The organism is Rhodococcus sp. ARP2, from assembly GCF_001029585.1.
Lineage (GTDB): Bacteria > Actinomycetota > Actinomycetes > Mycobacteriales > Mycobacteriaceae > Rhodococcus_F > Rhodococcus_F erythropolis.
In genome coordinates this window covers 109,074-166,432 of record NZ_LEKE01000032.1, presented here as the reverse complement: position 1 = coordinate 166,432, position 57,359 = coordinate 109,074, and the positions used below count along the sequence as shown (strand labels likewise).

Here is a 57,359-nt window from a genome sequence, read left to right as displayed (position 1 = left end):
GGGACGGGAATGCCCGGGTTCTCACCGCGGAGAACATCGATCAGACCAGCAGCAAATGCACTTCCGCGCTCCCTCGCGCTACCGGCGGCGTCGAGGCTGCGATTGGCGATGGAGTCCGTCGCGATCGCCCACAGCGCCTGCTGCCGAACGCCGGACACCTCGGCGAGTACCTCGATCACGGGACTGAGTGAGCGGAGCATCGCGTGGCCCAACTCCGCCACACTCCGCGAGATCGGAATGACCGACCCGGCAGCAAACCCGCCCAGATAGCCGTTGTCACGCAAGAAGATCCGCCCACCGTTCAACGATGGATCGGCCGCGAACCCGGTGACCATCCCGGTTCCGATCGGAATGCCAGTCAGCGTGGAACTGGCCGAGTACCACCACAATGTGCCGTTCACTCGGCTGTCCGCACTCCCCCATCGCTCGGCCGTATCGGCGACACGTGCTGCCAACCACTGGGGGTCGGTCATCAACACCGCGGGCACCGTATCCGGATACGCGCTCAGGTTGTCGAAGAACGGCACAGCTAATGCCATACGGGCGTAGATCCCGGCTACCGATTCCGTCATGCCAGCCCCAATATCTCCATCCGCGGACGTACTCCGCGTTCGACTCGCGCCTTGATGCCGAAAACCTCGGCCAACAACGGCTCGTCCAACACCTCGACCGTAGACCCACACGCGCGGAGTTCACCTTCGGTGAGCACGGCAAGGTTGTCGCAGTACTCGACTGCCAACCGTAGATCGTGCATCGTGACCACAACCGCGAGCCCCGCCGACGCAAGTTCGGCGAGCAATTCCATCACGATCAACTGGTGACGAAGATCGAGATGATTGGTCGGCTCGTCCAACAACAGAACCTTGGGCTCCTGAGCCAATGCGCGCGCTATCGAGACACGTTGCCGCTCACCACCCGACAGGGTGGACACGTCGCGTCCGGCAAGCTCGACCAAACCAACCTGCTCGATGCACCGGTCCACGATGGCGGTATCTCGCTCAGTGCTTCGGTCCAACCAGCTACGGTGCGGAGTTCGTCCGAGCGCGATCGATTCACGAACCGAAAGTCCTGCCGAGACAGTAGGTTCCTGGACGCTCGCCGAGATGGTTTTGGCGATGTCCTTACGCGAGAGCGTCGTCGAGTCGGCTTGATCGATCAGAACTGCGCCACCTGTCGGAGTCAAAGCGTTGTAGCAGCAGCGCAGCGCCGTCGTCTTGCCACTGCCGTTCGGTCCGACCAAGCCCAATATTTCACCGGACGTCACCGCGAAAGTGATGCCGCGCAGGACTTCGCGGTTGCCAAGCCGCGCCCGGGTCTCGACGAGTTCGAGCAGAGGCGCAGCTTCGGCGTCCTTCGGGAGTGTCTCTGTTCTGGCCTGTGTCACTGTTCTGGTCTGCGTCACTGTTCGAGCCTCCGATACTGCCGGTAGAGCATCCAGACGAAGATCGGTGCACCCACGAGGGCGGTGATCACTCCGACCGGAACTTCGGTGGATTGTGCCACCGAGCGCGCAGCGGTATCCGCGGCAACCATCGCGACGGCGCCCAGAAGGGCTGCAGCAGGGAGCAGTCGAATTGCTCTGGTGCCGACGATGAAACCGGCCAGATGTGGGATCAGGAGGCCGATGAATCCGATTCCACCGGCAACGCTGACTGCCGCGCCCGCCAGTACGGAGACCGCAAGCAAGGACAACACTCGGAACCGTCGGACGTTCATACCGAGTGCTGCAGCCCCGTCGTCACCGGTCTGCAAGACGTCCATCCACCGCGAACTGAACAGAAGGGCCGTGCCGACGACGACCAGTGCGATCGTCGGGAAGATCAGCGTCGACCATCGCGCATCACCGAATCCGCCGGCAATCCAGTGCATCACCGACGTCACGTGCCGATCATCGGCCAACACCAGGATGCAAAAGGTGATGAGCGCCGAGAATATCTGGGCGAGCGCTACACCCACCAAAATGATCGCGGTCGGCTGCGGATACCGGCCGCCGATCAGCAGTGCGAGAAACAACGGGATCATCGCCCCGACGAATGCTGCGACCGGAATCGTGAAAACCCCGAGGAGGCCGGCGCCGAAACCCAGCACCGACACGAGCACCACCATGAATCCCGCACCCGACGAAACTCCGAGCAGATACGGGTCGGCAAGAGGATTCCGTGTGACAGCCTGAGCAACAGCACCCGACATCGCCAAGGAAGCACCCACGACCGCAGCCGTGAGTGCACGTGGCAGGCGGGAGTCGATCACGATCGACTCCCGCGCCGCGGTCCACCACGTTTCGAAAGTCCCTGGCGCCAAACGGGCTCCGACTATCGCCCAGACGTCACCGACGGGAATGCGAACCGATCCCAAGGAGACGGCCAACCCCAGGACGATCGCCAAGGCGACCGCCAAGCCGACAAGTAGGGCGCCGTACCCGTAACGCGTGCGGGTCACTTCGCCGCGTCAGCGCCCCGATGGAAGGCCGTCGCGATGGTCTGTGCCGAACGCACCAACCGTGAACTCTCGAACAGGTCCGCGAGAGGAACCACGACGAACCGGTTCTGCTGCACAGCAGGGGTGGTCGCCATCAACGGCTGGGCACGGAGGAAGTCGATCTTCTGCTCGGCCGTCTTGTCGCCGTAGTCGATGACCACGATCGCCTGGGGTGCACGCTCGGCAACAGCTTCCCACGATGCGTCGATGTAGGGCTTTGTCCCTTCGGCGAAGATGTTCGAGACACCGGAGTATTCCGCGACCAATTGACCGACGCCGACTCCGCCGATAGTCGTCGGAACCTGGTCACCACTGTCGTAGAAGAAGGTCGGTACCGGCGCCGCGTCCCCGACCGAAGCGCGGACGGAATCGAGACCATCGCTGATCTCCTCTGCGACCTCGCGGGCGGAATCTTCAACGCCCAGGACTCGACCGAGTTGCGTGTAGTCGTTCTCGAGCAATCCGATGTCGGGGAAACCGGTGCCACAGTATTCCGAGAAGAGGAAGGTGTTGATTCCGCGCTCGCCGAAAGCGTCTCGGGAACGGCCCTGCTTCTCGTTGAAGGCACTGGTCATTCCTCCGACCACGAAGTCCGGATCGACGTCGAGAACCTGCTCCATGCTGGGGAACGTATCGGAGAGGCTGGGAATCTTGTTGAATACATCGGCGGTCTCCGCAGTTGGCGGATTGTCGCTGTACGCCCGACCGACGATCCGGTCACCCGCACCGATTTCGATGAGCGCCTCGGTGACATGCCCGTTCAAAGACACGATGCGCTGCGGCGGCGAGTCGAAGGTCATCTCTCGATCGCAGTTGGTCACGGACACAGGCTGTGCGAAGGATTCCGCAGCAGACGCGGACTCTGATTCCTGGCCTTTGGAACAACCTGCCGAAACCAAGGCGACCGCGATGAGAACAGCGGCGGCGCGGGACGGGGAGAACTGAAGTGACACGGGGACCTCGTAAGGGCTCTGAGCCACGAATGAGAATCCGACAGACAACTCCGCCCGCACACTGATACTCGGCCAGAGCTCCTGCTGGACTTCCTTTTCGTAGACCACGACGAATGGATGTCGCACACCGCGCGGTGGGTAATCGGGCTTGCCGACGCTCGGTGACTACCGAGAATCGACCTACCGTTGCGGGTCAGCGCCGGATTCGGACCGGCTTCCCCCACACGCGTGGCTTGCAAGTGCTTCGAGCAGTATGCATGACGTTTCCGATTCAAGACCAAACGCCCACTACAGTCGATCTGGCCAGACGCCCCCACACACCGGAGTTGATACATGACACGCTGGGCCCAAACCGTCGTCGCCCGGAAATGGTGGGTACTGAGCCTCGCGGTTCTGATAGTTCTCATCAGTGGGGTGTGGGGACTCGGAGTGTTCGGCAAGCTCAGCCAGGGCGGCTTCATCGATCCGGGCAGCGACTCCGCGAAGGTTGCGGACATCATCGAAGACAATCTCGGGCCGCAGACCCCGGACATCATCGCGATCTACTCACCCACCGACGGCAAGACCCTCGACGACATCGGGCCGGCAGTAACGGCCGCCGTCGACCAGTTCAAAACGGAAGTGCCGACCGCGTCGGTGAAGTCGTATTGGGGAACGGACGCCGCGGCCAAGGCCAGTCTGCTCTCGAACGACGGATCCATGGCGGCCGTTGCGATCACGTTGGCACCGGACTCGGGCGTCACACCTGCTACTTTCGCCGATCTCTTGCCGAAGCTCGAAGTTGAAGGTGCCGAGGCACAATTCGCGGGTAATACCGTTGTCGGCGTCGCGTTCAACACCAAGCTGGAGAAAGACCTGGTGGTCGCCGAAGCCATCGCCATTCCGATCACTCTGGTGCTGCTGGTCTTCATCTTCGGCGGCATCGTCGCTGCGGCGGTTCCGGTATTCGTGGGTGTACTCAGTGTCTTGAGCGCCTTGGCGGTTCTGCGAATCCTCACGTTGATCACCGATGTGTCCTCGTTCTCGATCAACGTCGCTTCTCTTCTCGGGTTGGGACTTGCAATCGACTACGGACTGTTCGTGGTCGGTCGGTTCCGTGAAGAACTGAATTCGGGCTCGGACCCGGGAGCGGCTGCGCAGCGGACAGTTCTGACCGCGGGTCGCACCGTCATGTTCTCGGGTCTGCTGCTGATCTGCGCGTTCAGCGGCATGCTCGTTTTCCCGCAGGCCGTCATCCGGTCTTTGGGTTTCGGTGCGATCGCAGCAGTACTGAGCGCGGCGGTTCTGTCGCTGACCGCTGTGCCTGCGCTGCTTGCCATTCTGGGGCATCGCATCAACGCCCTGACGTGGCGCAAGGATGCGGCGCAACGCGGCGAGGAACGCTCGCGCAAGTTCTGGGGCCGCGTCGTCACGTGGGTGATGAAGCGTCCGGTCGCGGTCTCGGTGACGATCGTGGCCGTGCTGCTCGTGATGGCCTCGCCGCTGCTCGGTGCCCGTTTGGGAGAACTCTCGTACACCGCACTCCCGGACAACGACCCCGCTCGCGTCGCAATGGACACGTTGGTCAACGACTTCCCGCAGACCGGCAACGGCGCGACGATGATCCTTCAGGCCGAGGACGGGAACACTCTCACCCCGGCCGAAGGTGCAGCGATCGCCGAGTCCGCCGGTCAGGTCGAGGGCATCGGTCAGGCGACCGTCGTCGCGAGCACCAATCAACTCATCGCGGTTCAGGCTCTCTACAGCGAGGGCTCTACGCCCCAATCACAGAGCACCGCAGTGACAGATCTGCGTGCGATCTCCGCTCCTGACGGAACAGTGCTGCTTGTCGGTGGCGGTCAAGCCATGGTCGACGACGGCAACAACGCCGTCCTGCACTGGTTGCCGGTGATGATCCTCATCATGGTCGGATCGACCTTGATCCTGTTGTTCCTCGCGTTCGGTTCGGTGGTCCTGCCCATCAAGGCGGTACTGATGGCCGCGCTGAGCCTCGCGACCACCTTCGGTGTCCTCACCTTCGTCTTCCAGGACGGTCACGGCGTCGAACTCCTCGGGGTCAGTCAAACTCCGCTGGAGGCGACGTTCGTCGTGCTCATCCTGGCGGTGGTGTTCGGATTGTCCACGGACTACGAGGTTTTCCTGATGTCCCGGATGGTCGAGGCCAAGAACGCGGGAGCGACGACGGAGGAAGCAGTCAAGTTCGGAACCGAACGCACCGGCCGAATCGTGACGGCCGCCGCCCTACTCCTGATCGTGGTGACGGGGGCATTCGCGATGTCCGGGTTGTCGGTGATGAAGTTCCTGGGCGTCGGCATGATCGTCGCGCTGATCGTCGACGCGACCATCATCCGCATGTTGCTCGTGCCCTCGCTGGTGAAGTTGATGGGCGAAGCGAACTGGTGGGCTCCGGCCTGGATGAAAAAAGTTCACGCGAAGGTCGGCATCGGCCACTGATTTCGGGCCACTGATCACGCACTAGTGGATTTCCCTGATCGGGCTGTCGTCCTCGAGGATGACTGCCCGATCAGGGAAATCGCTCCGCAGGGCGATGTTCTCCGAAGCTGATTTCGTCAGACTTGGAGCATGACAATTTTCGAATGGATCCTTGCAATCCCCGCTCTTGCACTTGCCGTCGCGTTCCTGTTTTCCGGAATCATCACTGCGGGCATCGACTTCGACACCGAGGATGGCGTCATGACGCACTGATGTCCGGTTCCCCCTAGCCGTCGATCTTACTTTGGAGTAAGTTACCGACCATGGCCACATACATCGTCACTGGCGGTACCGGGTTCCTCGGACGAGCTGTACTACCGGTCCTGCTCGAGCATGATGAAACTGCTCAGATCCACGTGCTGGTCAGAGCGGGTTCTGTCGCAAAACTCGAAGCACAGGTGTCGGCAATTCCCGGCGGCGATCGAGTGCATCCGCTCGTTGGCGATCTGACCGAGCCCGAGCTGGGCATCGACTCTCCCCCGCCGGCCGACCATGTCCTTCACCTCGGCGCGATCTACGACATCACGGCCGGAGACGAGCAGGCTTCGACGAATGTCGAGGGCACACGCTCCGTGGTCGAACTTGCTGCGAAACTGGGAGCCACCCTTCATCACGTGTCATCGGTCGCAGTCGCAGGCGACTATCCGGGCACGTTCAGCGAGACCGATTTCGATTGCGGCCAAGGCTTTCCGACGCCGTACCACCGAACCAAGTTCGAGGCCGAGAAGCTCGTTCGAGAACGAGAAGGCCTCACCTGGCGTGTTTATCGGCCGTCTGCCGTGGTCGGCAACTCCGTCACCGGAGAGATGGACAAGATCGACGGACCGTATTACTTGTTCCCAGGTCTGGCGCTACTCGCGAAACTACCTGCAGCACTCCCTGTCCCGATCCCCAACCTCGGTGCAACCAACGTGGTGCCGGTCGACTATGTGGCCGCTGCCCTCGTCGAGTTGATGCATGTGCCCGGCCGTGACGGCGAAGCATTCCATCTCGTCAATCCGAAACCTCAACCGGTACGCGAAATCTATGCCGGCCTCGCCAAGGCCGCCGGAGCGCCGCGGCCCGCGCTCAGCCTGCCGGGCGTGATCGCCAAACCCTTTGTCTCGCCATTGCCGATGGATTCGGCAGAATCGGCACGAAAAGTCTTCCTCGATCGCATCGGCATGCCTGCAGCGTTGCTCGACAACATGACGATGGCGCCGACCTTCACCTCCGAGAGAACCGTTGCCGCCCTCGCCGGATCAGGCCTGACGGTCCCCGAGTTCGGGTCGTATTCGACTGTGCTGTGGAAGTACTGGCGCGCAAACCTCGATCCCAATCGCGCACGTCGCAACCATCCCGAAGGACCACTTGTCGGTCGGATAGTCCTGATCACCGGTGGCTCGTCCGGAATCGGCAAGGCCTCTGCCATCGCCGCCGCCCAGAAAGGCGCCACAGTTCTCCTGATCGCACGCCGCACCGACGAACTCGATGCCGCGGTGCAGGAGATTCGATCAACCGGAGGCAAAGCGTTCGGTTATCCCTGCGACATCACCGACGACGAGTCGGTCCAGCATACGATCAAAAGCATTCTGACAGAACATGATCACGTGGACATGTTGGTGAACAACGCCGGCCGATCCATTCGGCGCGGCATTTACCATTCCACGGATCGTTTCCACGACTACGAACGAACGATGGCCGTGAACTACTTCGGCGCTGTGCGATTGGTGCTCGCATTGTTGCCCACCATGCGTTCTCGCCGCTTCGGTCACATCGTGAACATCAGCAGCGCGGGAGTCCAGGCGGCAACCCCTAGATTCTCGGCCTACGTGGCGAGCAAGGCCGCCCTCGACGGCTTCTCCGACGTAGCTGCCTCCGAAACCCTGGCGGACGGAATCACTTTCACGACCATCCACATGCCGCTGGTCGAAACGCCGATGATCGCTCCGACCGGCGAATACAACAACGGCCCGATCACCAGCCCGGAAAAGGCTGCGGCAATGGTGATCCGCGCGCTGATCGAACGCCCCAAGCGCATCGACGTGCCACTGGGCACTCTGGGTGATCTGGGAACCTTGTTCGCACCGCACACCAAGGACCGGATTCTCAACCAGATGTACCAGGCCTTCCCTGACTCCCCGGCGGCAAAGGGGCAGGTAGACAAAGAAACTCCGTCAGACGTTTCGGCAACACCGTCGCGTCAGCGCCATTCACGCTCGCGCATCCGCAAACTCGGCCGACGCGCCGCCCGACTCGTGCCCGGAACGCACTGGTGACCGGTGGTGTGACTTCGCCTCGTAGCGTGTTGGCCACCGCAAGGGATCTGCAGTGCTAGTCATCAGAATCTATCCTGACCATGGCCATCCCAGTTCACTATGGCCGTCGAAGGAATTGATTGTCGTCCCGCCGCAACGGTTCCCGCAGGCATACGTTCTCCCGAGCCAAATGGGGATCGACGACGAACTCGGAGAGAAGATACTGGCGTGGACTGATCGCTTCCAAAAGTTCTTTGTGACCGAGATCGACGGCTTCGCGATGCGACCGAGGTGGCGTCCAGGGATCAACGTTTTCGACTGGTACGACGAGGGCTATCGGATCGTGGGCGAACTTCGCGCACGGTTTCCGGACGTGCACGTCAAACCTGAATTTGCCCAGTACGTCTTTTCGGTCAACGAGCGTCGGGAAAGCATGGGGCTTGTGCCGGTCAGCCTTCCGAACGAACCCAAGGCCGGGCATATAAGCATCACTGAACTCCTGCACCCCAAGTGAGTTTCAGAGCCATGGCGATGAGTGCGATCGATACTGCGGCAGTGATCGAGTTTTCCCATCCGAGGGCGAAGTAAACCGCGGAAGAATCGAAATCCACTGCCTTGCAATAGGCTATGGGAAACGGGATCCAGGCCCATCCTGTTTCTTCGAGTAATCCGATTCCATACGAACTTGATCTACAAAGCTCCGATGCGGACGCTGGGAACCCCCAACGTGAGGTCACTCCGAAGCTCACGATCAATCCAAGAACACCGACGACCAGCATGAGTGCGCAAATATTGAGAGTACGTGACTTTTCTCGGGGTGAAGTCATTGGCACACAGTACTTCGGCTTTCCGTCAGTTCGCTGACACTGCACATTGTTCCGAATGCGAGATCAATTAGCTGACGACCCTGCGGATCTCGCTCTCGGAGGCATTGGCGCCCGTGCAGACAACAGCAACGCGCTTGTCCGCGAAGGTGTTCGGATGTGCGTAGACCGCAGCAAGTGCGGCCGCACCGGCGCCCTCACTCAAAGTGTGTGCGTCGAAAAGGAGAGCCCGCTGCGCGAGGGTGATGTCATCGTCCGTGACGAGCAAGAAACCACCTAGCCGTTCTCGCATGACGCGTTGAGTCAATGCGAATCCGGCCCCGGTCGCGAGCCCTTCGACACGAGTGGCGTTCGGGCGCTCGACACAGGTGCCGGAAGTCCACGAGTCGTGCGCCGCTCGTGCGGCCTCCGACTGCACCGCGAACACCTCCAGGTGCGGTGCAAGCGCACTGGCGACGAGGCAAGCGGCCGCCGCACCACTGCCACCACCGACGGGGACGACCACTGCGTCCAGATCTGGCTGCTGCTCGACGAGTTCGACGTACGCCGTGGCAACACCGGCGAGGATTGCCGCCTCATTGGCGGCGCTGACGAGACGCAGTCCGTCACGTTCGCTGATGAACTCTGCGTGAGCGCGTGCCTCGTCGAAGTTTGCGCCGTGCTCGATGAGCTCGGCCCCAAGCATGCGGACAGCGTGAGCCTTGACCGGATTCGCCCCAGCCGGCATCACAATTACGCACCGCACGCCCGCATCCGCTGCGGCATACGCCAGGGACTGAGCATGATTTCCCGTCGAGTAGCCGATGATGCCTCGGGCCCGCGTCGGCTCATCGAGTCCAGCCACCAGGTTCAGTCCACCGCGGACCTTGAACGCACCTGTGGGTTGCACGTTCTCATGTTTGACGAACAACTGGCTGCACGAGCCCGCTCCCAAGGTCGGGTGCGATATCAGGGGCGTGACCGGTAGGTGGCGTCGGACAACCTGACTTGCACGCTGAATGTCCGCCCATGTGGGTGGTTGTAGCCCGGTTGTTGCCGCGAGATCAGGTGCCTGTGCCATGTGGATCACCCTGTCAAACACTGATTCATAGGTCTAATACATGTTTTCGTCGAAAGCATCGAAATCCTCTATGATTTCGGCATGCTCGATCTAATTCGGCTGAGGGTCTTGGTCGCTGTCGCGCAGGAAGGATCGGTGACAGCCGCCGCCGATTCGCTCGGTTACGCGCAGCCCTCCATCAGTCACCACCTTCGACAGCTCGAATCGGAAGTCGGAGTTCCGCTGTTCCAGCGAGCCGGTCGTGGGCTACGTCTGACGGATGCCGGTGCGGTACTGGTTCGGCGCGCCACGGAAATTCTCGGTCACGTCGACGCTGCCGTAGCCGAAGTCGAAACGTACGCGGGACTGAGGGCGGGGCGGGTACGACTTGCCGCATTCCCGTCAGCCCTGGCGGGTTTGATTCCGCAGGCGATGGCAGCGTTCACGTCCCAGTACCCCGACGTGTCCATCAGCCTCGTTGATGCAGAACCACCCAAAGCACTTGCAATGCTTCGTAACAACGACGTCGACGTAGCTGTCGTTTTCGCACACGCGGATACCCCGGATGTGGGGCTGAAGCACGTCACCCTAACGACGTTGCTGGACGATCCGTTGTACCTGATCACCTCTGCGCGGAATGCAGATGCCGCCAACGAGATCACGGACTACGCCGGTGAGACCTGGATTGCAGGCTGTCCGAGCTGCCGCGCCCACCTTCTCACCGCCTGCAATCGAGCTGGGTTCGTTCCACGGATCGAGTTCGAGACCGACGACTACGTCGCGGTCCAAGCGCTGGTCGCCTCCGGAAGCGGAGTCAGCACCCTTCCCGCCCTCGCTCTCCATGCACATCAGAACCCGGGTATCCGCGCACACCGCATTCGCGGCGAGCGACGCACTGTCTCCGTCGCAACCTTCGGGAAACCTCCGCTCGCTCCTGCCATTGACGCGTTCGTCAGCACCCTCGCAGCGATATCCGACTCCGTGCGTGAGCGGTTCGAACTGGATGGGCACCTGTAGGCGATGAGATCACGGCTGCACCGCACTACCCAGTCAGTGATGGCCTGCCGACAACCGCGACGATCAGCGCGGCAAGTTCACCTTTGGCGTCCTCGGGCGAGAGCACTCCGACTACCGCCGCGTGCGAGAGGGCCTCTGCAGCACCGAATATCGCAGTCATCGATGATTGTCCAAGCCCGTCGGCGCTGAAAGGAGCCAGCACCTCGCGACAACGCTCTGAATAGGCGCGTTCCGACTCGCGCTTGACCTGCTCCAGCTCGGGCGAGCCCTCCAGCGCTGCAAGCACTCCCGTCAGTTCACGACCCTGTGCCAGTGAACACCCGACATAGGAGTCGGCGATGGCATTCGCCCGCCCGTTCACAGACTCCTCCGCAGCTTCGAGGTATTCCCCGAGCATCACCGTCTGACGATCGTCGAATTCCTTGAAGAGGGCCGCCAACAGCGCAGCGCGGGAGGCGAAATGGCTGTAGACGACCGGCTTTGCAACGCCGGCACGTTCAGCCAACCGGCCGAGGGTCAGCGCATCCGCGCCCTCCTCTCGCACCAGTGCCCACGACACCTCCACGAGTTGCTCGTACCTGTCGGCTCGCGACAGTCTCGTTCGTGCCATCGGACACCTCCTTGCGCTATATACCAATAGTAACCTACTCTTAGTACATAAGCGCACCATCTACCGAAGGAACGCTCATGACCACACTCGTCGTAGTCTCCCACTCCGATCCACAGTCACTTACCCAGCATGTCGCCCGTTCTACCGCCGACGCGATCCGCGACCTGGGCGGCGACGTCGACATCGCGGACCTACATGCCGAGAATTTCGATCCCCGATTCTCCAAAGACGATGTGAACCTGTTCCGCGGCAAGGGGACTCCCCCGGCCGACGTTGTAGCCGAGCAGGACCGAATCGATCGAGCAGACGATCTGATTCTTGTGTTTCCGATGTACTGGTGGTCGATGCCTGCACTACTCAAAGGTTGGATCGATCGAGTCTTCGTCAGCGGATGGGCGTACGAGATCACCCCGGGAAGCGAATTCGTGAAGAAACTGGACCGACTCACGGTCCACCTGATCCCGGTCGCGGGTGACGACGCGGAGAGTTTCGAACGCCACGGTGTGTACGAGGCCTTCCAGACACAGATCGAGCGCGGCATCATCGAATACTGCGGTGCCACACTGGGATCGACAACATTCGTTCACGAGTCGGACACGAAGCGCCGCGATACCCTCGCCGCAGAAATCCAAGACCTCAGCGAAAGCATCGCTGCCCGTGTCGCCTACCCTGCGACCGTGGCTTCCCGTTGACGGTCGGACATCGGTCAACTGACGCTTGACCGGCCCGTGACTGCCCAGTAGCGAAGCGTATCCCCCGTGTGACCGAGGTTGCGCGACAACTGATCAGCTGGGCGCACGCTGTCGAGTAGACCACCACACCCTTCGATTGCCTTACGTGAACCCGCGTTCGTTTCGTCGCAGGTAATCAGGACGCGACTGAGCCCCACCGGGTCGCCTGCATACGTGAGCACCTCCCGCAGAGCAGCCGACGCTAAACCTTTCCGGCGTTCCGACGGCCTGACCCCATAGCCGATGTGACCACCGACATCGGCCAAGAACTCATTCAAGCTGTGCCGCAACTGGATAGCGCCGAGGTACCTGCCGTCTCGAACGATCCACCAGTTGGTTGCCGGGACAATGTCGGGCCCCGGCACTGCCTCTGGCTGCGCCAACAACTCCTGCACCCACTGCCCGAATCCATCCCGGGAGGCAAGATCGAGATCTAGACGTTGCGCAACTCCCAGTGCCGAGCCGGGCTGGTCCACCTGCGGTCCGCCCCACTCGTCACGCGACTCCAACCAAGACGCCCACAAGGCCTCGTCAGGTGCAACCAGATCGACAGTCATAGCTGCGATGCTACTTCGCACCTGCAACGGTGCCGCTATTCCCCCGAACCGCCGCTGCCTAAGTCCCGAATCCGCTTGTCACGCCAGCAGACTGTGGATCTGATGGAGTCCGTATCCTCTGCGCCACCTGCCGGCCCATGTGATCGCATTCATCGAGACTGATCGTATGGAACCGACGAGGGAATCACAGTTCTCGAATCGACGTGACGACAACTGGCCTGACCGGTTTGGGCGCCGCGCCGCAACTCGGTGGACGCGGCGCGAGTTCGGAGACCGCCGTCTCGACCATCCACCGCCGTCCGTCCACCTGTGCGACGACGCATGTCCCGTCACTGGCCTGCTCGATGACAGCCAAGTCGTCGATTCCGCAGCTGATTTGTTGTCGTACAGCAACTTCCGAAGCCTGCCCCGCAGGAAACCAGCAACTCCGTCCACGCAGGCCTGGCAAATGGACCTGATCTCGGGAAGCCACCTCCACGGCCGTGACACTCTCACCAGCGGACAGACGGCCGTACGTATTGCCGCTCGGCAGCAGGATCATCGACGGCGCAAATCGGTGCCCGCCAGTATGCGAACACTCCCACACCTGGGGTCCGAAGGACGACATCAGCGCTGCGGCAATCGGCCTGCCGAACACAGCGCAGCATTGGTCACGCTTACCGTGCGCACAAACCAAGACGACTGGCTCGTCCACCGAGTCGCCCAATCCTGGTGGAGGGCCGTCGAGTAGCGCGAAATCGATGTCGAGCAGATCAGCCGGTGAATCGATGCGCAACCGTTCGCACCACGAGTCGCTCGGATCGGAGCGCGCGAGCAAGACCGTGTGCCCATCAGTCAGCGGATCGGTGCGGCCTGGTCGCCGAATGAACATGATTCGTACGTCGGCAGCATCAGCTCGCCGACTCAGCTCGGCGGCAAGCTCCTCCCCCAAGGCCGTACCGTCCAGCACGTCACGGCCCCAAGCGGCATTGAATTCGAGGCATACCCAACCCCGCACGACGGCAGCGCTGCCTGGCAACGGTTCGTCAACAGCAGACAGCGCGGAACAGGTCTCGGCTTCGATCACGAGCCCTATTGTGTCAGCCACGTTGAAAGTCGATCAGCCGTCCCAGTCAGCTCAGTAGAACTTCTTGCCCTCCGCGAGTTGGTTCACGAACTTCTCGATCCGCCTGGCGCGTGTCTCCGGACGCTTTGCCTCCTGCAGTCGGTACGCGATGGTGAATCGATTGGTGGAATTGAGCGTCGCGTAGAACTCGCGAGCCTTCGGGTTTTCCGCAAGCGCATCGAGAAAGTCCCTCGGGACCTCGGCCTTGGCTGCTCCCTCGTACGCGCGATCCCAGCGGCCGTCGGCCTTGGCCTTCTCTATCTCAGCGATGCCGGATGGCTCGAGGAGTCCCGCAGTGTCGAGGCGGGCGACTATCTCGACGTTGCGTTTGGACCACGGACTCCGCGCAGTGCGACGCGAAAACTTCTGCACGAAAAAATCGTCGTCGATTCGCCGGGAGAGGCTGTCGATCCAGCCGAAGCACAGGGCAACGTCCAACGCTTGGTCGTAGTCGATCGAACTGTGTGACGAGGTCTTCTTGGCCATTTTCAGCCAAAGCCCGGGGACCGCCTCGTGGTTCTCGCACAGCCATCGACGGAACTCTTCTCCGTCAGCGAAGTATTCGGTACCGAGTTCGACTGCCATCAGTGCTCCTCATTTTCGCGATACCCATACTCTGACAAAACCCTGCGACAAATATCCGAAAGTTCCGAGTGCGAGTACCCATTTGGCAATACTGACCGTCGAGGCGGCGCGAACCCTCGAGTCGGTGATGCTGTCGCGATGATCGAGGAAATGGAGGCCGACCACGTTCTCGACATAATCGCCCGCCGCCGACAGCACCGGCGCTACGGCAAGCGCACGCCGAGTTGCGGCCGAAAGGGGATCCCGCTCTCCGAGCCGCTTGCCTGCGGACCGCAAAGCCATCGCGTAGATCGCGGGATGTACGAAGTCCGGGTAGTAGTGACTACGAAATCGCGCCCTGGCCTCCGCTTCCATGGAGTCCAAGATCTCGAGGTACCGACGAGCGGAAAACGCCGTCTGCACTTCCAATACTTTAGGAGCCACCGGCCCGAGTAAACGCGCAATGTTTGCTTGTGAGACAACAAAAGCGGTGGTCCACAGTGCCATCGTCTTCGCAGAGCCGGTTAGTGCCATGCCGTCGATCATTTCACTATTGGATCAACGCCGACGACAAGTGCAACCAGTTTGTCGAGTTCGATACGAGGCTCGGTGTTCTGGGAAATCGCTGCCAGCCGGATCGGCGAAGCTAGTGCCGCGAGAACAGTATCTGGATCAGTACCGTCCGGGACCTCGCCGCGTTCGATTCCACGGTGAATCATGACCGCTGCCGCATCGAATCGGGCGCGCCAGAACTGTGCGCGCGCAGCCAAGATTTCCGCGTCGTCGGTAGGCATCACACCCGTACGGGCCAGTGCCAATCCGGTGTCTGTCGCGAGCCAATCTTGGAGACTCCGAGCAAAAGTCCGAAGATCGCCGAAGAGTGTCCCGGTGTCAGGTATCGCCAAACCTGCATCCGTGAACTCGCGGAGAGCATCCACGACCAGGAAGTCGACCGTCGCCCATCGGCGGTAGATCGACGTTGGATGAACGTCCGCTTCGACCGCTATCGCGGCGATCGTCACCGACTGCGGTCCTAGTTCAGCAACCTTTCGCACAGTCGCTTCGATCACGGCCGTTCGGACCGCTCGACCCCTTTGCTTCATGGCCTCATTGTGCCAACCGCGACACCCCGTCATATCGCAACAACTACTTGCGATATGTTCGACACCAGAGCGATTCCTTCAACCAGTGAGGCAGCGATTTACATGGTCATGTTCTTCGAAGTGCTATTTGTTCTCGCATCGGTCGCGATGGGATGGTTTGCCATATACGTCATTTACCGCCTGATCACGGACGAGTGACAATGACCTCTGTCGAGGATCTGGTCACTGGTGAATGAGTCCGTAAAAAGCGGGCATCCCGTATCGATCATCGGTCCGATAGCGGGGAGCGCGCATGTCGCCCAAGTCCAACCCGACTGTTCTGTTCATCCACGGACTCTGGATGCACCCGACCACGTGGGATCCCTGGGCGCAGGTTTTCAACGCGCAGGGGTACTCCACGATGGCACCCGGATGGCCAGGGGATGCGTCCACGGTGGGTGAGACGCGCGAACACCCGGAGGACATCGCGGGACACGGCATCGACGACGTGACGGACCACTACGCCAAGGTGATCGCTGATCTCGACGAACCACCGATCGTGGTCGGGCATTCGTTCGGAGGTTTGATCGCGCAGAAACTGCTGGGCCAGAAGTTGGCGACCGCGGCAATTGCCATCGACCCCGCTCAGCCCAAAGGTGTGTTGAAACTTCCTCTCGTTCAGCTTGGAAGCGTGTTCCCTGTCCTGTCCAACCCCGGCAACTACCGGAAGGCCCACTCACACAACAGAAAATCGTTCCACAAGTCCTTCGCCAGCGCCGTGTCCCAGGACGAGTCCGACGCCCTGTTCGAGCAGTATGCAATTCCCGCCCCCGGACGGCCGTTGTTCGAGGCAGCACTCGCCAACTTCGCGCCCCACAGCCCCGCTGCAGTGGATTTCAACGCCCGCCGCGGCCCCCTCCTGATGATCGGCGGCGGTAAGGATCGCACAGTACCGAAGGCCAGTTCGGACAGCTCGTTCAAGAAGTACGCCAAGGCCCCGACGATCAACGAATACAAGGTATTCGGCGACCGAGGTCACTCGCTGACCATCGACCACGGTTGGCGTGAGATCGCCGATTACAGCCTTGCCTGGCTCGACAAGCAGGGCATGAGCCCGCCACAAGGCAAGCACGAAAGTCAGTCCTAGCCGAACGCTTGAAACCGACGACGGTACACCTGGGGCGAGATTCCGAGATGAGTCGAAAATGCTCGTCGTAGGGATTCCGAACTGCCGAATCCCGCCAACTGCGCGGCTTCGGTCACCGAGTGGCCGGCATCGAGGAGCGCCTTCGCAGAGTCGAAACGGATCAACTCGACGTATTTGGCCGGCGTCGTCCCTAATTCTTCGCGAAAGAGCCTCGTCAGATGACGCGGGCTCAGGTGCGCCAGGGCAGCCAGTTGCTCGACCGAATACTCCCCCGCCGGATCGGCCGCGACGGCGTCGACCACTTCTCGGAGCGCAGGGACCCGAGGCCGCGGCCCACTGAGCGAGGGCGAAAACTGTGACTGTCCGCCTGGACGCTGGAGAAATACCACCAGAAGTTGTGCGACGCGTCGAGCCATTTCTGCACCATGATCACGCTCGAGCAATGCGAGCGCGAGGTCGATGCCGGCGGTCACACCCGCAGACGAGAACACCGCGCCATCCTGAATGAAGATGGCGTCAGGAACCACCGTGATCTGTGGATAGGCGCGCGCCAGCGTTGCCGTGTGTTGCCAATGTGTCGTTGCGCGGCGTCCGTCGAGCAATCCACTCGCCGCAAGAATGAATGTCCCGGTACAGATTGAGGCGACCCGGCCCGAACGCCCCGCCAGATCGCTTGCTGCCTCGCGCAGTTCCGGACTCACCGGCGTCGACGGGAACACGTCTCCACCCATGACCAGCAACGTGTCGAAAGAACCGGAATCTACAACGTCACGGTCGACCGGAATGCGCATCCCGGTCGACGAGTCGACATCGTGTCCACCTACCGAGCAGATCACCAACTCGTAGTTCGCCCCGCCGCGATTGGCTTCCGCGAACACCTCACTCGGACCTGCGACGTCGAGCAGTTTGACGCCGTCGAACACCAGGACGGCAACTCGATGCACTGCGGTCACGATGCGCTCTCCTTCGTCCTGATCTGTGGACAGTATGGCCGAGATCAGGGTGCGCCCGCGGGCGTGCTCGACCGACACTGGGATAGACCGAGAAATTCGCAGCAACGACGAGCAGAGCAGGTACCGATGACCACGATCATTGCCGGTGTGAAAATCCCCGATTCGAAGATGGCTGCCGACGCCACCGAGCTGGTACGAGATACGGCGTCCGAGTTACTGTTTCACCACTCGCGACGTGTCTTCCTCTTCGGATCGCTTCAAGGAGCGCGTCTGGGTCTGCAGGCCGACCCCGAATTGCTCTACGTCGGCGCCATGTTCCACGACCTGGGGCTCACCGCGAAATTCCGGGACAGTACGTCACGTTTCGAATTGGACAGCGCCGACGAAGCGCGGCGATTCCTCACCGGCTACGGAGTCGACGAAACCGACATCCGCACAGTGTGGGAAGGCATCGCTCTGCACACGACGCCCGAGATCCCCTCCCGATTGGAACCCGAAATCGCCTTGGTGACAGCGGGTGTGGAGACCGATGTACTCGGAATCGGATACAGCGAACTCGACCAGGCCGACATTGACGCCGTCACCGCCGCTCACCCGCGCCCGGATTTCAAGAATCAGATCTTGAAGGCTTTCACCGAAGGCTTCAAGCACCGTCCCGAAAGTACATTCGGGACGGTCAACGCTGACGTACTCGAACATTTTGTGCCGGGATTTCGGCACATCGATTTTGTCGAGGTCATCCAGAACTCGGCTTGGCCCCAATAGAATTCGCTGTCATTTGGCCGCCTCACTCATCGCAGCGGCATCTTCCGCCCCGAACTTTTCCTCGAGGGTCTCCGGCGAATAGTCGAGGTCGATCTCGGCGACGTCGCGCCCGCGCGCGGACTCGATCGCCGAAAGTCGGCGCTGCGCACGGTCTGCGGCGTACTCGAGGAACTCCTGATTGTCCAAACCGAACGGCTGCACCTCGAATTGATCGTTGACCCAGTTGATCATTCCGAGTGCCATGGGCATGAGTTCACCCATCCGCTGCTGGACGACGTCCCAGTTGTGATCGTCGGCAGCTACGTGCCTTCGGCAGGTGAACGTCCCCCAAGCCATGTGCCGTCGCTCGTCGTCACCGATCTTTCGCACCAATTGCTGCATGCCAGGCAGGATTCCGCGCGTCGCACAGACTTTCTGCCAGGCGTAGTAGCCCGTCAACGCCAAACTGCCCTCGATGACGTGGTTGTACGTGACGCTGGCACGCACCTGGTTGACCGGACTCGGATCCGTCTCGAGAATGCGTAGCGACGAAGGCAACTCCTCGTAGAACAGTTGCCGGTAGTACGGATTGTCAGCGACGTAGGAATGCAGATCGCTGGTCAATCCCACTTCGTCCATCCACAGCCGAAAGACCTGGGTGTGCTTGGCTTCCTCGAAACAGAACTGCGTCAAGTACATCTCGTCGCCGAATCGCCCCTCGGTCGACATCGCTTTCATGAACGGTTGAATGTCTTCCGTGACGGCTTCTTCACCGGCAATGAACTGCGCGCACAGGAAGGTGGCGCTGCGCTGCTGCTCGCTGGTCAGCTCCTGCCAGTCACGAGCGTCCTGGGAAAAATCGAGGTCGGTTGGGTTCCAGAATTTGGCATTTCCCTTGGTGAACAATCGGAGTGGGAACGAATCCCAGTTCAACCCTCCCGACCGAAGAGTACTGAAACCTTCTCGCCCCGGCGAGGTGACAGTCATGACATTCCTTCTTCCCGAACCGAAGACAGATGCCCCATCAGCATGCCCGCAGAACTGAAACGTGAATCAGTTTTGGCGAAATTCGATCTATTCCTTCAGAGAAACGCCCTTGGTCTCCATCACTGCGAAGAGCTTGGCGTTCATCTGAGCCGCCAGATCCGGCCGATACGAGCCGATATTGAGCGGATTGGCTAGATTGTTCAGTTCCAAGGGGTCGGCTTGTAAGTCGTAGAGTTCGTATTGCGGCGCAGCAACTCCCGCAGGATCGAAGTACATCGTGTACTTCCACCGGCTCTCCCGGATGCAGCGGATGTGATTGGGCTGCGTGACGATGTTCTGACCGTCGGGCGTCGCACAATTCTGATCGTCGTAGGTGAACAGAATCGTGTCCTGAACCTGCGCGCTGGGACCGTGTGGGTAGGCGGCAGCGTCGACGATGACCGGTGTCAGATCGGTACCCGAGAAGTTCCACGATTCACGCGCTGGCGCTTGGGCGAGAGTGGCGAGAGTGGGCATCACGTCGATCAACGACGCCAAGGCGTCTGTGCGAACGGGTTCGGGAAACAGCAAGGGGTTGCTGATGACCAGTGGAACGCGCAGCGTTTCCTCGTAGGCGTTGAACACCTTCTGCCGCAAACCTCCGTGGCTCATCCCCATCTCCCCGTGATCGGACATCCGTACGATCACGGTGTCGTCGAGCATCTGCGGGGTGGCTTCGATCGCGTCGAGCACGCTGCCGATGTGTTCGTCGACCACCTTGTGCATGTAGGCGTAGAAGTTGATGTAGTTGCGTGCCTGATCAGGCCCGAGCAGCGGCCCGAGCCCGGCTGCGAGTAGCAATTCCGACTGAACCTGCGCTGTCGGTTTGTGATTGAGTGCCAGGATCTCGTCGAAAGTGGGCGGCAAGTCGATCCCCTGCTCGAAGGCGCCTGGCGCGTCCGATCCATAGTTGTCGCACGTTCCGTTCATCGCATTCCAGGTCTGGGGGTACGCGAGGACGTCGTGTGGGTTCACGAACGAGACGATGAGCGCCCAAGGCTGCCCGGATGTGACCGCAGATCCGGAGAGGAAATCGACTGCCTCCTCGGCAACACGGCGATCATGGTCGGCACACCCGCCACCGAAGTGGTCCGGATTGGTGTCCTGACCCGCGTCGGGGGGAATCCACCCTTCGAAGCCGAATCCCGCTACATCGTCACTTGTCGGATCTCCACCCTCGACGCCTTTGCTCAGATGCCACTTCCCCCGGTACTGAACGTTGTAGCCGGCCGATGCCAGCAGCTTTGCCATGTTCTGCTCGGAGACTTGTAACTGTGGCTCGGTGGGTGAGACAGTGCCGCCTTCGGTGAGGGTTCTGGTGACCCCGTGCTGCGCGGGAAAGAGGCCGGTGAAGAACGTACTACGACTGGGCGAGCACATCGCGGTATTGCACACTGCCTGGTCGAACGTCAGCCCGTGATCGGCAATCCTCTTGCGGTTGGGCAGATTCTGATCAGCCCAGCCCTGCGGCCAATACATCGGCCGGCGCTCCTGATCGGTGATGATGACAACGATGTTGGGTTTCTGCGGAAACCGATCGGCGGGCGATGCTTTCGCCGGCGCCGCGCTCGCCGCGCCGGTTGCCACGTCTGCCACTCCGGCGAGGACAAGAGCACCGACGCCACCGAGGAACGTCCGGCGCGGCAATGAATGACAGTGCGAGGCAGGAACGTTCTCTGGGTTCACGGGCGTCGTCCTCTCGGAGGCGTTGTGGCCCCAGAGTTGACCGAATCAGTGTTCGCTACACATGCGCGAGCAAACTGCCTCGGCGCTGATCAGTTCGATGACTCGATCCGCGCAGCGCAGCGGATCCGGTGTCCGGCCGATACCGAGAGGGTCGACAATCGAAATCGTCCTTCGCACGTCAGCCTCCTCGACACCCCACGACCAACCGAAGTCGTGATTCCAGAGCAGAACCGCGTTCTTCCCCGGATGGTTTCGGGCATGAACTGGCAGAACGATCACCGCATCCATACTCGGTCCCTGCGGCCATCGGACGGTCTCACCGTGAACGGATCGTGCTACCGCTTCGACGTATTCGTGTGCGGACCAGTCGTTGCCGTTGGTATGCATGGAAGTACATTCGGTGCCGCACGCGTAGCGGATGGGTTCTTGCCGGAACTGATCGAGTATTGCGCTTTCAGGAAATGAACGGCAACACAACGGATTCGAATTGGCGATGGCCGTCGCGATGGACACTGTGGCCGGTACGGAACGAGACCAATTCGCAGCGCGCGACGGTGGCGGCAACAGCGTCGAGGCGATCGGGATCCACCATCCCGCCCAGACCTCCACGCAGGAACAACATGTCAGCCTCGATGAGCGGCAACCGATCCCACCACTGCGGATCCGGTCGGCGGAACTGCTCGAGCGCGGACCGCGTCATCGAGCGATCGAACGTCAGCGCAGCTCGCGGATGCCGAACCAGACTTGTTGTTGCATGCCACAGTTCTGGCACACTCGGCAATTTCCTCGCGAATACCTGTTCTGCGTCACCTGCGCGTAGCGGCAACGGTGCTTCCTCGATGACCAACTTCCGCACCACGGTGGGTCGTTTCTGCGCGATCAACGACGCCGCGTGCCCGCCGAGCGAATGGCCGACGAGGTCTACCTGATCGAGTTCGAGATGATCACACACGTCCATGACGTCGTCGGCGAACTCGTCGAACAGATACGACGACGCCCGAGCGCTCCGTCCGTGGCCGCGAAGATCGACCGAGACAACTCGCCGGTTGCGTGATCGCAAGGTCCGCGCGAACTTGTCCCAGGTACCGCTGTCGCCACCCATCCCGTGCACGAGGACTACCGGAGGCAGATCGGCAACACTGGGATGCGAGCCGGAATCGCGGTAGCTGATCTGGACCCCGCCGGCACTTCGTACGTTAGCGACACTCACGAGTTCCCAGGATAGACCTGTCCTCGTGGATTGCTGAAGCTGTCAGCCGAGGCGGCAACTGCCCTGGCCGCGTGACCTCGTCGTAGCGACCGAGACCGATCCTCGCGATGTTGCGCAGCGACTCGCTTGCATCGGCGAAGTATCCACAATGCCCTCGAATGGCACCGGTGTCGAAAACAACAGCTCCGTGCTGCGCCCGAACTGGAGACGGGCCGTGCCCGAGGCGACCGATCTTCACGCGTGGGAAATACCGAATCCAGTCCGACGGCCCCAGCGCGGCCCAGAGATTTCCGGCAAAGCGCAGGTCTTCGCGAGAACTGGTCCCCATCCCCGGGCTACCGAGCACCACACAATCGTCTACTCGCGCCGACGGGAGGGCGAGTCCGCACACCACGGCCCCGTAGCTGTGTCCGATGAGCGTCACATGCGCCGAATGCGGCAGGATGCGTGTCAATCGCGCCAGATCGATCGCACCGCGTTCTGCGAGTGTCCGCGAGAACGACTCGAGAAATCCCCACGGCGTCCGATAACCGACCCACACGATCACCGCGACGTGATCGATCGGTCCGAGCGTTCGGAGCATTCTTCCCAGTGTCCATCCGCTCGCTCGTGGTCCTGTCGGACGGTTCTCGTCGAAGTAGTTTCCCAATCCGTTGTCGTTGCCCGGCACGAAGATGACGATGTGCTCGGCTGTGGCGACATCGCCGAACACCTCCACGATCCGGCCTTCGCCAGACTCGTCGTACGCCAGAAGTTGTGCGTCGTGCAGCTCCGTCTGCTCGTAGTGAAGTCGATCGGTTCCGGAAACTTCAGGTCGACCCGCCGTTGCCATGACACTCCTCGTAAAGAGTTGCAACGGTGAGAATCATTGCAACGGTTACTTTTTTGAATGTCATCAACGCTAGGAGCCGAGCGACGGCATGACGATGGTGCCAACGCCCCTACTGTTCGTACAGTCGACTCGACCAGGCGGGTACAGCTGGCTATACCTGCGAGCTCATTCGTACACACCCTCCACCGACCATCCACCGCCTTCACAGATCATCAGCAGCGCACGCGATTCCTCCAACAGAACCTGAGCCCGCGCCGCCGTGCGTGCCGAGGCAGCGTCCCACCATCGCTCGTCAACCGGCCAGGGCCCGGCCCACCCCTGCACTGCCCATTCCTTGCTCCCCCACTTCAGCCTTCCCGGCTGCGAACTGAAGACACCGCGCTCAGTGACGTACACGGCGTTACCGGCCACATCCCCCAGCCACACCTTGGGATTGTCGACGAAGATCGACCCCGGAGACGGTTGTGGCAGACGGCCCGGCCACGGGGCTGTCGGATCATGGGTAGCTACCCGCTCGTCGCCCAAGGGCAACAAGGTAATTCGCTCCAAGGGCCCTCGACCTCCGCTCAGGACACCGACCTGAACCGATTCGCCACCCAGAAGACCCTGCACGCGCACCAATGCTCGCCTGGCTCGCTCCTCCTCGTCGCCGACACCGCCCCACAGCCCCAACTGCAAAGCGCCGGCACTGACCACCTCCACCGGTTCCAGACGCAACACGGCTATGCCTGCGGTTGGCCGGGTCTCACTGCGCCCGGTGAGCCAGCCATCCAGTTGCCATCGCACTCGATCGGCCGTTCCCTCCGGCGTCAGAGGTTCGGCGCAACGCCAAGTCCGAGAAAGATTTTCACCGTTACCCGTGCTGGCCGAAATCGACAGACGGGTGCACGCCACCGCGGCAGCAGACAACTTGTCGTGCAGGAGACTCGCCAAGGCGCGCCCGGCAAACGCTGCGGCATCCACCCGCTCGATCGACGGATCGTAATGCTGCTCCACCTCCAGGTCCGGCGGAAGTGTCCGCGCCGACGGTGGCCGTTCGGGTTCACCGCGCGCCGCACGATGCGCGAGCACCGCATCGGCACCGAAACGCGAAGCGACGTCCACTGCCGGTAGATCCGCAAAAGCACCGATGGTTCTGATCCCGAGCCTGCGCAGCAGATCCACCAACTCCCCGCGATGCGGTGCAGACAGGCTGGGTTCGGCCGCCAACTCCGGCATGGGTAGCGGCGCCAGAAACCGTGCCCCCTCCCCCGGCGGCACCAGCGCTGCCCGGCGCGCGGCAATGACCGCCGTGGACAGCTGATCTGCCACCCCCACCTGACTCTCGACACCTGCAGCAGATGCCTGATCCACCAATCGTTCCGCCGCAGCTTCCTCAGAACCGAAGTACCGACTGACACCACGCGCGCTGAGCACCAACAAACCAGGACGGAGTACCTCGACGCCCGGTGCCACCGCGTCGATGGCCGCGGCCACCGGCTCGAACAATCTTGCATCGCGTTCCGGATCTGCCATCGCCACATACAGTTCCGGGCAGCGAGCCTGCGACTCGCGTCGGCGCAGGCCTCGTCGCACTCCCTCCGCACGAGCCGTCGCCGAACATGCGATCACCCGATTACCCGAGGTGACCGCGACGGGATGTGTGGCCGGAAGATCGGCAAGCGCTGCCGCTGCCACCGCCGGCCAGTCCGGGCACCACAACGCCAGAACTCTGCTCACAGTGACACCACCTGCGACGACACCACCTGCTCCGGCATCACCTGCTCCGACACCACCTGCGACGACACATCCTCAACCGGCCGAGAAGGTACCCACTCGACCCGCCCGGCTGCACTGCAGATGTCCAGACGCGTGGTCCGGGGCTGGAACGAGCGCCCCCGAGCACGAACCGCGAGGCTCAGGGAACTGAGCCGTCCACGCCCCAACTCCCGACCCTGACCGAACCCACCATAGCCATGAACCCGAGCGTCCAACCGAACCTCGGCTCCGTCCCAGTGACCTTCGGTGACAACAAGAGTCGAGCCCTTGCTCCGAGCACGTGCGACCACCGCCCGAGCACGCGACGGGGATACCGACGCACCCGCCAATCCCAGAATCACCAGATCCATACCGTCGAGCAGCACGGCGGCGATCTCGACCGGATCCGGCCCAGGCGCCGGAATGAGTGCCAGACGTTCCAGTTGCGCACCCATCTCGTACGCCGCCAGCAATCCCAGTCGAGGCTGCCCGATGACTGCAACATGCCCTCCGGACGCCGTCACCGACGCGACCAATCCCAAAAGCAAGGACGCTGCACCCTCGACGGACACCACGGTTCCCCGCACCAAACCGCCCTGCGGTAACAATGCGGCGATACCCTCCGGCACCGGGAGGACACCGGCTTTGTGCGCACGGTCCACGACCGGCCTGTCCCGGTCGGCAACACTCTCGGAGGCCGCTGCACTTGTCCCGGAAACACCAGCCACAGGAACACCGGCCACAGAAACACCGGGCCCGGAAACACTCGGTCCCGAAAACGACGTATCGCCTCGCGAGGGAATGGACGCGATCTGTCGGCGGAGCTGTGCCAGCCGATCCTGACGGGACAACCCCGCCGCATCTGCCGACAGCTCTACCAACTCGGTCACCTCGGTCATCCCCATCCTCCGGAACACCGGAAAAACTCACTCGGCAGCAATCCATAACCAGCCGGCAAACCGCGGGGAAGTCGGGTCTGACATGCATCCAACGAACAGCAATTTCGAACATATTTTCGAACTGTTTTCAGTAAACCGTGTCACCCCCGACACGTCAAGCAGAGCCAAAAACCCAGTTCACAGGAGCCTCGAGCGTCACAGTGGCATCAATCCATTAACCTTGAGATGTGACAGCTCAAGAGCAGACCGGGAGGGGCATCGGGCCCGAATACCTGCTGGCGGGGCGGTACCGACTCCGCTCCAAGATCGGCGACGGAGGGATGGGCGCCGTCTGGCTGGCCCGCGACACCCTCCTCAGCCGTGACGTCGCGGTGAAACAGGTCACAAGCACGGAAGGCCTCGACACCGAAACGGCCGAAGAGGTCCGTGAACGTACATTGCGCGAGGGCAGGAACGCCGCAAAGCTCACCCATCCCCACTCCATCGCCATGTACGACGTCGCGATCGAGTCCGGCGAACCCTGGCTGGTCATGGAGTACTTCCCGGCTCGCAGCCTCGCCCAGGCCATGAACCTGGCGGACACGTTGCCACCACTCGAAGTCGCGCAGATCGGCGCGCAGATCGCTGCGGCACTCACCGAAGCGCACGCCGCCGGCATCGTCCACCGCGACATCAAACCCGGCAACATCCTGATCGCCGACCGAGGCAAATCCCTCGGCACCGTCAAGATCAGCGACTTCGGCATCGCCCGCGCAAAGAGCGACGTGTCCGACACCCAGGACGAGGTCATCACCGGCACTCCCGCGTACTTCGCACCCGAAGTTGCCCGCGGCGACGACCCCACCGAGGCCAGCGACGTCTTCTCACTCGGGTCGACGCTCTACACGGTGATCGAGGGCCAACCGCCCTTCGGCATCGACTCGGACGCCATCGCCCTACTGCATCGTGTCGCCAAGGCCGAGATCTACCGACCCACCAAGTCTGGACCGCTCACCGATGTTCTCCTTCAGCTCCTCGAGCCGGACCCGACCCGTCGGCCGACGATGGCTCAGGCACGCGACGCGCTCGCCGCAGCCGCGACCGGCGGCGGCACGATCGATCAGTTGATCGACGCTCCCGTCTACTCGTCCGAGGGCGCCGTGCCGGCCTGGGCTCACCGCACCACACAACTCGCCGACCCACACCGCCGCAATCGCCTGACCGGCTCCACGGTCACCGGACTTCCTGCAGTGCAACAGAACACGCCACTGCGAAATGTTCCCAGTCCGATGGACATGTTCTCCTGGCCGCCGCGGATGCCGACCGGACCCGCCGATGCCAGCACCCGCGACAAGGTAGTCGCGTGGGCTCCCCTCGCCATGACCGGCATGGTCGCCGTCATCGTCTTGGCCGCACTGATCGTCGTCATCCTGGTGTTCACCGCCTGACTGGTGTTCACGGTCTGAGCACGAGCTTCACGCAGGCAGAATGTTTGCATTGAGGTGAAACACGTTGTCCGGGTCGTACTTCGCCTTGACTGCGGACAACCGCGCGTACTTCCCCGCGCCGTAGGAAGCTCGCACTCGGTCCTCGTCGACGTCGGTCATGAAGTTGACGTACCCGCCTTGGTTGGACGAGAACGGACGCAAGGCTTCCCAGGTCTCACGCACCCACGATCGATCCAATTCCAGCGTCCCGGCATCGGTGGCCGTCGCCGTCATATTGCACACGTAATGCGGTGTGCGAGAACCACCGAACGCTGTGTCGTCCTCGCCGACGGAAGTGAAAGCTCCCTGCAGCGGAAAGATCGGCATGAAGGACATCGGCGACGATTTCTTGCCCGCTTGTTCGGTCAGAACATCGATCACGTCGTCGGAGAAATCCACCAGGTCCAAAGCCTTCTCATAGGCGTACGCACCCCACGGTTCCGATTCGTCGAGCATCGACTGCAAGCCGACGTACGGGATCGGAGTGACGAACTCGAAAAGCGTCGGCAAGCCCTCTCGAATCGGCGCAATCGCGTTCGAGTGTTCTACTTCCGATCCGAAACCGGCTACCAGCAACGCGTATCCGGGCAGTAGGTGAAATTGATCCGGGACAAACGGCGCCGGCGGCGCGGACAAACTGACGGCAACCATCGCACCCGCATTTCTCGGCAGGGCAGGCACTACCTCGCGGCACAGACGAAGCGCTGCGGGTCCGTCCTCCATCCCCCAGAAGAACAGTCCCAGATGCACTTCCGGACCGATCTCGCTCAGACGGTACTCGAACTCGGTGACCACTCCGAAATTTCCGCCGCCACCGCGCAGTGCCCAGAACAAGTCGCTGTGATCGTTCTCGGAGGCTCGAACGATCGAACCGTCGGCGAGCACCACCTCTGCCGACACCAGATTGTCGATCGCCAGGCCGAGCGTGCGGGTCAACCACCCCATGCCACCACCGAGTGTCAGGCCACCGACGCCGGTATCACTGATCACTCCGCCGGTCACCGCCAACCCGTGTTCCTGCGTCGCCTTGTCGAGGTCGGCGATCGTCGCACCACCACCGACCCTGGCTCGCTTCGCTGACGGGGCGACGCTGACTACGTTGATCGCACTGAGATCGATCATCACTCCGCCTTCACACACCGATGTGCCTCGGTAGGAATGCCCGCCACCTCTGACCGAAACCTCCAACGAATGGGCTCTGGCAAATGCAAGTGCCACAGCCACATCCGACGCCGACCGGCACCTGGCGATCACCGCCGGACGGTGATCGATCTGCCCGTTCCAGATCGATCTGGCGTCGTCGTACTCCGGATCTCGGGGGCCGAACACAGAACCTGTGATCGCCGATTTCAGTGGCGCGAACTCGACCGTCGTCATCACGCACCTCCCCCATCGGGCGTCGCGGTGACCAGCAGGTACTCCCACTCCATCGCGAACGGTTCGCTTCCGCTGCCGTACCTTTCCGCCAACTCGAGCAGATCGCGGTCCAGCGCCTGCGTTCGGTCGGGATCGCCGGCGATGTTCCGGTACACCGCGATGGTCGGCCCGTAATTCTTCTTGAAGAAATCACGGAACTCTTCCGGCCCGCTGAATGTGTCCACACGAAGTACGTCTTTCCTCGAGGCCACATCGCCGAGCAGATCACGAACATGGTTCTCATCGCCCCACAAAGGCGCCGGCTGCGAACCAGGAGGCGGCGGCGGTGCGTACGGCTTCATCGTTTTGAACATCTCGCCGATGAATCCCGTCGGAGTCCAACTCAGCACTCCGATCTTTCCGCCGGGTCGGCATACTCGCACAAGTTCGTCCGCGGCGCGCTGATGATGCGGTGCGAACATCACACCGACGCACGAAAGCACCACGTCGAACTCGTTGTCGCCGAAAGGAAGAGCCTCGGCATCGGCCTCCTGCCAGTCCAATTCGACTCCGGCGAGGGAAGCGGCCTCCTTACCCGCTACGAACAATTCGGGAGCCAGGTCAGTGGCGATCACCTGCGCACCCAGCGCGGCCGCCGGAATGGCGGCATTGCCGGACCCCGCCGCGACGTCCAGCACGCGGTCACCCTTCTGCACACCGCACTCGCCGACCAGTACCGGCCCGAGTTCCGCAATGACCTGCGTGGCCACCGCCGGATAGTTACCGAGACCCCACATGGCCCGATGCTTGGCCTTCAGCTCACGATCCAGCCCGAGCGTTTCCGTCGATTCACTCATTACCGTTCTCCTTCAATATTTTTGGTACTCGGAGCCCAACAACCTCGGAGCCCGACAACATTCATGCCGTTACTTCGACGCTACGACGACGGTTCACTCCTCTCCAGTACGAAATCTGTACCGGAGCACTCCAGAGGCCTACGATCGAGTGATGGGGTCCTCGTACCACCAGTTCTGCCCCGTCGCCAAGGCGATGGAGCTACTCGACGAGCGGTGGACGCTGCTTCTCCTGCGCGAACTGATGATGGGAAGCGACCATTTCAACGATCTCCGACGCGGACTTCCGCGAATGTCACCGACTCTGCTCTCCACGCGGCTCCACCAACTCGCGATCGCCGGCATCGTGGAGCGAGAAGAAACCGACTGCGTCGTCAGTTACCGATTGACCGACGCGGGCCGAGAACTGCGCCCTGTGGTCGAAGCTCTCGGAATCTGGGGTACCAGGTGGATCGGCGAGCTGGGCGATGAAGACCTGGATCCGAAACTGCTGCTGTGGGACATGCATCGACGCGTGGATCACTCCGTGGTTCCCGACGGAAAGACCGTGGTGCACTTCGTTTTCTCCGGCGTGCGTGAACATTCGCGAAACTGGTGGCTCGTCATCAATTCCGGGGAGGTGGACATGTGCGATATCGATCCGGGTTTCGACGTTGCGGTGTCGGTCTCTGCGGGCTTGCGACCGATGACCGAGATCTGGCGCGGTAACCTGACCTGGTCGGACGCCATACGGTCAGGTGACGTCACCATTTCGGGGCCTACGGCGTTGCGTCGTAGCTTGCCTTCGTGGTTCGAACTGTCGACTTTCGCATCGATCCCGCGCCCCGCGTAAAGCGCGCTCACCAGCCCCGTTCCGTCCTGTTACAGAGCTGTTTCAGACCGTGACACCGTCGACGAACGGCGACCACCTGACGGTGACACTGACCGAGCAGTCTCTGTTGTATGCCCAGCCACCGCGGAATAATCCGCCTCGCCGCACTCGGTGCAGTCGCACTGGGTGCGCTCACGCTCAGCGCATGCTCGTACACAGAAGAAGCAAAGCCCAAGAGTGGTAATTACCTTGCCACTCAGCCTGATTCAGGACCAGCAGGCGGCGAGATCGAGGACGGCATCAGCGTGCAGGATACCCATGTACCTGCACTGGCCCGTCTCGATTCCGCCCTTCTCGCGGCGCTGCAGTCGGCAGCGGCCGACGCACAGGCCTCCGGAGTGAACATGCACGTCACCTCGGGTTGGCGGTCCGCCGCATACCAACAGCGACTGTTCGACGAAGCCGTCGTCAAGTACGGCAGCATGAACGAAGCGTCCAAATGGGTGCACTCCCCGAGTCTGTCGAAGCATGTCAGCGGACAAGCCGTCGACATCGGACCGACCGATGCCGACGACTGGCTCATCCAGCACGGCAATGATTACGGCCTCTGTCAGACCTATGCCAACGAGATGTGGCATTTCGAATTGGCAACCACTCCCGGCGGGGAATGCCCGCCCCAACTGAGCAACCCTTCGGACGAGAGAGCGGAAGGCTGATCATGACACGAGTCAAACCCGCGAGACTGATTGCCGCACTGGCACTCCTGATCCTCGGAGTCGTCGAATTCGAACTGGCCGTCAACACGACTGGTGGTCAGATCGTCGACCAACAACTCATGGTGGGCGCGGCCACCTCCGAAGGACTCAGTGTGTTCTCCACCGAGTTCATCGGCCTCGTCACTCCGATACTGATAGTGGGAGGAGTGCTCGTGGCACTCATGATCACATTGCGCAACAACCCGATTGCGCTGGCCCTACGCGTCGTCGTCGTGACCCTCGGTCCCATCACGACGGCCTGGGTTCTCAAACAATCGTTGGATCGACCGGACCTGAACGGCCTGGTGATGCACAATTCCTTCCCCAGCGGCACGCTGACGGCCATCGCTGCTCTGGTCTGCGCGATCGTGCTCGTCACACCCTCGAGGTGGCGGGCAGTCGTTGCAGTCAACGGCGCGCTGATCACCATCGGGACCGCGATCTCGGTAGTCGTGTTGCAATGGCACCGGCCGAGTGACGTGATCGGTGCGCTACTGCTCGTCGGCTGCTACACCCTCGCCGTGTCGGCATTTCCGTTGAACACCAGCGTCGCACGGCACGCAGTACTGGCGGACTCAGGCAACGAGCGGCTCTCGAAAGTGTGACCCCTGTACCCTTGGCTGACCGAGATTCCTCCGACCGCAGAAGGCCCCTGATCATGGCGAGTCCAAGGTGAGCGCATGGTGAGCATTCTTTTCATAGAAGACGATCCAGCGGTAGCCGAGGCAATCACGTTGGGACTGAACCGACTCGGGCACAACGTCAGCCATCGGCCCGACGGTAACGGCGATTTCGACGACGTCCTCGGCTCCACCGACCTCGTCCTACTCGACCTCGGACTGCCAGGAGCCGACGGTTACGAGATCTGTCGACGCATCCGTACGCGCAGTTCGATCCCGATCATCATCTTGACCGCCAGATCCGACGACATCGACACTGTTGCCGGCCTCGAGGCCGGTGCCGACGACTACGTCGTCAAACCGGCCAGTCCGCGTGTCCTCGATGCTCGGATCAAAGCCGTCGTGCGGCGCTCGGCCCCCGCAACATCGCGTTCAGATGTGGCGCCGGGCGCAGAGAAGTTCGGCGACCTGGAATTGGATCGGTCGTCATTGCAGGTACGCAAAGCCGGGACGCTGCTGACCCTGACTCCGACCGAACTCCGACTGATACTGGCGCTGACCGAAAACCCCGGACAGGTTCTCAGCCGCAGGCAATTGTTGTCCGCAGCCTGGGACCAGGAATACCTGGGCGACTCACGAATCGTCGATGCAGCAGTGCAGCGGCTGCGCGGAAAGATCGAGGACGACCCAGCCACACCGACCGTGATCGAAACGGTGCGCGGGTTCGGGTATCGCTTCAACACCAGCCCGGCCCGATGAGACCGACCTGGCTTCGGGTCGACGGTCTTCGGACCAGGCTCGTGCTCGTGTTCATCGCAATCGTCGTGATCATCGCCGGGGCAACCGCAGGCGTCGTCTCGTTCATGGCGCGGTCGTGGATCTATTCCAACGCTCAGGACGTGGCAACGGCACAATTTCGCGACGAACTGCAGTACAGCAACGGACCGCCGGTAGACGGGCTGACACCTGACACCCTCGGACAGATCTTCCAGTCCGACATGACTCTGATCGTCGACGGCGAAGTCATTCGTCAAGGATCAGTGGATGCGGCAACGATCCCACCCAGCTTCGAAGAGGGTTTGGACAGTCCCAAACTGATCCGCTTCGAGAGACTCGACTCCCAGCGCATCATGTTGGGAATGTCGGTCAATGTCGTGGACATGACTGCAGACGACGGCTACGACAACGAGACACTGGTCAAAGCCGTCACCATCCGGCCGCTGGTAGGGGTGCAGGACAAGTTCGACGACCTGCTTCGAGCTGTCGGTCTCACCCTCGCGGCGGGTGTGCTGGTGAGCGGTCTGCTCGGACTCTGGATCGCGTCGACGCTGGTCCGTCCACTCAAACGCCTGGACGAGGCCGCCGCCCGCGCCGCCGACGGCGACCTGAGCGTCCGGCTCCCCGAAGACGGAGTAGCCGAGCTTGCGCAGGTCACAACAACTTTCAACAACATGGTCGCTCGCAACGAAGCGGTCATCCGAGGTCTGGAAGAATCGGAAGAGCAGTCGAGAAGATTTGTCGCCGACGTCTCCCACGAGCTTCGAACGCCGCTGGCGGCATTGGTTCCGGTCAGCGAAATCCTCCGCGAAGAGATCCCCAATCTTCCGCCGGACGCCGCCGCTGCAGCGCGCATCGTGAGCAGTGAGATCGGCAAGCTCACTCGACTTGTCGAAGATCTGATCGAAATGTCGCGCCACGACTCACAACAGGCGCGTCTCGTCCTCGACGACGTCGACCTCGTCGAATTGACCGAGCGCACACTCGAGAGCCGAGGTTGGACAGAAACCGTCGAACTCCGTGCACCCGAAAGCGTCAGCGCCAGAGTGGATTCACGTCGAATCGACATAGTCGTCGCCAACCTCGTCGGCAACGCGCTGCGCCACGGAGCGCCTCCGGTTCGCGTCGAGTTGAGCGCAGAACCCGGTTTCTCCGTCATCACCGTCGTCGACCACGGCCCCGGCATCTCACCCGAAGACCGGCAGGCGATTTTTCGGCGGTTCTACAAGGTCGACACCGCGCGCGGACGCAGCGAGGGCAGCGGACTCGGGCTCTCCCTCGCCGTCGAAAACGTGCACTTGCACGGCGGCACCATCGGCGTCGACCAGGTGGACGGGCGCACGATCTTCACGGTTCGCCTGCCCCATCGCTGACCCCTTCCCGAGCGAACGTACCTTTCGGCGCACCCAAGGCGATCGTCGTACCGTTCGCTCGAAAAGGGGTGGGCACTTCTCACCCTAGGCCGCCCACGTTTGACCAAATAATGGGATTCTGGTTTCAACATGTGAAACTACGCGAGTAGCGTCGGCATCGTCGAACAGCGTAGAAATCGGAGGGCACCATGACGCAGGCGTCGCGGTTGGAAAAGACGGCCGTCTCCCCGAAGGCGTGGACGATGCTCGGAATCGGCGTCGCAGCCCAGGCCGCAGGCACCGTCTTCGTCAGCACCCCCGCCTTTTTGATCCCGCTGCTGCATTCCGAGCACGGTCTCTCGTTGACTCAAGCCGGAACCCTGGCCGCTGCACCCACTTTCGGCATGGTTCTCACCTTGGTGGCGTGGGGAGCGATGGCCGACAGATTCGGTGAGAAATGGGTCATCTCCATCGGGCTCGCGCTGACGGCGATCGCCGCGCTCGCCGCGACCACCACCGACAACTACGCCCTCCTCGGGATCGCATTTCTACTGGGCGGAATGGCTGCGGCGAGCACCAACGCCGCCAGTGGGCGTGTTGTGGTCGGCTGGTTTCCCAAGGATCGGCGCGGCCTTGCGATGGGCATCAGGCAGATGTCACAGCCACTGGGCGTGACCATTGCGTCGTTGACCATCCCGACTCTCGCCGCGAACGTAGGAATCGGCTCGGCCGTCGGACTGTCGGTGGCGCTCAACGGCGTCCTCGCCCTGATCTGTGCCGTCGCATTGGTCAATCCCCCGCGCCCGGCGGCACGGTCCACAGATATCCCGGTCGAGACGATCAACCCTTATCGCTCGAACTGGTTCCTCTGGCGCATTCACGTCGTCTCGGCACTGCTGGTATTTCCGCAGTTCACCCTCTCGACGTTCGGTCTGGTCTGGCTGATCAGCGAGCAAGGCTGGGATGCGGCGCCCGCTGGACTCCTGATCGGGATCTCCCAGTTCGTGGGTGCGCTCGGCCGCATCGTCGTCGGCATCTGGAGTGATCGCGCCGGAAGCAGAGTAGGCCCGCTGAGGTTGGTTGCCGTCTCCGCATCCGCGGTCATGTTGGCAATGGCAGCAGCCGGCGCAGCGCCTTGGGGCGTTCCGGCCCTGATCCTGCTGCTGGCAACCACCGTCAGCGTCGCCGACAACGGTTTGGCGTTCACATCCGTCGCCGAAGCGGCCGGGCCGAAATGGCAAGGAAAAGCGTTGGGCGCACAGAACACCGGCCAGTTCATTGCCGCGTCAGCAGTGGGCCCGGTGGTCGGTGCGCTGATCGGCGCGGTCGGCTACCCGCTCGCTTTCGCGATAGTCGCGGCATTTCCAGCCGCGGCAATCCCCTTGGTGCCCAGCCGAGATCGCGACATCAGCGTCTAGTCCCTCATCGGATTCGGTTGCACTGCAGGTCCCGTCAGATCACAATGCGGCTTGCACGCAACCGAATCCGATTCCTGAACAGGCTCGACAGTCGGAGTACGGATCAGCGTCGCGGCGATGGCCGCACCGATCAACAGCAGCGCCACACAGATGTACATCGCATACCGGAAACCGTCGGAGAAACTCGACGGATCGACCAGGCTCTCGGCATCGATACCCACCAGGGCAGGCAAGGCCGCAACCGCAAGAAGCTGGCTCGTGCGAGCAACGGCATTGTTCACACCTGACGCGATCCCGGACTGCTCCACCGGCACCGAGCCGAGCACGGCCGCAGTCAACGGCGCCCCCATCACCGCCAGGCCGAGCCCGAAGACCAGAACTCCCGGCAGCACGACGGTCAGGTACGACGCATCCGGGCCGATCCGCGTCATCAACACCAACCCCACCGCGGCCACGGCGGGCCCGACCGTCATCGGCAATCGCGGTCCGTGCGTCTGCGCGTAACTGCCCGCGCGCGAAGACAACAGCAACAATGCCAAGGTGATCGGTACCGTTGCGACGCCGGCAGCCACCGGTGAGTACCCCGCGACCAACTGCAATTGCAGCACGAGCAGGAAGAACACACCGCCAAGAGCCGCATAGACCGCAAGAGTCACCAGATTGGCCGCGACGAACATCCGCGAACGAAACAGGGACGGCGGCACCAACGCACTCGGCGATCGACGTTCCACCACAACGAACAGGCACAGCGCGAGCACCCCGACCAGCCCGACTATCGGGTTGACTTCGATCAGCCCGTACGTCAGCGCCCCGAGACCGACTACTGCGCAGGCAGATCCGACCACGTCCAGGTGCTCGGGCGGATGCGGATCGCGGCTCTCGGGCACGTGGCGCACCGCTGCCCACACCACGACGATCGCCAACGGAATGTTGAGCAGGAACACCGATCGCCATCCCGCCACTTCCACCAGCCAACCACCGAACAGCGGACCGATAGCGCCGGCGACACCACCCAAGCCCGACCACAAGCCGATCGCCGCACCGCGGTCCTCCTCGCGAAGTGACGCGGAAATGATGGCAAGGCTGCCAGGCGTCAAGAGCGCAGCTCCCACTCCCTGCAGGATCCGCGCAATCACCAGAAATGTGATGTCAGGTGCAATTCCGCACAGCAACGACGCGACCGCGAACCAGACCGTCCCCCACACGAATACCCGCCGCCGACCCCAACGATCGCCGAGAGCTCCGCCGAGCAGTATCAGCGACGCCAATGCCAAGGTGTATCCGCTGAGAGTCCACTGCAGCCCGGCGACACCGGAATTCAAGTCCTCGCCGATGTGCGGCAGAGCAATGTTGACGACGGTGCCGTCGAGGAGAGCCATGCTCGAGCCGAGAACGGTGGCGGCGACAACCCAACGCCCACGTCTCGACGCGAGCGCCAGTGGTTCCGTCATCGGTCCATGGTGCGCCTTCACTCGCAATCGCGAAAGGGTGCGCGGAAATTCAGTCGATCTGTCGGCGATGTGCCCAACGTGTCAGCGCATTGCGATTGGACTGCTGAGTCTTTCGCAGAACGTTCGATGCGTGAGTCTCGACCGTCTTCACGGAAATCACCAGGTCCTCGGCAATTTCACGGTAGGTGTACCCACGTGCCAGCAATCTGAGCACTTCGAGTTCCCGCGGAGTAAGAGAATCGAGTTCCGGATCGAGTTGTGGCTCGGGTGCATTGGAGCGTCCGGTGAAGGAGTCCAACACGAAACCTGCCAGGCGCGGCCCGAACACCGCGTCACCACCGGCAACGCGTCGTACGCCCTCGGCAAGTTCGGATCCCGAGATCGTCTTGGTCACGTACCCGCGCGCACCGCCGCGGATCACCGCGATCACGTCTTCGGCGGCATCGGAAACGCTGAGCGCCAGGCACACCGGGCCGGAATCGATTCCGCGCAGAACTGCCACTCCACCACCGTCGGGCATGTGGACATCGAGCAGAACGACATGCGGCTTCGTCGAGTTGATACCGGCGATTGCCTCCGCGACGCCGCCGGCCTCACCGACGACATCCATATCCGTCTCGCGCGAGAGCTCGGCCCTCACCCCGGAGCGGAACACTGCATGATCGTCGACAAGAAATACGCGGTACGGGGGCGGCGCAAGCGAAGTCACTGGGGCTGTTCCTCGGGGTTGTCGACACGGTCAGCAGTCTGGTCCCACTTTAGAGCAGAGTCACCGAGCGGCATGTGCACGCGGATTTCGGTGCCCTTTCCGATGTCGGATCGAACCACGACGCGGCCACCGCGCCGCTCGATTCGACCACGAATCGACTTGGCCAGCCCCTGGCGATCCTCCGGCACCGCGTCGACGTCGAATCCGACGCCGCGATCACGAACGAACACACTGACCTGATCACCCTCGACCTCGGCGAACAGATTGATTTCCTTCTCCCCCGAGTGCTTTGCCGAGTTCACGAGAGCTTCACGCGTCGCACCGAGGAGCGCGGTGAACGCTTCCTTGGGCAGGCCGTTCTCGACGCCTTCGCCTTCGAGTTGTACGTCGCCGACAGTGACGGGACGGACCGTGACACCGTGCTGGTCTTCCACTTCACCGGCGATGATCTTCAGGCCTTCCGTCAGGCTCGTGTGGTCGATGTCGCCGCCGCTGAACAACCACTTGCGCAGCTCGCGTTCCTGACCGCGGGCCAGGCGCGCCACCTCTTGTGGGTTGTCGGACTGCTTCTGAATCAGAGCCAACGTCTGAAGGACGGAGTCGTGTAGATGCGACGCAATCTCTTCACGTTCGTCGTTGCGAATTCGGGCCGCACGCTCGGCGCCGAGAGCACGCCACATCCGCAGCCACAGCGGCACCGTCAACAAACCGACACCGATCAGCGTCACGACCACCGCCAAGAGAGACGAGCGCAGTGCTTCGAGGTCGACCTGAGCAAGGACGACAACGCCAAGACCCAAGATGATCAAGGTGGCTCCCCCGACCACCCGCGCCCACGTCAGAACGGTAGGCCGCTGCGGCAAGCCGATGACAGTACGGGGACCGTCGGAGTCGAACTCGCGCCACACCAAGGCGGCACCGATCGCGACGACGAAGAACGGCGCGAGCACCGAACCCGCCGTGCCGCTGAACAACCAGGACAACGCGGCTGCGCCGCCCAATCCGAGTGCGATCAAGCCGTACGCCCGCTGCCGCTCGGCCGCGGACGGCTTCTGCGTGTCCGTGCCGGCGGAGGTGAAGATCCACAAGGCGCCGTAAATGACGATGCCGGATCCGGCCATCGCCGCAAGAATCGTGAAGGCGACGCGCACTTTCAGGACGTCGATACCGAGATGATCGGCGATACCGCCCGCAACTCCGGCGACGATGCGACCGCCGGAGCGCCGCTCCAGCTTTCGCAGTGGCACGGCACCCGGAATGGGCACGCCCTTCTTCATGGGTACGGGATGCACCGGTACCCCGTTGACGGGCGGGCCTCCCGCAAACCCGGGAGCGGGACCGCTCACGAACGGCGGATCTGACAGATATTGCACATAGTCGATACTGGCACGAACCACGCGGACACACATCAGGGTCCAACCCTGAATCAGGCCGCCACACTCACCCGCGATCACCACAAAGATCAGGGTTGGCCCTGATGCGCGGAGGCTGCCTCGGAAGCCAGGATTGATTCATGAACAATCCGACTTTCCAAGAACAGATCCAGGATCTGTGGCGGACCCGCCCCGTGCGTCTGCCGGCACAAGGTCACGTGGCTGGGGTATGCGCCGGAATCGGATACCGGTACGGCATCGACCCCGTTCTCGTACGCGTGGCGTTTGTCGCGTCCACCATTTTCGGTGGCTCAGGCATCCTTCTCTACCTCGCCGGCTGGTTGGTACTTGCCCGTGCCGGTGACGGATCGTCCCCCGCGCAGTCGTTGATGGGCCGCGGACACAGTTCCGATTCCAGTACCAAGACCATCGTCTTGCTGGTGGCCCTCGCCATCGCGGCTACGACTGTCGGCCCCGTCGGCGTCGGTCTGGGCGGTTCCGGACTGATCGGGCTGATCCTGATGGTCGGTGGCCTGTGGCTGCTCTACCAACGAGCGCCCATCCCGCCCGCACTGCCGCAGAACACGTCGCCTTATGTCGGCGCAGGTACCGCGTATCCAGGCACCGGATTCACGCCTGGGCCGTTCACCCCCGGATACTTCGCGCCCAATCAGCCTCCCGTGTACACGCCGTACACCAAACTCCCCGACAGTTATGTGCCCGAGGAACGACCGGCCGACCAGCCGCAGCAGTCACCACAATCTCAGGCCGCTCATCCGACGATCAACCTTGCGAAGGACCCGAGCGCTTCGGTCAGCACCAATCCGACCGAGGTGATCGGTGAGGCCGCCATCACGCCGCCGTCCTGGGATCCGCTCGGTGTCGCTCCGTTCGCCTGGGATCTTCCGGATCCGGCAGCCAAGGCCACACCGCTGCTCCCGTTGCCGCCACGTAAGCGTCGCTCGCGTTGGACGCTGACGGTCCTCGGACTCGCAATCATCGTCGCCGCCGTCACCGGGGCAGCGGGCGCCGCAACCGGCAACGAGTGGTTCACTCCCGGCCGAGTCGGTGCAGTCGGACTCGCCGTCATCGCACTCGGCCTGATCCTCGGGGCATTCTTCCGCAAGGGGTACGGCCTGCTGGTCGTCACCGGACCACTCGTGGGTTTCGTGCTTCTCGCCTCGCTGGTCTACCCGATCGAGTTCGACGCCTCGGGTGAGCAAAGATGGACTCCGGCAACAGCTTCCGAGCTGGAGCCGTCGTATTCAGGAGCCTTCGGAAGCTTCACTCTCGACCTCAACGGGGTCAAGTTCACCGAGGACAAGACCATCGACGTCGCGGCGTCGTTCGGCGAGTTCACCGTCATGGTGCCACCAACCGTCAACGTCAAGAACAGCTGCACCGTCGTCATGGGTGACGGATCAGGTTGCCTCGACGGCGGAATACACCCGGGCCGTGATGTGACACCGGACTCTCCCACCCTGACCATCAACGCCAAAGCCACGTTCGGCAGCCTGAAGGTGACGCAATCATGAGCGAGTACGACGAGACTACAGACCAGGACGAGACCCGAGAATCCAAGCGCCCCTCGGCACTTCTGCTGATCGCAGGACTGGCCGCACTACTGGTCAGCGTGTGGGCGTTGGTCGGGCCGTTCTCTCTGGCGCCGGCAGCGAACATTCAATTCCGTTGGCTGTTCGTCGGTGCCGCCGTCGTGGCAGGACTACTGCTGGTGATTCTGCCGAATCGGCGCAACCGCAAGTAAAACTACTGTGCGCCTTTATTAACCGCGGGGGGTTAATAAAGGCGCACAGTTGTTTTTATTCCCACTCAATAGTTCCCGGCGGCTTGCTCGTCACGTCGAGGACTACGCGGTTCACGTCCGCAACCTCGTTGGTGATTCGAGTCGAGATGCGCTCGAGGGTCTCGTACGGCAGACGCGTCCAGTCCGCGGTCATCGCGTCTTCACTCGAGACCGGACGCAGCACGATCGGATGACCGTACGTCCGGCCGTCACCCTGCACGCCCACGCTTCGGACGTCGGCAAGGAGAACCACCGGGCACTGCCAAATCGTTCCGTCCAAACCTGCAGACGTAAGCTCTTCGCGCGCAATGGAATCTGCATGACGCAGGATCTCGAGGCGATCACGGGTGACCTCACCGATGATGCGGATACCGAGTCCGGGACCGGGGAACGGCTGGCGGCCGACGATCTCTTCCGGCAGGCCGAGTTCGCGGCCCACTGCACGGACCTCGTCCTTGAACAGCAGACGCAGCGGTTCGACCAACTTGAACTGCAGATCTTCCGGCAGCCCGCCGACATTGTGATGGCTCTTGATGTTTGCAGTTCCCGTGCCGCCGCCGGACTCCACGACATCCGGGTACAGGGTGCCCTGCACGAGGAAGTCGACGGTTGCACCGTGAGATGCGTTCTCGCCCAGAACATCACTGACTGCGCCTTCGAAGCTGCGGATGAACTCGCGGCCGATGATCTTGCGCTTGGTCTCGGGATCGGTGACTCCAGCCAACTCACCGATGAAGGTGTCCGCGGCATCCACCGTGATCAGACGAGCGCCGGTTGCCGCGACGAAGTCCTGCTCGACCTGCGTGCGCTCACCGGCTCGCATCAAACCGTGATCGACGAAGACACACGTCAACCGGTCGCCGATTGCCCGCTGAACCAAAGCCGCAGCGACAGCCGAGTCGACACCACCGGACAGACCGCAGATGGCGTGTCCGTCGCCGACCTGCTCGCGAACCTGCTCGATCAGCGCATCGGCGATGTTGGACGCCGTCCACGCTGCCGGAATACCGGCGATCTCATGCAGGAAGCGGCTCAGAACCTGCTGACCGTGCGGGGAATGCAGAACCTCGGGGTGGTACTGCACGCCGGCGAGCTTGCGGGCGCGATCTTCGAACGCTGCGACGGGAGCGCCATCGCTGGTCGCGGTCACCTCGAAGCCGGACGGCGCTTCGGTGACGGCGTCACCGTGGCTCATCCACACCGGCTGCGTCGCGGGAAGTCCGTCGTGCAGCAACCCACCGGATACCGCGATGTCGGTACGACCGTATTCGCGGGTGCCGGTCTCCGCAACGGTGCCGCCGAGGGCGCCTGCCATTGCCTGGAATCCGTAGCAGATTCCGAAAACCGGGATGTCGTGATCAAAAAGTGCGGGATCGAGCTTGGGGGCACCGTCTGCGTAGACACTCGAGGGCCCACCCGAGAGCACAACAGCCAAGGGGTTCTTGGCCACGATCTCCTCGACGGTCGTGGTGTGCGGAATCACCTCCGAGTAGACCTTGGCTTCGCGAACTCGCCGTGCGATCAACTGCGCGTACTGCGCTCCGAAGTCGACGACAAGAACTGGTCTCTGCTGCTCGATATCTGCCACAGGTGCAGTCTAATCGCCGCAGCCAGCGCTTCTGCGCATGCATGGACTCAGCCCGCTCCTCGGCAGAGTGAGCGCGAGGTACGTCACTACAAAGGCCGACCCTCCGGACTGCGCGGCGACCTCGGGGCGAACTAGACCACCGTCCAGGTCAACGATGCCCCAATCGCCAGCACCTTAGCTTCGGCAATCAAAACGGCGACATCATCGCAGGCCAGAGCCCGAAATGGACGGAGGGTGAATTTTCTGGACGTTTGACCGATTCGCCTGAACCAAACGTCCAGTAAAGGTAATCTCGCCCGTCAAGTGATCAGGATCACGATCGCAAACGGCCGGCGCCGCCGAACGGCGCTCACCTCGAGGAGGACCTGTGCGTCGATTCATACGACGACTCGCCATACCTGTCGCGGCTGTGACGGCTGCCGCCGGACTTCTAGTCCTCGGCACGCCGGCCACCGCTGACGAAGCCCCGCCGACCACCTTCACCGGCACGACCGACAATCTGATCTTCACGAAGAGTGTCATCGGGAACGCGGCAGTTCACCCGGGTGACACCGTCACGTACAAGACCGAGATCAAGCACAACGAAAGCGGCATCGAACGGTCGATCGCAAAGATCCGTGACATCCCGCCCGCAGGATTCGTCCTCGTGCCGGGCAGCGCCAAGGCCACCTACCTGGGTGTGACCAACCGGGCGACGATCAGCAACGAATCAGATGGCGGAGTCTCAGCGAAGTGCTCGAGCGGCTGCACCTTCCTTGTCGGTGGATTCGTCGTCAAGAAGAACCAACCTGTCACGCTCGAAGCGACCTACACGGTCCCTGTCGGCACAGCGTTCGGGACGTACGACAGCGGCATGCTCTTCGACGTCAACGCCTTCAGCACGCAGCAGGGCCTCAACCCGATCAACGTCAACGTCCAGGTCGTCGACCCGTCTGTCGCCACCGGAACCACTCTGGTTGCACCGGCAACGGCGAAGGTCGGCACGCCGGTCGACCTGACCGCGACGGTTGCGCCGTCCGACGCGAGCGGCACCGTCCAGTTCAAGGACGGCGGCAACGACATCGGCTCACCCGTCCCGGTCTCGGGCGGTAGCGCCACCCTCTCCCACACCTTCGACAGCGTCGGCGCCCACGACATCACCGCCGCGTACAACGCCGGTCCGGGATTCCACAGTTCGACCTCCGGAGTCCAGACCGTCGACGTCTCCGCGGACACCACCACCACGATCTCGGCTCCGAACGCCGCATTGGTCGGTGACAGCATCACCGTGAGCGCCGTCGTCACTCCGGCCAACGCCGTGGGCACGGTGCAGTTCAAGGACGGCGACACCAACCTCGGCGCACCGGTGGCCGTGGTCGACGGAACGGCTTCCCTGACCCGCAGCTACGACGCTTCCGGCACGCACAGCTTCACCGCAGTGTTCACCGGCGAGGCCGGCTACGGCGATTCAGTGTCCACCGCAACCCAACTCGACGTCAGCGATCCCGACTGGGGAACCACCACCACAGTTGTCGAACCGCTCACAGCAGTCGTCGGTGAACCGACCAACCTCTCGGCTACCGTCTCCCCCATCCCGAGCAGCGGAACCGTGACGTTCAAGGTCGACGGCGCCGAGGTCGGTACCGCACCCGTCGGCACGGGTGACGGCGTCGCGATCCTCCCGCACACCTTCGCATCAGCCGGTGCCGCAGCCGTGGTTGCCGAGTTCTCCGGCGGAACCGGATTCATCGGCTCCACGTCCACATCGTTCACGGTGAACGTCACCGATCCCGAGCCCGCCCGCGCGGACACCACGACAGTCCTGACTGTCAGCGGCTCCGCTCAGGTCGGAAAGGCATTGCAACTCAAGGCCACTGTTGCACCCGGAACAGCAAACGGAATGATCCAGTTCAAGTCCGGCACGACGCCCATCGGCGCACCCGTTGCCGTCGTCAACGGCGTCGCGACGCTCACGCACACCTTCGACGACGAGGGAACGTTCGGCCTCACTGCCAACTTCGTCGGCGACGCCGGCTGGAAGAACTCCGTCTCCGGCCCGACGGTCGTGCAGGTCGGCACCGCACCGACAGACGGCGGCGGCACCGGAAGCGTGGACACCGGTTCACTCAGTGGCCTCATCCCGCTCTTCGGAAGCTAGTCCCCCACATCAGCTTTGGACACCACTCCCGTACCCAGCTCAGGAGAATCCATGTTCGTGCATTCCAGACGCCGCATCGCGGCGCCGATCGCCGCCACGGCACTCGCCAGTGGCGTCATCCTCGCGGGAATCCCCGCATCAGCGGCCCCGGTGACAACAACTTTCGGAACGAGTTGCCTCGCAACCCCGTCCGCCGTCGCCGGTCCGACCACGCAGTCCCAGTCCGGTTCGGTCATCGTCGACGCACCGGAGAGCGTCGGAGCGGGTGAGACCTTCGAGGTCACCATCCAACCCGGTCCCATCGCCTTCCCCGGATCGGCTTCGGGGGCGACCGTCCAGAACGTCTCCCGCATCAAGGTCGACGTCGACGTTCCCGCGAACGCCACCCTGGTGGAAGCCACCATCGTTCCCGGAACTTCGGCAGGGCTCAGCGGTGTCGCGCCGAACATCCTGCGTGTCAACGAGAACGGCAACGTCGATCCCAACGGAACGATTCTGCGTCTCTCCGGAAACAACCAGGTCATCGGAAACAGCCCCAGCTCGAGCATCAACTCCGAGGGCGGCATCGTCGTCAAGGCGACCGGCAAGAACGTCGACGGTTCCAACAATGCCGACGGCTACACCCAGTTCCAGCTCCCCCAGGTCAAGGCAGTTCTCAAGGCCGGCGATTCAGGGGACGTCGCGATGAAGGTACGCACCGGCGGCAGCGCGGGAGCGTGGAACAACGATCGCAACTTCCTCACGTTCCTCCCCAAGGCCACCCTGGTCATCACCGCCTGGGCACCCACGCGATGCACCCCGCGTGACGCCGAGAACGGTCCGCTCAACAGCGGCGCAGGCCCCCTCGCCACGACACGGATCATCGAGGCGGACAAGGCAACCACCACCACTGTCGTCGGACCGGCCAACGCCAAGAACGGAACTCCTGTCACTCTGTCGGCCAACGTGAGCGGCGGCGCAAACGGTGGAACCGTCCAGTTCTTCGACGGCGACAACCCCCTCGGCGACGCGGTGCCGGTCACCGGAGGGTCGGCAAGCATCTCCCCGACCTTCACCGAGGACGGACCGCACTCCATCACCGCGAGCTACAGCGGTGCACCCGGATTCCTGGCGTCGACGTCGGCGTCGGCCAAGATCGTGACCGTCACGACCGATGCGCCGCCTGACTCCGTGACCACTACCGCAACGGTTTCGCCGTCTACCGCGAAGGTCGGTCAGGACGTCAACCTCACCGCCAAGGTCGATCCGCAGGGCACCGGCGGCACCGTCGACTTCATCGTCGACGGCACCGAAACGCTGACTGCCACGGTCGGAACAGACGGAGTTGCCATCGCTCCGTACACCTTCACCTCGACAGGAACGCACAAGGTTGTCGCGAAGTTCACGGGTTCACCAGGATTCGCGCCGTCCGCTGCCCCGGCATTCCCGGTCAGTGTCACGACTCCGGCTCCCGCTGACGTCGAGACGTCCACGGTTCTCGACGCCGTCGGAACTGTTCAGAAGAACACCCCGGTGACACTCAAGGCAACGGTCGATCCGGCCGGTGCCACGGGCAAGGTCCAGTTCAAGGTCGGTGACACCCTCATCGGTGGACCGGTCGACGTGGTCAACGGTGTCGCAACGGTACCGGCCACCTTCTACAACTCCGGGACCTACAGTGTCACCGCCGAATTCGTGGGTGGTTCGGGCTACACGTCCTCGGCCTCCGCGCCGCAGACCCTGACCGTCCCCGGTGATACCGACGGCGGACCCGGTGGCGGAACCGGCAGCCTCGACCTCGGCACCCTCTTCGGGTCGCTGGGCGGCTGACAAGGTGGGCTGACGATCTGAAACTGCAAAAGGGGCGTGCCGTCGAATCCTCGACGACACGCCCCTTTTCGGTTCGCGGTGAACTATCCGGCAGCAGGCTCCGCCGGAACAGCCGTAGCCGTCTTGCCGCCGGTGATCTTCACGATCGGCAGAACCAGCGCTGCCGGAGCCGACGCCGGCACCACGGGCGACTTGGGTGCAATCGGAGCCAAACGCTCGTAGCCGCTGCCCTGGGCGGGACGCAGGTCCGTCTCCCCCTTGTTCGGCCACAGCGAGGCCGAGCGCTCGGCCTGAGCGGCGATGGTCAGCGACGGATTCACGCCGAGATTGGCCGACACCGCTGCACCGTCGACGACGCTGAGCGTCGGGTAGCCGTACACGCGGTGGTACGGATCGATGACACCGTGATCGGAATCCGACGCGATAGCGCAACCGCCCAGGAAGTGCGCGGTCAAAGGAACGTTGAAGATCTCGCCCCACGTGCCGCCTGCGACGCCGTCGATCTTCGCGGCAACTCGACGCGTCGCCTCGTTGCCCTCGGGAATCCACGTCGGGTTCGGCTGACCGTGGCCCTGCTTGCTGGTGACCTTGCGTCGACCGAACAGGCCCTTCTTCGTGTACGTGGTGATCGAGTTGTCGAGGTTCTGCATGACCAACGCAATGATCGTGCGCTCGCTCCAGTCCTTGACAGTCAGCATGCGCAGCATCTGGTACGGGTTCTTCGCGACCACACCGAGGAACTTGATCCACCGCGGTGTCGAGCCACCGCCATCCGTCATCAAGGTCTGCAGCAGTCCCATCGCGTTGGAACCCTTGCCGTAGCGGACCGGCTCGATGTGGGTGTCACTACTCGGGTGGAACGACGACGTGATCGCCACTCCGCGGGTCAGGTCGAGTGCAGGATCGACCTTGTACTTGCCTGCGCCGACGATGGATTCGGAGTTCGTTCGAGTCAGCTCGCCGAGCTTGTCGGAGAGCTTGGGCAGCGCTCCGGTGTCCTTCATGTCGAAGAGCAGATGCTGAGTGCCCCACGTTCCGGCCGCGAGAATCACGTTCGCAGCCGTGTAGGTGCGGCGGTTCTTTCGTCCGAATGCACCGGTTCGCTCGGTGAACACATCCCACGAACCGTCGCGAGCCTCACGAAGTCCGGACACAGTGGTCATCGGAATGATCTCGGCGCCGGCTGTCTCGGCAAGGCCCAGGTAGTTCTTGAGGAGAGTGTTCTTCGCGCCGTGACGGCAGCCCGTCATGCACTCGCCGCACTCGATGCAACCTGTGCGCTCGGGTCCGACGCCGCCGAAGTACGGGTCCTTCGCCTTCTTGCCCGGCTCACCGAAGTAGACGCCGACGGGCGTCTGGATGAACGTGTCGCCGACGCCCATGTCGTCGGCGACCGACTTCATGATCTCGTCAGCGGGCGTCATGTGCGGATTCTGCACGACGCCGAGCATCTTCTGAGCCTGCTCGTAGTACGGGGTGAGCTCACTTCGCCAGTCGGTGATGTGCGCCCACTGCTTGTCCTGGAAGAACGGCTCCGGTGGCTGGTACAGCGTATTGGCGTAGTTCAACGACCCGCCGCCGACCCCTGCACCCGCGAGGATGAGGCAGTCGCGCAGCAGATGCACGCGCTGAATGCCGAAGCAACCCAGCTTCGGAGCCCAGAGGAACTTCTTGAGATCCCAGCTGGTCTTCGCGAAATCTTCGTCGGCATACCGTCGGCCGGCTTCGATGACGCCGACCTTGTAGCCCTTCTCCACGAGACGAAGCGCGCTCACGCTTCCGCCGAACCCGGATCCGACGATCAGTACGTCGTAGTCCGTTGCCCGTTGCTTGCCCATCAGGACACCTCCACCGTGAACCGTAGTTACCCGCCAGTATGCACCTATCCCTTGTGACTACCACCACAAGGGGCCCCATAAGCGTAACCGCAAGTATCAGGAACGGAAGAAAGTCCTGCACAACGAACTGTGGCCCCGGTTCACGAAGAACCGGGGCCACAGAAAGGTACAAACTACGCGCGGACCGTCAGCCCGACCTTCTGGAACTCCTTGAGGTCGGAGTACCCGGCCTTGGCCATCGACCGACGAAGACCGCCGACGAAGTTCAGAGAACCGTACGGATCATCCGAAGGACCGCTCAGGACCTGATCCAGGCTCGGACGCTCGCCGTAGGAAACCGGAAGAAGCGCTCCACGCGGAACCGAAGGATGAGCCGCAGCGGACGGCCAGTACCAGCCGCCACCCGGCGCCTCGGCGGACACGGCCAGCGGCGCGCCCAGAACGGCAGCGTCGGCACCGCAGGCGATGGCCTTCGCCAGATCACCCGAAGTTGCGATGTCACCGTCGGCGATGACGTGGACGTAGCGTCCACCCGTCTCGTCGAGGTAGTCGCGCCTGGCTGCTGCAGCGTCGGCAATGGCCGTGGCCATCGGAACGCCGATACCCAGGACCTCACCGGTGGTGGTTGCACCCTCGGTGGAGCCGTACCCGACGATGACACCGGCAGCGCCGGTACGCATCAGGTGCAGCGCGGTGCGGTGGTCACTGACCCCACCAGCGACAACCGGAACGTCGAGTTCCGAGATGAACGTCTTGAGGTTCAGCGGTTCCTGCTCGGTGTGCACGACGTGCTCGGCCGAGATGATCGTCCCGTGGACGACCAGCAGGTCGATTCCGGCCTTGATCAGCTCGGGCGTCAGTGCGCGCGCATTCTGCGGACTGACCCGAACGGCAGTGGTGACCCCCGAATCACGGACCTGCGCCACCGCAGCAGCCAGAAGACCCGCCTGCAGCGGTGCCGCGTGCAGCTCCTGCAAGTAGCGGATGGCTGCGTCGACGCCACCGTCCTTCTCGGCGATCTCGACGAGACGCCGGAGCTTCTCCTCGACATCGGGGTGACGGCCCCACAGGCCTTCACCGTTGATGACACCGAGGCCGCCGCGCTTACCCAGCTCGATCGCGAAGGTCGGCGAGACCAACGCGTCGGTGGGATGTGCGAGGACTGGGATGTCGAACCTGTAAGCGTCGAGCTGCCAAGCAGTCGACACCTCCTTCGACGAACGGGTTCGCCGGGAGGGAACGATGTTCACATCGTCCAACTCGTAGGTACGTCGGGCCGTTCGACCCATGCCGATCTCAACGAGGTCGCGCACGCGCGCCCCTTTCTCGTGTACTGGTTGCTAACGAGCGGTGTAGTTGGGTGCTTCGACAGTCATCGTGATGTCGTGCGGATGGCTTTCCTTCAAACCGGCCGCCGTGATCTGGACGAACTGAGCGTTCTGCAGGTGCTCGATCGTCGCCGACCCCGTGTAACCCATGGCAGCGCGCAGACCACCGGTGAGCTGGTGCGTCACCTGGGAAAGCGGGCCACGGAACGGAACACGTCCTTCGATGCCTTCCGGAACCAACTTGTCCTCGGAAAGTACGTCGTCCTGGAAGTACCGGTCCTTGGAGTACGACTTTGCCTCGCCACGCGATTGCATCGCGCCGAGCGAACCCATTCCGCGGTAGCTCTTGAACTGCTTGCCGCCGACCAGGATCAGTTCGCCGGGCGATTCAGCGGTACCGGCCAGGAGCGAACCCAGCATGGCCGTCGACGCACCCGCGGCAAGAGCCTTCGCGATGTCACCGGAGAACTGGAGTCCACCGTCAGCGATGACGGGCACACCCAGAGGCTTGCACGCGGCAACCGCTTCCAGGATGGCCGTGACCTGAGGGGCACCGACACCGGCGATGACGCGGGTGGTGCAGATGGAACCAGGGCCGACTCCGACCTTGACGGCATCGACGCCGGCTTCGACCAGTGCCAGAGCACCCGCGCGCGTAGCGACGTTGCCACCGATGATCTGAACCCGCTCACCCAGTTCACGCTTGAGCTTGGCGATCATGTCGAGAACGTTGGACGAATGACCGTGCGCACTGTCCACCACGAGTACGTCCACACCGGCATCGGTGAGCGCCATCGCACGCTGGAAGGCGTCGTCGCCTGCACCGACCGCAGCGCCGACGAGCAGTCGACCGTCACGGTCCTTGGTAGCGTCCGGATGCTGCTCGGTCTTGACGAAGTCCTTGACCGTGATCAGACCGGTGAGCTTGCCGTTGCCGTCGACGATCGGCAGCTTCTCGATCTTGTGCCGACGAAGAAGGCCCAGTGCCACGTCTGCGGTGACGCCTTCCTGAGCGGTGATCAGCGGCATCTTGGTCATGATCTCGACGACCGGACGATTCTGGTCGACCTCGAACCGCATGTCACGGTTCGTGACGATGCCGACCAACTGGCCGGCGTCGTCGGTGACCGGCAGACCCGAGATGCGGAAGCGAGCGCACTTCGCGTCGACCTCACCCATCGTGTCGGTCGGCTTACACGTGACGGGATCGGTCACCATGCCGGCCTCGGAGCGCTTGACGGTCTCGACCTGTCCTGCCTGAACCTCGACGGACGAGTTACGGTGCAGAACACCCATGCCGCCGGCGCGTGCCATCGCAATTGCCATGCGCGACTCGGTGACGGTGTCCATCGCAGAACTGACCAACGGAATCCGCAGACGGATGTCGCGGGTCAGTTGACTGGACGTGTCGACCTGGCTCGGGATGACGTCGGACGCAGCAGGCAACAGCAGCACGTCGTCGTAAGTCAGTCCCAGCATTGCGACCTTGTTGGGGTCGTCTCCTCCGGTGTGTACATGTCCTGCAGAACTACTCATGCGGTCAGGACCCTCCATGGACCTAGATTCGCCCAGGGCGACCGCTGTAGCAGCCGCCTCGAAACGGATTACGAAAGCTGGATATCGGATAGAAGGCGCCTGCACGGAAAGAAATTCCTGGCACCTTTTCCCGGCGTTGCACACCATGGTATCGGCTCACTCAAAGGTCCGAACCATCCCACCCACGCTGCGGGTACGCGTAACAAGTGGCGCTGACCCCCCTGACCTGCGTACCGTGGTGCTGTGCGTGATCAACTGCCCCCCGGTCTGCCGCCAGATCCCTTCGCCGGCGACCCAGCTGACCCCTCCGCGGCTCTCGATGCCATCGAGCCGGGTCAACCACTCGACCCCCACGAACGCCAAGCGGTCGAGGAGGATCTCGCTGACCTCGCCGTCTACGAGGCACTCCTCGCTCACCGCGGCATCCGCGGTCTCGTAGTGTGCTGCGAAGACTGCCAACAAGATCACTACCACGACTGGGACATGCTGCGCGCAAACCTGCTGCAGCTCCTCGTGGACGGAACCGTCCGCCCCCACGAGCCTGCCTACGACCCGATGCCTGAGGCATATGTCACGTGGGACTACTGCCGTGGATACGCCGACGCGTCGATGAACGAGGCGATGCAAGGCGACGGTTTCGACAGCTGAGCGAAACCCCACCAGGTTCAAACGAAAGTGGCCGACAAGCAATTGCTTGTCGGCCACTTTCGTATGAACCTGGACCGCAACGATGCGATCAGAGCGGGAACCTCAGGGTGGGGGTGAAGAAGAATCACCCGACGGCGACGAGGCCGGGGCCAGTGACGTCGTTGTCGTGGTGGTCGTCGTGGTCGTGGTAGTCGTCGTGGGCGACGATGACGGTGTAGACGACGCCGCGCTTGGACCAGGCGCTTGCATGATTCCAGGGTCGGGCGTTGTCGTTGTGGTCACGCCGCCAGACAACTGAGGGTTGGCCGGATTGACTGAAGTCCCCGGAATCGCCGTGGGAGAGGTGGCAAGCGAGGATTGCTGATCGGACGTCAACGGCGGTACTGCGGGTGACGTGGTCTCCTGGACCTGCGTCATCAACTTGCCCCAACGCTCGACGAGATCCGTCTTGTCCTGCGAGTCCTTGACCGCATCGGCACGGTGAGCTGCGTTGTCCAGCACCATCTTTGCCGCGGGAATGTCCCCGGCGGCCAACAGACGCTCGGCCTTTTCCAGCTCGGATGTCGTGTCGATCTTCGCGACCGTCGAGTTGGCCTCGTCGGCGAAGACGACCTGCTTGACGCCCCAGAGGGCATCGCCGGGCTGGGCGTCGTACGCCATCGCTGTGGCACCACCGAAGACCACTGCTGCAACAGCTGCTGCGGCGGCGATCGGGCGGACCACACGCAATCGGGAACGGGAACGTGAACGCTGACGATCGGAGAAGCCGGACGGCGTCGCTGTGATTGCAGCGATGACATCGTCCAACAACGGACCCTCGGGCATCGGAGTCGCAACGACATCGTCACGCCATTGCGAGAGAATCAACGCAAGTTCGTACTGTTCGGTGCTATCGGTTGCTACCGGCCCGCCACTCGAAATGGACTCGATCAGCGCATCGTCACGCCGAACCGCAGCCAAGTCCACTGGCGTACCGTCGTCGGCGAGATCACCGAGATTCGAAGCGTCACGCCCCTCGTCTCTAGCCAAAGCTCTCACCTGCTTTCGTTACTTCTTTTTTCAGTTTCGCGATCGCCCTGTGCTGAGCGACTCGTACAGCTCCGGCGGTACTACCGACGGCGACGGCCGTTTCCTCGGCCGACATCCCGACCACCAGGCGAAGTATCAAGATTTCTCGATGCTTCTCCGGAAGTGTGCCGAGAAGTTCATGCATCTGTCTGCTGGACTCCGAATCGAGTGCTCGCTGTTCGGGACCATCATCCAGTGCTATTACATCCGGTACTTCGGAAACGGGCTCCGACTTGTTACGGGCGGAACTTCTATGTGCGTCCGCAACCTTGTGCGCGGCAATTCCGTACACAAAGGCCATGAACGGGCGTCCCTGGTCTTGATAACGCGGCAGCGCGGTCATCACGGCCAGACACACTTCCTGCGCGACGTCGTCAGCGGACAGGTGTCCCCGCTCGGCCGCACCCACTCGACCGCGGCAGTAGCGCACCACCATCGGTCGGATGTTCTCCAGAACCAAAGCTAGAGCTGTACGGTCGCCCTGCGCAGCAGCGGCGACCGCGGTGTCCAACTCATCGCTCGTATTTGTCATCGTCAGCGAAAATCCTGGCGTTACAGTGGCACCTCCCGAGCGGGTGTGCTCCCGCTCTCAGCGGAACCCTCTAAGAGTAACCATCCGGACCGGCTGGTCTCCGCATGCCCGCCCAGCAGTCGCGATATCGAAACAGCCCTGTGGGAATCGTTCGCGAGAGACTTCGGGTGGATCGATTACGACAAAGGTAGGAGTGATCCACCGCGCATCGCAATCAGATCGCCGATCTCACGGGCACTCGGCGAGGTCCTCCCGCCGCTCACGCCCTCGATCAGCAGCGACGACGCCCAGGCCAGGGGCAGCAGGCCGTATTGCTGACACCGCGCCAGCACTTCCGCTGCCGACTCCACCGCCGAGCTCGGGTCTGTTCCGGTCAGCGCGGCGCTGCGCAGTAGATCCGACTTCACGCGGTGCCGGACGGACTCCGATTTCCCCGACAATTCGACGGCGCGTTCTGCGTGTCTGCGGGCGCGCGCGAAGTCACCTCCCGCCAGCGCCAGTTCCGCCGAGACCCATTCGATCCGAATTTCCTGCCGCCACAGCCCGCCCTCGCCGCCCAGACGGGTCCGACATTCCGCCAGCAGGCGCCAGCCGAGCGGAAGCCGGCCACAACCGAGGGCGTCCGCGGCCAGACCGGTCAGAGCGTCACAGGCAGCCTCAGGATCGACTGGCAGACCGCCGACGATCGCCAGTGCGCGCCCGTCCCACGTCGACGCGAGTGCATGACGTCCACTCTGGCGAAGAAACGACGCCCTCGTACTGGCGGACAGAGAGGCAAGAACTCGATCCGAGTGCGTCGAGGACCCCGTCGTGAGCCGATCGAGGACATCCAATGCTGCCCGCGCTCTGGCGTAGTGCCCCTGACCACCCAGAATTACTGCCGTTGTCCACCAATCCCGGGTAGAGCACGGCGCCGGGAGACGGTCAAGGTCCGGATCCGCACCGAATGCGGCGGATTCGAGAGTCCCGGGAAGTAGAGGTGATTCGGTGAACGAAGGCGATTCAGGGGGCTCAGGTGTCGACACAGGTAGATCATCGCAGCAGCGCCAACAGACAAGCGCCTGACCGATGCCGTTTGCCGCACGGGAAGACGAAAAGGCAAGTTTGTCGGAGTTAATCAGATATTCAACTGAGATTTGCCGAATGTACTCGTAATGATATTTAACGGGCATATATCCGTGACGTTAACTGCGCATTACTTATTGGACAGATGTCCTAGTTGAAACTTGGGCACTAAGTCCCGAAATGGAGTACGACCCTGCCCGCGCAATATCGGACAAATGACGCAAACCGAGCCGGCGGGCTGAGTGTTTTCGCCGGGCGATCAGCAGCAAACATATCCCTGATCTGTGGGTTTCGCATCTCGAGCAGCCAGGCTTGCCTGCCACCACCTCGATCGACCCGATTTCAACATCGGCGGAGCACAACGCATGAGAGACCCGAAATGTAAATATATACTTCGTTAACTCTCGCATTTCGATATATGCCGATCGCCACTGAACGAGCCTATTGACGCGATTTACTCAGCACCCTTACGGTTAGCAAGCGTGAACGATTCAGAAGGCCCGGATAACCTCCGGGCAACTTGGTCCGCTCGTTGATCAACGCGAGCTTGCAGTAAGGAGTCAACATGCCTGCACCGAATCACCTTCCAGGCCCCAACGCAGACATCTGGGACTGGCAGATGCACGGTCTGTGCCGCGGAGTCGACTCCTCCATGTTCTTCCATCCCGATGGCGAACGCGGTAGAGCACGTGCCCAGCGCGAAACCCGCGCAAAAGAGATGTGCCGTCAGTGCCCGGTACTGATGCAGTGCCGCAGCCACGCGCTGACCGTCGCCGAGCCGTACGGCATCTGGGGAGGAATGTCGGAAACCGAACGTGAACTACATGCGCGCCACCGTCGCACCACCCGCATAGCTTCCTGATACACGTAGGTCGAGTGCACAAGGCCCCCGAGAGTTTTCGGGGGCTTTTGCTTGTTTACATCAGCTCCTGAAAAGAATTTCCGACTCCGACCCATCCTGTCGACAACCGACTCCGAATGCCTTCTGACAGTGCACCTCAGCACATCCCTTCAGGAAGGCAGACCCATGAACACCTCTACTCGAGTTCTGGCAGTCACCGCAGCAGCCTCTTTCGCCGTCTTCGGCGTCGTCGGTTGCTCCTCCGACGACAACGATTCGTCGACCGACACGTCCAGCGCCGCCATGACGTCTTCCGCAATGGGATCGAGCATGTCTCCCAGCAGCGCGATGGCGGAGCCTGCTTCTGATCTGGTCGGTGCCGGTTGTGCCGACTATGCAGCCGCAGTGCCGAGCGGCGCCGGATCGGTCAGCGGAATGGCCCAGGATCCGGTTGCCACAGCGGCATCCAACAATCCGTTGCTCACCACCTTGACCGCGGCAGTCTCCGGCCAGCTCAACCCGGACGTCAACCTGGTCGACACTCTCAACGGCGGCGAGTTCACCGTCTTCGCGCCGATCGACTCGGCATTCGCCAAGATCGACCCCGCGACGATCGACAGCCTCAAGACGGACAGCGCCACGCTGACCAAGATCCTCACCTACCACGTGGTTCCCGGCCAGATCGCTCCTGACGCGATCGACGGAACGCACCCCACCGCCGAGGGCGGAACGGTCACCGTCACCGGATCCGGTGACAACATCAAGGTCAACGACGCAACTGTCGTCTGCGGTGGAGTCAAGACCGCAAACGCCACCGTCTACCTCATCGATTCGGTGCTGATGCCGCAGTAGCCCCCACCTGCTGTGCGCCTTTATTAACCCCCCGCGGTTAATAAAGGCGCACAGCGGCCAACGGCGGGCCGAGAGAAAAGAACCGGACATGCACGCTACGGTTGTACGCGATGAAGCGAGACAACTCTTCGTGAGCGAGCCAGACCATGCGTCGGATGCGGCCGACGCATGCCCGACGGACAATTCTGCGGCCCGCACCGCGCGAATCGTGGAATCACGCGAGCTGGCAGTGATCCTCGCGAACGTGGCCGGTGGCGACCAGAGCGCCTTTGCCGAGTTCTACGACCGAACCAGCTCCCGTGTCTACGGCATGGTTCTCCGTGTACTCCGTGATCCAGGCTTCTCCGAGGAAGCGGTCCAAGAGGTCTACCTCCAAGCCTGGAAATCGGCCGACAGCTTCGATCCTGCCAAGGGGTCCGCACTCTCCTGGCTTCTGACGCTTGCCCACCGCCGCGCGGTGGATCGCGTGCGCTCCGAACAGTCGAGTTCGGATCGACAGGCTCTCTACGACACCACCAATGCCACTCCCGAGTTCGACGTCGTCAGCGACGAAGTGACACGAAGAGACGAGCATCGTGCTGTCACCGACTGTCTCGAAACGCTGACGGACACTCAGCGCCAATCGGTGACTCTCGCCTATTACGGCGGCCGAACGTACCGCGAGGTGGCCGAAGATCTCGGCGTGGCGATTCCCACGATCAAGTCGCGAATTCGCGACGGACTACTGCGCCTACGTGGATGTTTGGGGGTGATGTGAGATGGACGAAGAGCTGATCGACTACGCGTACGCCTACGCGATCGATGCGTTGGACCTCGACGAGCGCCGTGAGGTCGACAGACGACTTGCCGCTTCGGACTCCGCGACCCGCGCCGAATTCGACGCCCAGGTCCGACTCACCTCCGAAACCATGGCCGCGATGACCGTCGTCGACGCCGTCGAGCCCCCGCCGTCACTGCGCAGCAGCGTCCTCGCCTCGATCGCAGAACAGACCGCGGCTCCCAACGCCCCGGTTTCGCTGGCCGAGCGTCGTAACCGTCGACGCCCGTGGACCATGGCACTTGCGGCGGCCGCCGCAGTCGCAATCCTGGTCGGCGGCATCGGAATCGGACGCACGCTGTCCGACAACACGCCGCCGCAGAACCCCGCATCCGAAATCATGGCAGCACCCGACGTTCATGCCACGACGCGTGACATTCCGGGCGGCGGTAGTGCCACGACGCTGTTCTCGCCCTCCGAAGACGCCGCAGTCCTCGTGATGAACGATGTGACTCCCCCGAGTCCGGATACCGTCTACCAGATGTGGCTGGTGCCGGGCGACACCGACGACACCACGATGATCCCGATGGGGACGATGGCTCCGAGCGACGTCAAACCCACTACCCAGGTGGTGCTCGACGGCATCGGCCCGAACACGAAGTTGGCGTTCACGGTCGAACCGCCCGGCGG

At 62.5% G+C, this 57,359-nt stretch carries 55 protein-coding genes and 1 riboswitch (2 of these 56 cut by a window edge); of the genes, 24 read left to right on the top strand and 31 right to left on the bottom strand.

The features are described 5' to 3' along the window. The 4 genes in view from ABX74_RS08315 to ABX74_RS08300 are tightly spaced (each overlapping or abutting the next) and all read right to left on the bottom strand, a layout consistent with a single transcriptional unit that may run on beyond the window. Positions 1-572: the 5' portion of a (2Fe-2S)-binding protein gene (locus ABX74_RS08315; protein ID WP_019747634.1), read on the bottom strand. 199 nt of this gene lie to the left of the window's left edge; the window shows 572 of its 771 coding nt (coding positions 1-572); its start codon is at positions 570-572; its stop codon lies beyond the left edge, outside the window. After that, positions 569-1,402 carry an ABC transporter ATP-binding protein gene (locus tag ABX74_RS08310; RefSeq protein WP_020969107.1) on the bottom strand — a complete coding sequence of 278 codons (834 nt, stop codon included), beginning with the start codon at positions 1,400-1,402 and terminating at the stop codon, positions 569-571. Before ABX74_RS08310 ends, ABX74_RS08315 begins: the two co-directional genes overlap by 4 nt. After that, the gene (locus ABX74_RS08305; RefSeq protein WP_029254959.1) at positions 1,399-2,439 is read right to left on the bottom strand and encodes a FecCD family ABC transporter permease; all 1,041 of its coding nucleotides are present in this window, start codon (positions 2,437-2,439) and stop codon (positions 1,399-1,401) included. The genes ABX74_RS08310 and ABX74_RS08305 overlap by 4 nt, the downstream gene beginning before the upstream one ends. After that, entirely contained in the window at positions 2,436-3,431 is a 996-nt protein-coding gene (locus tag ABX74_RS08300; RefSeq protein ID WP_047888630.1) for an ABC transporter substrate-binding protein, read from the bottom strand. Before ABX74_RS08300 ends, ABX74_RS08305 begins: the two co-directional genes overlap by 4 nt. Positions 3,432-3,546: 115 nt before the next feature. Beyond that, positions 3,547-3,693: riboswitch (cobalamin riboswitch) on the bottom strand. 71 nt (positions 3,694-3,764) lie between these two features. Here ABX74_RS08300 and ABX74_RS08295 point away from each other — a divergent pair. The 4 genes from ABX74_RS08295 to ABX74_RS08285 all read left to right on the top strand — a co-directional run bounded on the left by ABX74_RS08295 (position 3,765) and on the right by ABX74_RS08285 (position 8,675). After that, entirely contained in the window at positions 3,765-5,885 is a 2,121-nt protein-coding gene (locus tag ABX74_RS08295; protein WP_020906965.1) for an MMPL family transporter, read from the top strand. Between the two features lie 129 nt (positions 5,886-6,014). Beyond that, positions 6,015-6,137, top strand: a complete 123-nt coding sequence (locus ABX74_RS30720) for a hypothetical protein (protein WP_019747629.1) — start codon at positions 6,015-6,017, stop codon at positions 6,135-6,137. 50 nt (positions 6,138-6,187) lie between these two features. Continuing rightward, positions 6,188-8,182 (top strand): SDR family oxidoreductase, encoded by a 1,995-nt coding sequence (locus ABX74_RS08290; protein ID WP_047888591.1) that lies wholly within the window; start codon positions 6,188-6,190, stop codon positions 8,180-8,182. A gap of 52 nt (positions 8,183-8,234) precedes the next feature. Continuing rightward, positions 8,235-8,675 (top strand): hypothetical protein, encoded by a 441-nt coding sequence (locus tag ABX74_RS08285; RefSeq protein ID WP_020906963.1) that lies wholly within the window; start codon positions 8,235-8,237, stop codon positions 8,673-8,675. Between the two features lie 380 nt (positions 8,676-9,055). Here the strand turns inward: ABX74_RS08285 and ABX74_RS08275 are convergent, their stop codons facing one another. Next, positions 9,056-10,045, bottom strand: coding sequence for a threonine/serine dehydratase (locus tag ABX74_RS08275; protein ID WP_029537872.1), 990 nt, complete (start codon positions 10,043-10,045; stop codon positions 9,056-9,058). An 81-nt stretch (positions 10,046-10,126) separates the two neighbouring features. Here ABX74_RS08275 and ABX74_RS08270 point away from each other — a divergent pair, with 81 nt between their 5' ends. Next, complete coding sequence (locus tag ABX74_RS08270; protein ID WP_029254954.1) at positions 10,127-11,041, top strand: LysR family transcriptional regulator; 915 nt, start codon at positions 10,127-10,129, stop codon at positions 11,039-11,041. A gap of 25 nt (positions 11,042-11,066) precedes the next feature. On the opposite strand, the gene ABX74_RS08265 is transcribed toward ABX74_RS08270, so the two are convergent. After that, on the bottom strand, positions 11,067-11,651 hold the full coding sequence (locus tag ABX74_RS08265; protein ID WP_020969094.1) for a TetR/AcrR family transcriptional regulator: 585 nt from the start codon (positions 11,649-11,651) through the stop codon (positions 11,067-11,069). Positions 11,652-11,728: 77 nt separating this feature from the next. On the opposite strand from ABX74_RS08265, the gene ABX74_RS08260 reads away from it, so the two are divergent. Further along, a complete protein-coding gene (locus ABX74_RS08260) occupies positions 11,729-12,343 on the top strand; it encodes an NAD(P)H-dependent oxidoreductase (RefSeq protein WP_021332473.1) in 615 nt (204 codons plus the stop codon). A 14-nt stretch (positions 12,344-12,357) separates the two neighbouring features. On the opposite strand, the gene ABX74_RS08255 is transcribed toward ABX74_RS08260, so the two are convergent. From ABX74_RS08255 to ABX74_RS08235, 5 genes are all read right to left on the bottom strand, one after another. Next, positions 12,358-12,939 carry a GNAT family N-acetyltransferase gene (locus ABX74_RS08255; RefSeq protein WP_021332472.1) on the bottom strand — a complete coding sequence of 194 codons (582 nt, stop codon included), beginning with the start codon at positions 12,937-12,939 and terminating at the stop codon, positions 12,358-12,360. Positions 12,940-13,123: 184 nt separating this feature from the next. Further along, the gene (locus tag ABX74_RS08250) at positions 13,124-14,026 is read right to left on the bottom strand and encodes a sucrase ferredoxin (protein WP_370627635.1); all 903 of its coding nucleotides are present in this window, start codon (positions 14,024-14,026) and stop codon (positions 13,124-13,126) included. Between the two features lie 30 nt (positions 14,027-14,056). Further along, a complete protein-coding gene (locus tag ABX74_RS08245; protein ID WP_047888590.1) occupies positions 14,057-14,629 on the bottom strand; it encodes a YdeI/OmpD-associated family protein in 573 nt (190 codons plus the stop codon). 9 nt (positions 14,630-14,638) lie between these two features. Beyond that, positions 14,639-15,142, bottom strand: a complete 504-nt coding sequence (locus ABX74_RS08240; RefSeq protein WP_047888628.1) for a hypothetical protein — start codon at positions 15,140-15,142, stop codon at positions 14,639-14,641. A gap of 8 nt (positions 15,143-15,150) precedes the next feature. Further along, a complete protein-coding gene (locus ABX74_RS08235) occupies positions 15,151-15,711 on the bottom strand; it encodes a TetR-like C-terminal domain-containing protein (protein WP_047888627.1) in 561 nt (186 codons plus the stop codon). Between the two features lie 292 nt (positions 15,712-16,003). Between ABX74_RS08235 and ABX74_RS08230 the strand changes: the two genes are divergently transcribed. After that, positions 16,004-16,837 carry an alpha/beta hydrolase gene (locus ABX74_RS08230; RefSeq protein WP_047888589.1) on the top strand — a complete coding sequence of 278 codons (834 nt, stop codon included), beginning with the start codon at positions 16,004-16,006 and terminating at the stop codon, positions 16,835-16,837. Here the strand turns inward: ABX74_RS08230 and ABX74_RS08225 are convergent. Then, a complete protein-coding gene (locus ABX74_RS08225) occupies positions 16,834-17,790 on the bottom strand; it encodes a GlxA family transcriptional regulator (protein WP_024487375.1) in 957 nt (318 codons plus the stop codon). The two genes, ABX74_RS08230 and ABX74_RS08225, sit on opposite strands and share 4 nt — an antisense overlap. Before the next feature lie 126 nt (positions 17,791-17,916). On the opposite strand from ABX74_RS08225, the gene ABX74_RS08220 reads away from it, so the two are divergent. Then, positions 17,917-18,555 carry an HD domain-containing protein gene (locus ABX74_RS08220; protein ID WP_019747615.1) on the top strand — a complete coding sequence of 213 codons (639 nt, stop codon included), beginning with the start codon at positions 17,917-17,919 and terminating at the stop codon, positions 18,553-18,555. Positions 18,556-18,564: 9 nt separating this feature from the next. Here ABX74_RS08220 and ABX74_RS08215 read toward each other — a convergent pair whose 3' ends face one another. The 7 genes from ABX74_RS08215 to ABX74_RS08185 form a co-directional block, all read right to left on the bottom strand. Then, positions 18,565-19,521, bottom strand: a complete 957-nt coding sequence (locus ABX74_RS08215) for a R2-like ligand-binding oxidase (RefSeq protein WP_019747614.1) — start codon at positions 19,519-19,521, stop codon at positions 18,565-18,567. 87 nt (positions 19,522-19,608) lie between these two features. Beyond that, positions 19,609-21,246, bottom strand: coding sequence for a sulfatase-like hydrolase/transferase (locus ABX74_RS08210; RefSeq protein WP_047888588.1), 1,638 nt, complete (start codon positions 21,244-21,246; stop codon positions 19,609-19,611). A 45-nt stretch (positions 21,247-21,291) separates the two neighbouring features. Next, positions 21,292-21,633 carry a DUF6292 family protein gene (locus ABX74_RS08205; protein ID WP_019747612.1) on the bottom strand — a complete coding sequence of 114 codons (342 nt, stop codon included), beginning with the start codon at positions 21,631-21,633 and terminating at the stop codon, positions 21,292-21,294. 67 nt (positions 21,634-21,700) lie between these two features. After that, the gene (locus tag ABX74_RS08200) at positions 21,701-22,456 is read right to left on the bottom strand and encodes an alpha/beta fold hydrolase (protein WP_019747611.1); all 756 of its coding nucleotides are present in this window, start codon (positions 22,454-22,456) and stop codon (positions 21,701-21,703) included. After that, a complete protein-coding gene (locus tag ABX74_RS08195; RefSeq protein ID WP_047888587.1) occupies positions 22,443-23,288 on the bottom strand; it encodes an alpha/beta hydrolase in 846 nt (281 codons plus the stop codon). Before ABX74_RS08195 ends, ABX74_RS08200 begins: the two co-directional genes overlap by 14 nt. 165 nt (positions 23,289-23,453) lie before the next feature. Next, entirely contained in the window at positions 23,454-25,007 is a 1,554-nt protein-coding gene (locus ABX74_RS08190) for a DNA polymerase Y family protein (RefSeq protein ID WP_029254945.1), read from the bottom strand. Continuing rightward, the gene (locus ABX74_RS08185; protein WP_021343602.1) at positions 25,004-25,924 is read right to left on the bottom strand and encodes a hypothetical protein; all 921 of its coding nucleotides are present in this window, start codon (positions 25,922-25,924) and stop codon (positions 25,004-25,006) included. The genes ABX74_RS08190 and ABX74_RS08185 overlap by 4 nt, the downstream gene beginning before the upstream one ends. 227 nt (positions 25,925-26,151) lie before the next feature. Here ABX74_RS08185 and ABX74_RS08180 point away from each other — a divergent pair, with 227 nt between their 5' ends. Beyond that, positions 26,152-27,351, top strand: coding sequence for a serine/threonine-protein kinase (locus ABX74_RS08180; RefSeq protein ID WP_020906948.1), 1,200 nt, complete (start codon positions 26,152-26,154; stop codon positions 27,349-27,351). Positions 27,352-27,378: 27 nt separating this feature from the next. Here the strand turns inward: ABX74_RS08180 and ABX74_RS08175 are convergent, their stop codons facing one another. Both ABX74_RS08175 and ABX74_RS08170 read right to left on the bottom strand, forming a co-directional pair. Next, positions 27,379-28,767, bottom strand: coding sequence for an FAD-binding oxidoreductase (locus ABX74_RS08175; RefSeq protein ID WP_019747606.1), 1,389 nt, complete (start codon positions 28,765-28,767; stop codon positions 27,379-27,381). Further along, the gene (locus tag ABX74_RS08170; protein ID WP_047888586.1) at positions 28,767-29,603 is read right to left on the bottom strand and encodes a class I SAM-dependent methyltransferase; all 837 of its coding nucleotides are present in this window, start codon (positions 29,601-29,603) and stop codon (positions 28,767-28,769) included. Before ABX74_RS08170 ends, ABX74_RS08175 begins: the two co-directional genes overlap by 1 nt. A 151-nt stretch (positions 29,604-29,754) precedes the next feature. Between ABX74_RS08170 and ABX74_RS08165 the strand changes: the two genes are divergently transcribed. The 6 genes from ABX74_RS08165 (at position 29,755) to ABX74_RS08140 (ending at position 35,333) form a co-directional block, all read left to right on the top strand. Next, on the top strand, positions 29,755-30,432 hold the full coding sequence (locus ABX74_RS08165; protein ID WP_019747604.1) for a winged helix-turn-helix transcriptional regulator: 678 nt from the start codon (positions 29,755-29,757) through the stop codon (positions 30,430-30,432). A gap of 110 nt (positions 30,433-30,542) precedes the next feature. Next, the gene (locus tag ABX74_RS08160; RefSeq protein WP_020969077.1) at positions 30,543-31,127 is read left to right on the top strand and encodes a M15 family metallopeptidase; all 585 of its coding nucleotides are present in this window, start codon (positions 30,543-30,545) and stop codon (positions 31,125-31,127) included. A 2-nt stretch (positions 31,128-31,129) separates the two neighbouring features. After that, positions 31,130-31,771, top strand: coding sequence for a phosphatase PAP2 family protein (locus ABX74_RS08155; RefSeq protein ID WP_019747602.1), 642 nt, complete (start codon positions 31,130-31,132; stop codon positions 31,769-31,771). A 75-nt stretch (positions 31,772-31,846) separates the two neighbouring features. Then, positions 31,847-32,545 (top strand): response regulator transcription factor, encoded by a 699-nt coding sequence (locus tag ABX74_RS08150; protein ID WP_020969076.1) that lies wholly within the window; start codon positions 31,847-31,849, stop codon positions 32,543-32,545. After that, positions 32,542-33,936: a sensor histidine kinase gene (locus ABX74_RS08145; RefSeq protein WP_047888585.1), complete on the top strand. Its 1,395-nt coding sequence runs from the start codon at positions 32,542-32,544 to the stop codon at positions 33,934-33,936. Before ABX74_RS08150 ends, ABX74_RS08145 begins: the two co-directional genes overlap by 4 nt. Positions 33,937-34,124: 188 nt before the next feature. Beyond that, positions 34,125-35,333: an MFS transporter gene (locus ABX74_RS08140; protein ID WP_029254937.1), complete on the top strand. Its 1,209-nt coding sequence runs from the start codon at positions 34,125-34,127 to the stop codon at positions 35,331-35,333. Here ABX74_RS08140 and ABX74_RS08135 read toward each other — a convergent pair. From ABX74_RS08135 to ABX74_RS08125, 3 genes are read right to left on the bottom strand one after another with little or no spacing between them, the layout of a single operon-like run. Continuing rightward, positions 35,330-36,784, bottom strand: a complete 1,455-nt coding sequence (locus ABX74_RS08135; RefSeq protein WP_047888626.1) for an MFS transporter — start codon at positions 36,782-36,784, stop codon at positions 35,330-35,332. The genes ABX74_RS08140 and ABX74_RS08135 overlap by 4 nt on opposite strands. A gap of 49 nt (positions 36,785-36,833) precedes the next feature. Then, positions 36,834-37,493: a response regulator gene (locus ABX74_RS08130; RefSeq protein ID WP_020969075.1), complete on the bottom strand. Its 660-nt coding sequence runs from the start codon at positions 37,491-37,493 to the stop codon at positions 36,834-36,836. Continuing rightward, positions 37,490-38,770, bottom strand: a complete 1,281-nt coding sequence (locus ABX74_RS08125; protein WP_037134353.1) for an ATP-binding protein — start codon at positions 38,768-38,770, stop codon at positions 37,490-37,492. Before ABX74_RS08125 ends, ABX74_RS08130 begins: the two co-directional genes overlap by 4 nt. 236 nt (positions 38,771-39,006) lie before the next feature. Between ABX74_RS08125 and ABX74_RS08120 the strand changes: the two genes are divergently transcribed. Both ABX74_RS08120 and ABX74_RS08115 read left to right on the top strand, forming a co-directional pair. Then, entirely contained in the window at positions 39,007-40,401 is a 1,395-nt protein-coding gene (locus tag ABX74_RS08120; RefSeq protein WP_047888584.1) for a PspC domain-containing protein, read from the top strand. Continuing rightward, a complete protein-coding gene (locus ABX74_RS08115) occupies positions 40,398-40,631 on the top strand; it encodes a hypothetical protein (protein WP_020906937.1) in 234 nt (77 codons plus the stop codon). Before ABX74_RS08120 ends, ABX74_RS08115 begins: the two co-directional genes overlap by 4 nt. A 55-nt stretch (positions 40,632-40,686) precedes the next feature. Here the strand turns inward: ABX74_RS08115 and guaA are convergent, their stop codons facing one another. After that, entirely contained in the window at positions 40,687-42,258 is a 1,572-nt protein-coding gene (gene guaA, locus ABX74_RS08110; protein WP_019747593.1) for a glutamine-hydrolyzing GMP synthase, read from the bottom strand. Between the two features lie 367 nt (positions 42,259-42,625). On the opposite strand from guaA, the gene ABX74_RS08105 reads away from it, so the two are divergent. Further along, entirely contained in the window at positions 42,626-44,395 is a 1,770-nt protein-coding gene (locus ABX74_RS08105) for an Ig-like domain-containing protein (protein WP_047888583.1), read from the top strand. A gap of 51 nt (positions 44,396-44,446) precedes the next feature. After that, the gene (locus tag ABX74_RS08100) at positions 44,447-46,204 is read left to right on the top strand and encodes an Ig-like domain-containing protein (RefSeq protein WP_047888582.1); all 1,758 of its coding nucleotides are present in this window, start codon (positions 44,447-44,449) and stop codon (positions 46,202-46,204) included. An 83-nt stretch (positions 46,205-46,287) separates the two neighbouring features. Here the strand turns inward: ABX74_RS08100 and ABX74_RS08095 are convergent, their stop codons facing one another. The 3 genes from ABX74_RS08095 to guaB form a co-directional block, all read right to left on the bottom strand. Further along, positions 46,288-48,042 (bottom strand): GMC oxidoreductase, encoded by a 1,755-nt coding sequence (locus ABX74_RS08095; RefSeq protein WP_020906934.1) that lies wholly within the window; start codon positions 48,040-48,042, stop codon positions 46,288-46,290. 173 nt (positions 48,043-48,215) lie between these two features. Further along, positions 48,216-49,355, bottom strand: coding sequence for a GuaB3 family IMP dehydrogenase-related protein (locus ABX74_RS08090; RefSeq protein ID WP_021332462.1), 1,140 nt, complete (start codon positions 49,353-49,355; stop codon positions 48,216-48,218). Positions 49,356-49,382: 27 nt separating this feature from the next. After that, positions 49,383-50,906, bottom strand: coding sequence for an IMP dehydrogenase (gene guaB / locus ABX74_RS08085; RefSeq protein WP_020723641.1), 1,524 nt, complete (start codon positions 50,904-50,906; stop codon positions 49,383-49,385). 243 nt (positions 50,907-51,149) lie between these two features. Here guaB and ABX74_RS08080 point away from each other — a divergent pair, with 243 nt between their 5' ends. Further along, positions 51,150-51,554: a DUF5319 domain-containing protein gene (locus ABX74_RS08080; protein ID WP_047888581.1), complete on the top strand. Its 405-nt coding sequence runs from the start codon at positions 51,150-51,152 to the stop codon at positions 51,552-51,554. A 102-nt stretch (positions 51,555-51,656) separates the two neighbouring features. On the opposite strand, the gene ABX74_RS08075 is transcribed toward ABX74_RS08080, so the two are convergent. The 3 genes from ABX74_RS08075 to ABX74_RS08065 all read right to left on the bottom strand — a co-directional run bounded on the left by ABX74_RS08075 (position 51,657) and on the right by ABX74_RS08065 (position 54,029). Next, complete coding sequence (locus ABX74_RS08075; RefSeq protein WP_223257858.1) at positions 51,657-52,592, bottom strand: anti-sigma-D factor RsdA; 936 nt, start codon at positions 52,590-52,592, stop codon at positions 51,657-51,659. Next, positions 52,576-53,154, bottom strand: coding sequence for a sigma-70 family RNA polymerase sigma factor (locus ABX74_RS08070; RefSeq protein ID WP_003940953.1), 579 nt, complete (start codon positions 53,152-53,154; stop codon positions 52,576-52,578). The genes ABX74_RS08075 and ABX74_RS08070 overlap by 17 nt, the downstream gene beginning before the upstream one ends. 176 nt (positions 53,155-53,330) lie before the next feature. Further along, positions 53,331-54,029, bottom strand: coding sequence for a hypothetical protein (locus ABX74_RS08065; protein ID WP_047888625.1), 699 nt, complete (start codon positions 54,027-54,029; stop codon positions 53,331-53,333). Between the two features lie 755 nt (positions 54,030-54,784). On the opposite strand from ABX74_RS08065, the gene ABX74_RS08060 reads away from it, so the two are divergent. The 4 genes from ABX74_RS08060 to ABX74_RS08045 form a co-directional block, all read left to right on the top strand. Further along, a complete protein-coding gene (locus ABX74_RS08060; RefSeq protein WP_003940939.1) occupies positions 54,785-55,081 on the top strand; it encodes a WhiB family transcriptional regulator in 297 nt (98 codons plus the stop codon). Between the two features lie 165 nt (positions 55,082-55,246). Beyond that, positions 55,247-55,912, top strand: a complete 666-nt coding sequence (locus tag ABX74_RS08055; RefSeq protein ID WP_007728616.1) for a fasciclin domain-containing protein — start codon at positions 55,247-55,249, stop codon at positions 55,910-55,912. Between the two features lie 88 nt (positions 55,913-56,000). After that, positions 56,001-56,669 carry a sigma-70 family RNA polymerase sigma factor gene (locus ABX74_RS08050; protein WP_019747585.1) on the top strand — a complete coding sequence of 223 codons (669 nt, stop codon included), beginning with the start codon at positions 56,001-56,003 and terminating at the stop codon, positions 56,667-56,669. 1 nt (position 56,670) lies between these two features. Continuing rightward, on the top strand, positions 56,671-57,359 hold the 5' portion of the coding sequence (locus ABX74_RS08045) for an anti-sigma factor domain-containing protein (protein ID WP_019747584.1). Its footprint extends 49 nt past the window's final position; the window shows 689 of its 738 coding nt (coding positions 1-689); the start codon lies at positions 56,671-56,673; the stop codon falls past the right edge of the window.

What these genes read in the sequence shown, in the direction of transcription:
- ABX74_RS08230 (WP_047888589.1), top strand. Translation starts at nt 16,004, where the DNA reads ATGTCGCCCAAGTCCAACCCGACTGTTCTGTTCATCCACGGACTCTGG.
- ABX74_RS08150 (WP_020969076.1), top strand. Translation starts at nt 31,847, where the DNA reads ATGGTGAGCATTCTTTTCATAGAAGACGATCCAGCGGTAGCCGAGGCA.
- ABX74_RS08100 (WP_047888582.1), top strand. Translation starts at nt 44,447, where the DNA reads ATGTTCGTGCATTCCAGACGCCGCATCGCGGCGCCGATCGCCGCCACG.
- ABX74_RS08195 (WP_047888587.1), bottom strand. Translation starts at nt 23,288, where the DNA reads ATGGCAACGGCGGGTCGACCTGAAGTTTCCGGAACCGATCGACTTCAC.
- ABX74_RS08240 (WP_047888628.1), bottom strand. Translation starts at nt 15,142, where the DNA reads ATGGCACTAACCGGCTCTGCGAAGACGATGGCACTGTGGACCACCGCT.
- ABX74_RS08260 (WP_021332473.1), top strand. Translation starts at nt 11,729, where the DNA reads ATGACCACACTCGTCGTAGTCTCCCACTCCGATCCACAGTCACTTACC.
- ABX74_RS08115 (WP_020906937.1), top strand. Translation starts at nt 40,398, where the DNA reads ATGAGCGAGTACGACGAGACTACAGACCAGGACGAGACCCGAGAATCC.
- ABX74_RS08215 (WP_019747614.1), bottom strand. Translation starts at nt 19,521, where the DNA reads ATGACTGTCACCTCGCCGGGGCGAGAAGGTTTCAGTACTCTTCGGTCG.
- ABX74_RS08055 (WP_007728616.1), top strand. Translation starts at nt 55,247, where the DNA reads ATGAACACCTCTACTCGAGTTCTGGCAGTCACCGCAGCAGCCTCTTTC.
- ABX74_RS08120 (WP_047888584.1), top strand. Translation starts at nt 39,007, where the DNA reads ATGAACAATCCGACTTTCCAAGAACAGATCCAGGATCTGTGGCGGACC.
- ABX74_RS08245 (WP_047888590.1), bottom strand. Translation starts at nt 14,629, where the DNA reads ATGGCAGTCGAACTCGGTACCGAATACTTCGCTGACGGAGAAGAGTTC.
- ABX74_RS08290 (WP_047888591.1), top strand. Translation starts at nt 6,188, where the DNA reads ATGGCCACATACATCGTCACTGGCGGTACCGGGTTCCTCGGACGAGCT.
- ABX74_RS08125 (WP_037134353.1), bottom strand. Translation starts at nt 38,770, where the DNA reads ATGAAGAAGGGCGTGCCCATTCCGGGTGCCGTGCCACTGCGAAAGCTG.
- ABX74_RS08135 (WP_047888626.1), bottom strand. Translation starts at nt 36,784, where the DNA reads ATGACGGAACCACTGGCGCTCGCGTCGAGACGTGGGCGTTGGGTTGTC.
- ABX74_RS08270 (WP_029254954.1), top strand. Translation starts at nt 10,127, where the DNA reads ATGCTCGATCTAATTCGGCTGAGGGTCTTGGTCGCTGTCGCGCAGGAA.
- ABX74_RS30720 (WP_019747629.1), top strand. Translation starts at nt 6,015, where the DNA reads ATGACAATTTTCGAATGGATCCTTGCAATCCCCGCTCTTGCACTTGCC.
- ABX74_RS08295 (WP_020906965.1), top strand. Translation starts at nt 3,765, where the DNA reads ATGACACGCTGGGCCCAAACCGTCGTCGCCCGGAAATGGTGGGTACTG.
- guaB (WP_020723641.1), bottom strand. Translation starts at nt 50,906, where the DNA reads ATGAGTAGTTCTGCAGGACATGTACACACCGGAGGAGACGACCCCAAC.
- ABX74_RS08220 (WP_019747615.1), top strand. Translation starts at nt 17,917, where the DNA reads ATGACCACGATCATTGCCGGTGTGAAAATCCCCGATTCGAAGATGGCT.
- ABX74_RS08155 (WP_019747602.1), top strand. Translation starts at nt 31,130, where the DNA reads ATGACACGAGTCAAACCCGCGAGACTGATTGCCGCACTGGCACTCCTG.
- ABX74_RS08140 (WP_029254937.1), top strand. Translation starts at nt 34,125, where the DNA reads ATGACGCAGGCGTCGCGGTTGGAAAAGACGGCCGTCTCCCCGAAGGCG.
- ABX74_RS08145 (WP_047888585.1), top strand. Translation starts at nt 32,542, where the DNA reads ATGAGACCGACCTGGCTTCGGGTCGACGGTCTTCGGACCAGGCTCGTG.
- ABX74_RS08185 (WP_021343602.1), bottom strand. Translation starts at nt 25,924, where the DNA reads ATGACCGAGGTGACCGAGTTGGTAGAGCTGTCGGCAGATGCGGCGGGG.
- ABX74_RS08265 (WP_020969094.1), bottom strand. Translation starts at nt 11,651, where the DNA reads ATGGCACGAACGAGACTGTCGCGAGCCGACAGGTACGAGCAACTCGTG.
- ABX74_RS08070 (WP_003940953.1), bottom strand. Translation starts at nt 53,154, where the DNA reads ATGACAAATACGAGCGATGAGTTGGACACCGCGGTCGCCGCTGCTGCG.
- ABX74_RS08050 (WP_019747585.1), top strand. Translation starts at nt 56,001, where the DNA reads ATGCACGCTACGGTTGTACGCGATGAAGCGAGACAACTCTTCGTGAGC.
- ABX74_RS08205 (WP_019747612.1), bottom strand. Translation starts at nt 21,633, where the DNA reads ATGCATACCAACGGCAACGACTGGTCCGCACACGAATACGTCGAAGCG.
- ABX74_RS08170 (WP_047888586.1), bottom strand. Translation starts at nt 29,603, where the DNA reads ATGAGTGAATCGACGGAAACGCTCGGGCTGGATCGTGAGCTGAAGGCC.
- ABX74_RS08165 (WP_019747604.1), top strand. Translation starts at nt 29,755, where the DNA reads ATGGGGTCCTCGTACCACCAGTTCTGCCCCGTCGCCAAGGCGATGGAG.
- ABX74_RS08235 (WP_047888627.1), bottom strand. Translation starts at nt 15,711, where the DNA reads ATGAAGCAAAGGGGTCGAGCGGTCCGAACGGCCGTGATCGAAGCGACT.
- ABX74_RS08160 (WP_020969077.1), top strand. Translation starts at nt 30,543, where the DNA reads ATGCCCAGCCACCGCGGAATAATCCGCCTCGCCGCACTCGGTGCAGTC.
- ABX74_RS08095 (WP_020906934.1), bottom strand. Translation starts at nt 48,042, where the DNA reads ATGGGCAAGCAACGGGCAACGGACTACGACGTACTGATCGTCGGATCC.
- ABX74_RS08060 (WP_003940939.1), top strand. Translation starts at nt 54,785, where the DNA reads ATGCCTGCACCGAATCACCTTCCAGGCCCCAACGCAGACATCTGGGAC.
- ABX74_RS08255 (WP_021332472.1), bottom strand. Translation starts at nt 12,939, where the DNA reads ATGACTGTCGATCTGGTTGCACCTGACGAGGCCTTGTGGGCGTCTTGG.
- ABX74_RS08175 (WP_019747606.1), bottom strand. Translation starts at nt 28,767, where the DNA reads ATGACGACGGTCGAGTTCGCGCCACTGAAATCGGCGATCACAGGTTCT.
- ABX74_RS08275 (WP_029537872.1), bottom strand. Translation starts at nt 10,045, where the DNA reads ATGGCACAGGCACCTGATCTCGCGGCAACAACCGGGCTACAACCACCC.